The organism is Ruegeria sp. YTSA135 (assembly GCF_059610165.1).
Map to the genome: position 1 here is coordinate 57672 of NZ_JBXWNC010000015.1, position 56545 is coordinate 114216.

The window sequence follows — 56545 nt, forward strand, 5'->3', positions numbered from 1 at the left end:
GTCTAATCCAGACGGAGCGCAACGCCTTCCAGACCCTGCGTCAGGACCTGGAGGTTCGCATGGCATCCATGTCCGAACGGCGCTCCTTCTAAACTAGCATCCGTATGGGACGGCATTTGGCAGTACCGCTGTCTTGGACGCACAGGATGCAAGACAAATCTGTGGCTTTCGTGGGACTGGACGTTTCGAAGGATAGCAATTCGGTCTAAGTCGCGGAAGATGGCCATGCTGGCGATGCACTTCAATGATGAAGACATTTTGCAACCGCTCCCGATAGGTTCATTGAGCGGCGCTATGGCGAAGCGGGAATTAATTCATTGAGCATATTCTTCACCAGACGCTCTCGTTGTCCGGCTGCGGTTGCTGTGTCCCTTCTAGGGATGATTGCGAAATAGTCATAAGGCAGGGGCAACCCGCGCCGAGCGGGGAAGGTGAATTGGTCCTTGTCCGGCTTTGCGTCCGTCAAAAATTTGGGAACTAATGCGATGCCAGTCCCTTGCGCAGCGAGGGCGAAGGCAACGGCAGCACCGCCAGCGCGTAGACCCTTGCGCATGTCGGGAGTTTTGGCGAGGCCCTCTGCACGAAACCAACCCGCCCAAGTCGGGTGTGAGGCGTATTGTTCACCCCAGTCAGTATGGATCAGCAGGTTGTCTGGCACTGCGGCAATTCCCCCCTTTGCAATATACCGATTGTAAAAGTCCCGGGTGCAATACGGATAAGCCGTGTCCCGGAACATGGGCACCGCGGAATGCTGCGGATAAAGGTGGCTTTCATAGGTGACCCGGATGTCAGCCTGTGTGCGTAACAAGTCCACCGGGTCCGGCTCAATCCGCAGTTCGATACCGGTACCGGGGTATTGCTTGCGGAACCGTGAAACTGCGGGAACTACCCAGATTTCTGCCAAAGATTGGATAGTGCTGATAACAATCCGGGAGCGCGCCTCGGTTTCAAGGAGTTGATCTGTAACGGTCGATATCCCCATCAGCGCTTCTGCAATGGCAGGATAGTAGGACCGTCCCGCATCCGTCAGCAGCAGGCTATTGTGGGTTCGGCGGAAAAGAGTTTTTCCAAGGAATTCCTCGGCTTTCTTGACCTGCATGCTGACTGCCGCCGGGGAAACACCAAGTTCGTCCGCCGCAGAGGTGAAGCCGCCCAGGCGCACTGTGGCCTCAAAAGCTTTTAAGGAGTTGAGCGGAGGAAGCCGCATCAGGTTTGCTCGCTTTGAATCAGAATTTCTTAGGCAAGGCTTACATTTTTCGATCTGTAACGCCAGCGTCAGGATCCCATGATGTAGCAAACTCAGAGAGAGACACGCATGGCAAAGATCGAGATTGAGTATCTGGGGCAGCCGGAGATTGATCAGGTGGCGCTCACCAATGACGATATCCTGGATGCTGTTGAACAGGGGCTGATTGCCGCCGGGCAGGGTAAAACGGTGATCGAGCCGCGCATGCATCTGACCCCGGATCCGGCCTTCAACGGGCATTTCAACGTGCTGCGCGGCTATGTCGAGCCTTTGGGCTATGCCGGGGTCAAGGTAGTTGGCGATTTTGTCGACAACTACAAGCAAGGGCTACCGTCAGAGCTGGCGCTCTTGAACCTGTTTTGCCCGCGTACCGGCATGCCGCGTGCAGTGATTGATGCGGCCGGAATTACCGACATGCGAACCGGAGCGCTAACAGCACTTGGTGCCAAATGGTTGGGGCCGAAGAAACCCAGGGTGCTGGGTCATGTGGGCGCCCGCGGCACCTCATACTGGAACGTGCGCTTGCTGGACCATCTGTTCGATTTCGAAGAAATCCGAGTGCATTCACGCCGCCCGGAAAGCCGCGATGCCTTTGGAGAAAGGCTCAGCCGCGATCTGGGCAAGCAGATCATCGTCACAGAAGACTGGCAAAGCTGCCTGGACGGAGCCGACATTCTGATCGAAGCGACCCGGCTCAACCAGCCTACCCCGATGTTCCACCGCTCTTGGGTAAAAAAAGGGGCCTTGGTCGTGCCCTACGGCACGATGAGCGCGCTGCCTTTGGATTTCCCCAAAGGTTTCGACAAGTTCGTGATGGATGATTTGGGGCAGATGCGGGCCGGGCATCTTGGGGCGCTGCGGCCGCATATCGATGCGGGGCTGATCAGCGAGGAGAGCTTTTATGCCGAAATCGGTGAGATTGCCGCCGGGCTGAAGCCGGGCCGGGAAGCTGACGATGAAACAATCCTGTTCTGGCACCGAGGCATGTCTACCGGGGATATCGCCCTGGGCGCTCGGATTCTGGAGAAGGCCCGTGACCTGGGTATCGTTCAGAACCTTCTGTACCGGGACGCCTGAGATGGAGAGGCTCCGGCTGGATGGCACTTCGCTGACGGTTGAGGCGCTCAGCCAGGCTGCCAGGAATGCTGCACCCATTGAGCTTGCGCCTGCGGGGCTGGAAGCCATGGCACGCTCCCATGCTCTGGTCGGCCAGGCCATCCGGGACCGGGTTCCGGTCTATGGAGTGACCACGGGTCTGGGCGCCCGTGCAACCGAAGTGCTGAGCGCAGAGGCATTGGCGGAGTTCTCCGTCCAAACCCTGCGCGGTCGGGCCCATGCCATTGGTCCGGAAGAAGCCCCGGAGCTTGTCAGAGCGGGCTTGATCGTACGGCTGAACACCATGCTCAAAGGTCACAGCGCCGCCAGGCCCGAGGTCGCAGAGCATATTGCCGCCTGCCTGAATGCAGGCCTCACTCCGGTTGTCGGGCAAATTGGGTCGATCGGAGCGGCGGACTTGGTGCTGAACGCAACTGCTGGCCTGGCACTCATTGGCGGGGGACGAATGCGTGATTTCAAGGGTCGGGTCGGGCCAAGCGCAGACATGATGGAGGCCCATGGCATCAAGCCGCTGAATTTGGCACCGCGCGACGGGCTGGCGCTGGCCAATCATTCAAGCACCGTCAGCGGCATGGCGGCGTTGGCAGTCTCCGGTGCAGTCGGTGTCTTTGAGGCGGCACAGACCGCCGCCGCCCTGTCGATGGAGGGGTTTAGGGCCAATACCGGGCCATTGGCGCACCACGTGCTGATGGTCAAACCTCATCCAGGCCAATTGCAGGCGGCCGAGCGACTGCGGTGGAGGCTGGAAGGCGGTGCGTTGCTTGAACCCGGCCAAGCGCGTCGGCTGCAGGATCCGCTGTCGTTTCGCAACATTGCCCAGATCCATGGTGCTGCAGGCATGGCGCTGACACGGGCTGAGGAGTGCCTGGAACTGGAAATAAACAGCGCCAGCGACAATCCCGTTGCCTTTGCCGAAAAGGGCGAGATCACCTCTTGCGGTGCCTATTTCACCGCCGAGATCACCAGCGCGGTAGAAACCCTTAGCCGCTCGCTTGTGCCGCTCGCAATGGCACAGCTGGCGCGGAATGCAAAGCTCTTGAACCCAGAGTTCAGCGGCCTGCCGAATTTCCTGGCGATGCCGGACAGCGCCTCTAACGGGTTTGCGCCTGTGATGAAAGTGGCCGAGTCGCTGGTCTGCGAGCTGGCCCATACAGCACAGCCAGTGCCGGTCTGGCCAAGCCTGAATGCCAACGGGGTGGAGGATTGCCTGACCAATTCCCCAGCCGCGGTGAAAGCGTTGCTCCAGATCACTGGGCAACTGCAGCGGCTGACCGCGATTGAGTTGTTGGTTGCCTGTCAGGCGGTCGAGCTGCGCGGAACCGCCGGATCTTTGGGCAGCTTTCTCTCTGGCACCTGCCGGCAGATTCGGGAGATATCACCTGCGCTGAATGAAGACCGCCCTCTGGCAGAAGACATCGAACGGCTGGCGGAAAGCATTTCGCAAAACCGATTCACCGCAGAATCATAGCTGGCGGGCAACATTTCCTGAACTGCGGGGGCTGCCTTCAGTAGCAGGCATCAAAGGAGAGGGCCGTGACAATGACAATTCAACTGGGCAGTGGGCCATGCCCCCAATTGCACCAGTCCGATTTCTCCGGCGTCTTACCTGTTCACAAACCACGTAGAAAACCGCGCTGTTTCCCGAACAGGCCACGTGTGACCAGCGCGGCGAAGGTGTCGGGAGGGCCCGTTGCGGCTGTCCCTTGGACCGTTTCGGGGTGTTCAGCTTTTCAAAGTTCCCAGGTCAATATCACCCTGCGGGAAGAATGTCGGGGAATACCTAACTTCCGTCGAGGATTTCGGCGCGGGGCTGATAGAGGCGGATCGTGTAGTTCCAGCCCGGCGTGATTGGGATGCAGTTGATCCGACCGTCCTCGCAGCCGCCGAAATGGATGGTGAAGGAGCCGTCGTCGTTTGGCGTGGCGGAGGTCTGGTTGTAGCTGTTCCGGCCGAGATCGTTGGGCATCAGGTAGCCCTCGGCGTCGTAGACGGCGATCGACCAGAAGGCGTCCACCAGTACATTCCTGACGGTCACCACATGGGGTGTTTCGCCGTCATTTATCTCGACGGCATCGACGATTCCCTGAGCCGTGGTGCCCGGTCGCCCAGCCCAGCCTGCCATTCCGATCAGGTGGCCGAGCGGGTCAATTTCGCCTCGGCGACCGAAGGAGGTGGTGGACTCAAGCCCGACGACCGCTGCCAGGTCGCTGACGGCCTGGCGCGCTGCGGCGAGGGCCTTTAGATCCCAGTCCGGCGCATCAAAGGGACCGTTTCCGCCGCCTTCGATGACAATGCCGTCCTGCACCGCATGGGCGCGGGCGGCATCTTCGGGATCGCCCGCGTTGATGAAGGTGCGGAACAGGAGCATTGCGAAGCGGGTCCCGACCTCGTCTTCGGTAAGCTCGTAAGAACCGGGATCGGCATAGGCGAAGTAGTAGTGATCCTGGCTGATGACCAGCACGGACTGAAACCGTCCGTCGGCCTCCGGCAGCGTCACCGTCACTGGCTCTGACAGGTCGATGATGGCGACAGAGTACAAGGTGTCCTGATTAGCGCGGGTGCGCAGAGCGCGAGGGCAAGAAAAAGGCGTTGCATTTTCTCTGTCCCCTCTATCAGTCCACCGGCTGTACGGTAGGGAAGGTCCACGATCCGTCGAGGATCTCGAGTCCCGGCTGGTACATCCGCACGGTGTAGTTCCACCCGTCCATGAGCGGCAGGCAATTCTCACGCCCGTCGTCGCAACCACCGAAATGCACAGTCATGGAGCCGTCCTCGTTGCGCGCCCCCATAACCGAGTTGACGGTGTAGGCGTCAAGCGCGTTAGGTTCGAAGAAGCGCTGGGCGTTGTAGAGGCTGATCGACCAGAAGGCGCCGACAGGCACGTCAGCAGGCACCTCTATCCGGTATTCACCGACGGACAGCCGCGGGTCGATGCCGAGATAGAGCGCCTCGTCCTCCGGCAGACCGCCCCAGCCGACGGCCGTACCGACCATGTGGCGCACCGGATCGACGTCGCCCTGTGAGCCAAAGACACGGGTGCTGTCAGGAAAGAACGGCGCGAGGCCGATCAGAGCGGCCACGAGGCGTTCGTAAGCGTCCTCGTCGTAGTTCGGCAGGATGAAGGGCTGCGCGGAAGCGGCCTCAATCACCATCTGATCCTGGATGGCATTCACCTCCGCCACGTCCTGCGGGTTTGATGCATCCACCAGAACGCGCATGTAGACCGCGACGTAGGGTGTATCGAAGGTCTCCAGATCCAGCGTGTAGGTGCCACCACCGTGGAACACCTCGTTGATATAGTGATCCTGGTTGACGATCATCGCCGACATGTACCGATCCCCGACCTCGGGAAGGGTCAGCCTCGCGCCCTCGCTAATGTCGACGATCGCAGTACTGTAAAGCGTGTCGCGGTTCATGCTGATCGTCGGCTGATTGTCGACGGGCGTCGGTTCACGGAAATGGTAGAAGCGGTTCAGCCCGCCCGCGAGCGCGACATACTTGGCGAACTCAATGTCTGTCGCGGCGCGGTTGAAATTGTCGATCGCGACCGGAATCTCGCGGGCGTCCACGAGAGCGTCGAGGTTGTCGTCGGCGAACTGCGCCAATGCTGGCGCACAGAATAGACCGATCGTCAGAGCTATGATCGGACCGAGTTGGATTAGGCTCATCATACAGCACGTCCCCCTGCCCAACATACAATTAGCCTTATTAAAGACTTTCTGAAGTCAAGCATTGATCGGCCTCAATGACAGAAAAGTCCGCTTTTTTTGCATTCCCATACCTTGCAGCTAAGGTCCGGAGCAACCCCAGAGGCGCGGATGCTGCGCTACGTACCAATGGCCGCTCTAGCGTGATCAGCTGCTCGTCATACCGGCAATCATTGCACCAAGCGCGACTAGATGGACAAGCATCAGCGCCTTGTCATTCCATAATGCGCCCACGGCGAACCATCCCACCACACCGACGAGAAAAAGGTAAAAGTTCCAGGGCGTCCAGCCGAACCCTGTCGCAGTGTATCCCGCGATCTGAATAGCGGAGGCGCCCCATTTGACCGCAAAGACAAGGCGCTCGCGCGATGGTCCAATAGCAATGGTGTCAGACGGCACGGGTCAGGCCCCCATCAATGCGCAGGTTTTGGCCTGTCATGTAGCCACCATCGACGGAGGCGAGCCATGAAATCAGAGAGGAAACCTCAGCGGCGGAGCCGTATCGTCCTATGGGAATGCGCGCTTTACGGTCTTCGGTCTCGGGTAGGCTGTCTATGAAACCCGGAAGGACGTTGTTCATGCGGATGTTCTCGGGCGCATACTTATCCGAGTAGAGCTTTGTGAATGCGGCAAGTCCGGCCCGGAAGACGCCAGAGGTTGGGAAAAGGGGGTCGGGCTCAAATGCCGCAAAGGTCGAGATGTTGATGATCGCTCCGCCCCCCTGTGCTTGCATCACAGGTGTGATCAGCCTTGTCGGGCGGATCACGTTCATCAAGTAGACTTCCATCCCTTGATGCCAGTCATCGTCGCTGATTTCGAGAACTGGTCCTTTGGGCCCGTGACCAGCAGAGTTCACCAAGACGTCAATACGGCCCCAACGATCCTTCGCGCCCTCGACCAAAGCGCTCAGCGCTTCTCCATCAAAGTTGGAGCCAGTCACGCCAAAGCCGCCGAGTTCGCCGCCGAGCGCTTCCCCCCTGCCAGACGAGGACAGGATGCCAACCTTGAACCCGTCTTTCGCCAACTTGCGGGCTGCATCCGCACCCATGCCGCTGCCACCTGCTGTAATCAGAGCTACTTTTTCTACTGTCATCTCTAGCGTCCTTTCATGATTGAGGCCTATATCACGCATTGTTGGGGAACTTCGATTGAGAATTGATGTTTCTTGGCAATAGAAATACTATTGCAAAATGACCGACTTCCCCCGCTCAACAGTTTGCGTGCTTTTGATGCAGCAGGCCGCCGCCTTAGTTTCCGCGCAGCGGCTGATGAATTGGGTGTCACGCAAGGGGCCGTTGCGCAACAGGTGCGCCAACTCGAAGCGCATCTTGATGTGCCCTTGTTTGAGCGGGTGCCAAAGGGCCTGACATTCACATCAGTCGGACGCAGCTTTCACCACAGGATAGCCGAGGTGTTCGCAGACCTTCGATCCGCAACGGCCGAGCTGAAACCAGAACCGAACAAAGTCCTTATCAGTGTCACTCCCACCTTTGCTGCGAAATGGTTGATCCCCAATCTACCGGACTTCACGGCAGCACATCCGAATACCGATTTGCGGATTTTGGCCACCGAGAAAGTTTCCAGCTTCCATAGCGATGGGATCGACCTTGCAGTGCGCCAGGGATCGCCACCATTTGGTGCATCACTGGAAGCGACGTTGCTGTTCAAGCAGACGCTGATCGCTGTTGCAACACCATCGCTTGCGGATGACGAGCCTTATCCGCTTGAACCAAGAACGCTGTCCAAACTGCCGAAGATCCATGACTCCCACGACCTTTGGCCAAGTTATCTTGCGTATTTGGGCGTGCAAGACCAATCGCCTCGTGGCCTGCGCCTAAGCCAGACGTCACTTGCGGTAGATGAGCGCCTGACCCAGATTTGGGGCACAATAGGCAAAACCTGCCCACGGCCATAGTGCTGCGCCGTCGTTCTGGCACCAAGCTGCACTCCAAACTCGTCACACCCTACCGTCCGGTCAGCGGAATCCGGCGATCCGGCGCGCAAAGAACACTGAGTGGAAGATCATGGCGCCGCAATATCGTCCGCAACGCCTTTGCGCTGGCCATCTCCTCGAACATTCGCGGGAAGTTCCCCCATCCCCTGATTGTCGTCATCGGCACCAGATGGTTAAATTTCTCTCGTCATCCGATGGTTTTATGTCCCGCGTCTTGCGCGTCCCGGGGCGGTCGAGATGAAAGGGAGCGGCGATCGTGATTGGTTCTCCGGCTCCTTTAACGGATATCATAAATTCGTGCGAAAAGCAGCTGGCTACGCGCGCGTTTGCCCCTGTCTAAGCCGTGCCAAGCGTCGCGGCGTGCCGAGTGAGACCGATTTCGGGCTTTGATCTCGGAGCCGATTTGCGGTGACACAGAATTGTTCCCGATCCTGCCGCTTTTTGAATGTGGGTTACGAAATTGGCGACCAAACTGGTTCGCACCCGTGGAGAAAGCTCGCCTTCCGGCGGCCTGCACCATCTGTAAAGTTCGGTACAGATGCGCAAGTTTGTTCAAGAACGGCTGCTTTCGCTTCCCAAGGGCTGGACCTAAACACTTGCAGCGAAGGGGTGCTTCCCGCTGATCCTGTTGAAAAACATCGTGTTGCGAGCGCGGAAAGTGGTGTTCTAAACTGAAGACGAGCACCTTTTTAGTCACGCTTTGCACGTGTGCTGCTGTGCAGGACAGATCTTAGCCAGTTTGCGGAGGTTTTGGGCGGTGGTGGCGAGGAGGAATTCGTCACTTGCGCCGCATGGGCCACGTAATCGGAGGCGTCCGACGCCAAGGATGCGTTTGAGGTGGGCGAAGAGCATCTCGACTTTCTTTCGGAGTTTCATCGAGATGTCGTACTGCCTTGTCTTGGCAATGTCGCGGGCGACCTGTCACACTCATGTGCGGCCGTTAGCATGCAGCATCCTGATCGGGCGACTCACAATGCGACCGGAGTAGGGCGTAATCAAGTTCAGGATGATTCACGTGAACATTGCAGGAACACGTCTGCACGGATTTTGCACGCGTATCACGTGCAGTTCCTTAAATGTTCCCGGAAATTTGAAAAAACTCCCTATTTTTCTGGTGCGGTAAAAAACTGAAAAAAACGCCTTGTTTCTCTAGGTTCCGGCAAATATACGGGTCAGCGGAGACGTGGCCGAGTGGTCGAAGGCGCTCCCCTGCTAAGGGAGTAGGCGGGAAACCGTCTCGAGGGTTCGAATCCCTTCGTCTCCGCCACAACATTGCCTGTTGGTTTTGAAAGGTTTTGTGGCCCACGTATTTTAGCGGGATTTCCGTAGAATATGTGGCGTAATGGCAGTTAGAGACCTGAAATCACATGCGATATACCCGCCAAAAATGGCTAGAGTCTCCATTTTACATTTGGCGCGATACGATTTTCGGGGCCTTTCTGGCGCTGGACTTGACTTTCGGTTGAATGGAAGTTGTTCGCCGCCTAATTCTCCAAGTCGTTCTGCGACCGCCCGACGAGCTGCACGCATGTCTTTAGCCCACCCCAAGCATCATTCGCGCAAAGAGGTCTTTCTCGCTCCGACGCTTCCACCGGTTGGAGAGCGTCTTGTGCGGCCCGTAGGTGGCGCTCGCCCGCGTAAGCCGTTGCGGTTGATGAAGATAATCGCACTCAGCACTCGTTGGCCATCAACGCGAGGCTTGTCATGGGATTTGGGGAATTAGGACTTTAGACGCGCCAATTGCGTGTCGCTCAACCAGAAACGATCAGGCATGATACGGCTCCGTTTTCCGGGCCGTGACCGACCCAGTGCGTTGAAAATCAGTACACCCTGACCCCAGCGTTAAAGAGGCCCGTCTAGCAGCCCTGACAGGAAATCACTGAAGGGCTGTCTGTCTCTTGAGGTGACTTGGCGTTTTGCCGGTCCAGCGTTGTACTGCGCGCGTGAGCGTTTCTTGTTTGGTGTATCCCAATTCGTCAGTGAGAATGAGTAAAGGCGGCGGCCGGTCTAGGGAAAGCTGGCCGATCGCATATTGGGCGCGGGCCTTGTCCAGAAGCTCAGAGAAACTGGAACCCTCTTCGTTGAGGCGACGTTGCAGCGTGCGTGGACTCAGACGACTTGCTTTCGCGATGTGCTCAACAGTTGGCCTGCAAGACGGAAGCATTCCGCTCAAGAGCGTTGAAACAGCATCACACAGCATGGTCGCATCGCATAATGCCGGCAAGCTTTCCTCTTCGGCAACGTCAGTGAAGCTGGCGTCTGACAGGCTGATAGGTTTATTGGCCAGTGACAGTGAGATCTCGATGTCCAGGACCCTGCGTTCGTTTGAGTAGACCCTTTTGTCCAACCAAGGCTTGAGGTGTTTAAGTCCAGTTTCGGGATGCGGGACCAAACTGACGCTTTTTATTGCGTCTCTCACACCTGCGAGTTCGCAGATCGACATCACCATGGCCGCCGTAAACTGTTGAATGAGGTGCAACGACTCGTCTTCGCCCAACCTTGATGACCAGCCCTCGCTGATATGCAGGACTTCATCATGCTCAGCGACCATCAGGCTTTCATGGGTGCAATGCGTATGCATTGATTTCGCGATGTTGTGGAAGCTATCACCTAGCGTGGTAGCGCGTGAAACCGCGCCAGTGATAAGACCAATTGCAAGCACCGACCGTTGGTCAATCATGCGAAAAGGAGCGTCCGGACCGACGTCTCGGGCGATGTTCTGCAGCAATGTGACCGCGTCCAACAACGGTATTGCCACCGTTGGATCGTCGGGCGGCACCCATTCGAGATTCGCAGCGTACAATCGTTCAGATACGCTGTACCCGTTTTTTTCAAGCCAACGTCGGATTGGAAAAATTACCGAGGCGCGTATCAGGGGAAGATGACGTGACATGCCTCCAGCAGACTACTTTTTGGCGCGTAAAGTCAAATAGGAGGAACAAGTTTGATATAGGTCAATGGGTGGGGGCCAAACACGTTCTTAAGATGGCCTTCGTAGGGGACGTGCCGAGGTCAGATCATATCTTGTTTTCGTGCAATAGAGCGTAGCAAGTTGACCGTTCACACCCCCTGAACATTCAAGGGGTGTCAGATGATAATCAGGAAAACTGGATTAAGAAATTTCTTAAGTGCGGTTGGCGCTTTGGCAGCGACAGCAACCGTGGCAAACGCGCAAGATGGTCGGTGGACTTATGCGGCTTCGATCTATCTTTTTGCGGCCGAGACAACCACCCAAATCGGATCCGTAGAGTCGAAATTGAGTTTCAGCGATGCGCTGGAAAATCTGGATATGGCGTTCATGGGTGCATTCGAAGCCAGCAACGACCAATGGAGCTTTGGGTTGGATTACATGTACACCAACCTTGGGTTTACGGGCGACACCCCCGGTAACGTTTTCAGCGGTGCCGAGACGAGTTTGAAAACCCAGATTCTGACTGGTTTTGTCGCTTACCGAGTTCTTGAAAACCAAAATGCGTCTATCGATGTTGCAGGCGGAATTAGATACTTCGACACGGAAACCAAGCTGAAACTCGTTGGTGGCCCGCCGGTTTCGTCAGTCACTGCCAGTGAGGATTGGATCGATCCGATCATCGGGGTACGCGCAAACATGCGGTTTTCTGACCGCTGGTCCGGCACCGCATTTTTTGACTATGGCGGCTTTGACGGTGACAGCGAGACCTGGCAGGTTCTTCTGAGCGCGAATTACGCGATCAATGCAAACTGGGACCTCCGTTTCGGCTACCGGTATCTTGACGTCGAAAATACCATCAGCGGAACTGACTTCAGTTTTGAACAGTCGGGCCCGATTTTTGGCGCGACGTATCGCTTCTGACGGGCGGCACGCAAAGATGATCACGGAAAAACCGGCGAAACTAGACCTGGAGCCACCGAAATCGATATGCAAAGCGCTTACAGCCCTGACTCTTGCCGCGCTTTGTGCCACGCCCGCAGCATCTGATGAAGGTCACGCCCGCGAATGCGACCATCTTGCATTCAGGACGCCGGAGGTCGACTGGCAGGTCTGGATCGCGCAAGAAGCCGATCCGTTCTCCTGCAGGTTTACAATTACTTCCAAATCAATCGCGCTGGATCCGCAATACACGATCGATGTTCGAGAGTGGTCGCCGGACGTCCAGCTTTCAGGCAAAGTCTTTGACTTTGCCGCTACTGCCAACGCAATCGAAATCGATGCGAGCGACGCAGCAGATGCCTTCGGAGATTTGCCCGCGCACTTTTCAATAGGAGAAATTGAATGAGCAAGCTACGCAGACTGTCGCTTTCGCTCGACGTGTTGCACGCGGCTGCCACGTCCATCGAGTTGGCGGGTAACCTTGGGCAGTGGGATGGCTTGGGTTTCGTTGGAAAGGCTGAAGCTCGCGTAGGCTGGCCGTTGACCCGGGTAAGTGTTGCTGGCGTGGGTCGGCGCATCGTGCGCCGATGTGCCTCTGGTGCCAACAACTGCTGAGATTGGCGCAAAAGCATGGATTTCAGGGACTTAAAGGGATTTCACTAACCAAGAGGAACTAGGGAGACGATTTTCATGTTGACCAAGAGCAGACTTATTATGTCCGGGGCTAGCGTGCTTTTTGCGTTCGCGGCACATGCCGAGAATGATTTGGATCGTGAAGTATTGCCGATCGCGCTCCCTCACACCAAGGGTTATGTCGAACTCGATGTGCGCGACACGTCCCCGCCGCCTTTCTTTCAAGTGAAAGCCCCTGAGAATGCGCCTAATGTCTTGGTTGTTCTGGTAGATGATTTGGGCTTCGCAGGAACGAGCACCTTCGGTGGCCCCGTCGAAACAGATGTTTTCGATGAATTGGCGACGGAGGGCCTTCGATTTGTTGATTTTCACACCACAGCAGTCTGTTCGCCAACGCGAGCCGCGCTGAAGAGCGGCAGAAATCATCATGTGAACAACATGGGTGGAATTATCGAAATGGGCACGGCATATCCGGGTAACACCGGCCAGATCCCGAAATCCGTTGCGCCCATCGCTGAGGTTCTGCGGCTCAACGGGTATGCCACCGCCGCCTTCGGTAAATGGCACGAAACAGCCGCTTGGGAGGCGAGCATTGCAGGCCCGCAGGATCGTTGGCCGACACGTCAGGGGTTTGACAAGTTCTATGGGTTTCTCGGGGGCGAGACGAACCAGTGGGCACCCTTTATTTATGATGGTGTGCACCCGGTCGAATTGCCCGAAGATCCAAACTATCACTTCCTTACCGATATGACGGATCAGGCGGTTGCTTGGATCCGCTACCAGAAAGCCCTCACGCCGGATCGTCCTTTCTTTGTTTACTTTGCGCCGGGCGCTACGCATGCGCCCCACCACGTTCCGCAGGAATGGTCGGAGAAATGGAAGGGAAAGTTCGATGCGGGCTGGGATGTGCTTCGCGAAGAGATCCTGGCGCGCCAGATCGAGCGCGGAATCGTCCCGGAAGGAACGAAGCTTGCACCCAAGCCCGAAGCCATTCCTGACTGGGATACCCTGAGCGAGGACGAAAAGACCTTGTACAAACGACAGTTCGAGGTTTTCGCGGGTTATGTCGATATGACTGATTACGAGATCGGCCGTGTCGTTGAAGCCGTCGAAGCGACAGGTCAGCTTGATAACACGCTGATTTTCCTCGTTTACGGTGACAATGGTACAAGCGCTGAAGGCGGTCGTAACGGCATGTTCAGCGAAATGACGTATTTCAACGGTGTGCAGGAACAGGTGTCAGACATGCTCACCAAGCTCGACAAATGGGGCGGGCCCGAAACCTATCCTCATATGGCGGCCGGGTGGGCCGTCGCCATGGACACGCCCTATCAGTGGACAAAGCAGGTCGCGTCGGACCCGGGTGGCACAAAGGTCGGTATGGTCGTCCATTGGCCTGACGGTTTCAAGGCCAGAGACGAGCAGCGGGATCAGTTCACTCACGTCATAGACGTCGCACCAACCATCCTTGAGGCTGCCGGCATACCAGAGCCGCGCGAGGTCAATGGCGTCTCGCAGTATCCTATGGATGGGATCAGTATGCTGTACACCTTTGACGATCCGACCGCAGAAGAGCGCCATACCACGCAGTATTTCGAAATGTTCGGAAACCGGGCGATTTACCATGAGGGTTGGTGGGCACGCACGATTCACAAAGCACCTTGGGAGCCAAAACCGCGCAGAGCGCTGGCTGACGATATCTGGGAACTTTACGATACCACCACCGATTTCAGCCTCACTAATGATCTTTCCGAAGACATGCCGGAGAAACTGGCCCAAATGCAGACGATCTTCATGCAGGAAGCGGCGCGGAACAACGTTTTGCCTATCGATGACCGTGTCTTTGAACGCATCAATCCGGCGTCAGCTGGCCGACCGGACCTGATGGCCGGACGGGCGTCTATTACACTGGCTGGCGGCATGACTGGCATGACGGAGAACGTTTTCCTCGACATAAAAAACAAGTCCAAGACGATTACTGCAGAAATTGAGGTGCCGAAAAGTGGTGCCGATGGAACGATCATCGCACAAGGTGGGCGTTTCGGCGGCTGGTCCCTTTACGTTAACGGCGGTGTACCCGGATATGACTATAACTTCCTGGGGCTGGAGCGCTTTTCGATCACTGGGACCAAGAAACTCGCTCCCGGGCGCGCTACTCTCCGCTTTGAGTTTGACTATGACGGCGACGGCCTTGGAAAGGGCGGAGATGCACGTCTATTCGTTAACGATACGCAGGTTGGTGAGGGCCGCATCGAGCGGACGCAGCCACACATCTTTTCCGCTGATGAAACGGCCGATGTGGGTGTAGATCTTGCTACGCCAGTGGTCGAAACTGTCGGATCAGAAGCCGCCTCACGGTTTACTGGAACGATCGACAGTGTGACAGTTGTAGTGAAATGAAGCCTGTTTGCTATAAATCGCGATCAGAAAATTCAGGTCGCGTTTGTCAGACGATAGCTTGGGTCGCTGTGACCGCTTCGTCGTACAGGCCGTCTACCTGCTGTGCCCGCGTTCCCGGTTTACACGAACGCCCAGCTTGCACGTCTCGAACTGTCGGGCTCTGCTTGGTCAGCGGACGCGATCTGCCAGAAAGTCGATCAAGCTGCGCGTCCGGTATGGCAGGAATGCCGTTTCGGGGCGCAGAATAAAGATACCGCCGCCAGCATCCGGTTCTGTGTATTCTTCCAGCACTGGCACAAGACATCCTGTTTGCAGGTCGGTCGTGGTAAGGAACGATGGTAACCACGCAATGCCAAGCCCAGAACGGCACGCCGAATGGAGCGCCTCGAGGTTGTTGCAGGAAAAACCCGCGCCAAGTCGCGCCAAACCGCCCTGCGGTTGGGTAAAGCCCCAGTCTGAAAGCTGCCTTTCCTGCCCGAGTCGCAGACATCTGTGGTTTGTCAGATCATCGGGCTTTTCAGGAATACCATGCTGTTCAAGATAGTCAGGTGTCGCACAGGGCAGGCGAGGATTATTCATCAGTCTTCGAGAGACGAGGGACGAGTCGGGCAAGACGCCGCTTCGGATTGCAAGATCGAAGCCATCACCGATCAGGTCGACGATCTTGTCCGTCAACAGTAGCTCTATCTCGACTTCCGGGTGACGTTCCATGAATTCGATCACCAGGGGCACGACCTGCCGACGACCAAGCGCCGCTGAACTTGTCAGGCGTATCGTACCGCGCAAAGTTAAGGCATCATCGGCGATATCCGCCTCGAGCGCTGACAGGCGGGCAAATAATCCTCTGGCTTCCTCGACGTACCGCCGACCCGCTTCTGTCAGTGTCATGCGTCGAGTCGAGCGGACAAGCAGCGGAATATTCAATCGCTTTTCCAGTTGATGAACCCGTTTGCCAACCGCAGACGGGGTGTACCCCAACGCTCTGGCTGCTGCCGAGAAACTGCCATGATCAACAACGGCCAGCAGGATTTCCAGTTCTGTCTTCTGTGTCATCTATTCCAAAAAGTATCAAGATTTGATCCTGATTACTCAGTTATCCTTAAAGCTTTTCCAAAGTATATCAGATGTACGCTGATAGCCCGAGGAGTTCTTCTTTGCACGCCGTATCGACACAAACTCTTTTTACACCGCTGACCCTGCCAAATGGGTGTGTGCTAAAGAACAGAATTATCAAATCGGCCATGTCGGATTCACTGGGGGATGGTCAAGGCAACCCGACCGCCATTCAGATACGGCTGTATGAGCGGTGGGCAGAGGGTGGGCTGGCAGCCTCAATCATCGGAGAGGTCCAAGGCGATCCGCGATACCCTGAAAAACCGGGTAACCTTATTCTGGATGACAAAGCCAATACGGGGGCGTTTCGCGAACTTGCTCGACGCGGATCGGCAAACAGGGCGCACCTTTGGTTGCAGCTTGGGCATGCCGGGGCACTGGCGCATCTGCCGATAAGCAAACCCAGAGGGCCAAGCCAGATGGACTTTCCTCAATTCCGCAGTGAGGCCATGTCACGCGCTGAAATCGAAACCGTCCCCGAGCGTTTTGCGAAAACAGCGCGCCATGCGGCAGAGTTGGGTTTTGGCGGCGTTCAAATTCATGCCGCTCACGGGTTTCTTCTGAGTCAGTTTCTGTCTCCGCTTTTTAATTATCGAACCGATGCCTATGGGGGTTCGATAAACGCGCGAATGAGATTGCTTATCGAAACTGTCGAAGCTGTTCGCGCCGCAGTTCCATCTGACTTTGTTGTTTCGGTAAAGTTAAACGCGACCGATCAGCTTGTCGGAGGTTTGACCGAAGAAGCAGCCCTTAAGGTCGTGGCTGCTCTGGAAGGGAAGGGTGTTGATCTTCTGGACATCAGCGGCGGCACGTACTTTCCTGGTGCTCCGTCGAGTTCGGAGCGCAACACTAAAGGGCCCTATTTTGTCGAGTTTGCCCGCGCGGCGCGTCAACTGACGTCGATACCGCTCATGGCGACAGGCGGGTTCAAACGCCACGAGGAAGCCGAAGCTGCCGTTCGTTCCGGGGATGTGGATGCGGTAGGATTGGCACGTGGATTTGTGCTTGACCCTTGCTTACCAGCGACATGGAAAGCAGGAAAAAGTAGTCCTGCGTTTCCTCGCTTTGACACGTTGTCCCCCGGTAGTATGACCGCTTGGTTTACCATGCGCATGACGGATCTTGGGGCAGACCGTGAGGGAATTGTCGATCGCGATCTCGACGAAGCTGTCGCAGAATACGAAAAACGTGATGAGCAGCGTGTCGCAATTTGGAAGAAACGAGGTTCGGGTCACTAAGGCTTTTTGCACAGTCAACGGCTTGTGCTGCTCCGGCTAGAAATGAGTATACAAAGCCCTTCAAGCGCGGTTCATAAGCTACGCCTGCCTTGGTCTTTGTTTTACCGTGCACTATCCGAATTAGACAACGCCATGTTCGACAACTTGTTCGGGATGGGACTCTGCCCAGTCAGCCAGGAAAGCGGACATCTCGGGCACCGTCGCAAACCGTGCTGCTTTTCGGGGCAGCACCACACCCTTTGCCAACGCCATACGCGCGCATTCTATGTGGTCGCGGTGTGCTCTTTGCTGGCAGTTTTCCGATCCGTGGATAATGGTTGACAACAACGTGCCTCCGTAAGCGTTGGTGTGTTCGAGATCGGGGTTCTGGCCCAGAAAATAGGACATGACCTCGACCATGCCCTCCCAGCCAGCCAGGTGGAGCGGCGGCATTCCCATCTCGTCCGGATGATTGGGGTCAAAGCCCATCTCAACCAAACGCTGCATATGAGGCAGGGATCCTTCGCGCCAGACGAGGCGGCACAGAAGGCATTTCATCTCATCCGACAGCGCATTCATGTCTATCATGTCACCGGGTTCGGACGCGCCGTCCGCTGCCCGCGCAAGCTGCTCTTCTGTCTGCGAAAGCTGGGTCATCGCACCCGCGTGTTCCAATACCTCCACTACGTCACGGTTCCCGAAGATTCGGGCAAAGGCATAGGGCGTATGACCGCGACTGACGGCGTTTGGATCTGCACCGTGATCCAGCAACAGTTGGGCGATTTGGCCCGAAGCCAGGCGCCGCGCCGCTTGATGTAGGGCGGGGATTACCAGTGAGGGTTCACCCGACGGGTCCGGGGCAATGCCTTCATTGGGGTCCGCGCCGTGTTCAAGCAGCAGGCGAACGGTCTCGGCGCTGTTGAAATCAATGGCGCGGGGAAGTGCATTCGTGCCTTGGGGGTCTGCGCCATGCTCCAGCAACAAACGAAGACCAACGGTATGGCCAAGCTCGGTCGAATGGTAGAGCGACTCTTTATCGTTTGGATCTGCGCCTTTCGACAGCAGCCACTTTGCCAATGGCATATTGTCTGCATGCCCAATCGCACCGTAGAGCGCGGACAACTGGTGTTCTTCTGATGGGTCGAAAGCGAAACTGTCATTCACATCTGCGCCGTGCGCCACAAGCAGTTCCGCCATGACCAGCATGTCACTTTCTTTTTCAGGCGCTGACTTGATGTGTCTAGAAAACGCAAGATGACACATCGGGCGTCTTGGTGGATATTTGCGCGTGGCGGCCCCTGGGTCCTGAGTCAAAATTTTGCGCATGGCGTCGATTTCGTACATCGCGACAAGAAGGGGGACTTGCCCCGCCGCAAGATCTGGCTCATCTGCAAGCAGGTGCGCGACTGTCTCGGGCGAGCCGTTGTATAGCGCCCAACGCAGCCGTCCCTGTTTCTGCGCGCGATCCATGCCCTGCGTTTCTTCGGCCAATTTCAGTGCAGGCCACGACGCATATCCCGTTTCACGCGCGATGACGTGTAGGCAATCGGCGTGTTTATAGACGCCGTTCTTGGGTGTAGGAATAATGCCATGAATGCGCAGCAACGCGCCCTTGTCGCCCGCAGTCAGAGCTTTGCCCAGTGCCTTGGCATTACGGCGTAATTGGTCGATTGATTTTGTCATCGGTGTTCCCTCCGCTGCCCGAGGGTCCGCTAAACCGGGCTGAGAAACCGATGTGGTTTTCGTGTATTCTCTGCGAGGTGCCGATGACAGCTTTCCGCGGACTGGGTGGCCGCCTCAAACGGCCTGACATGAGTGTACCGCTCGCCAAGATAGCACGCAAGTCGAACGGGTCGCAGGCATCGGTTTCACTGGGGCCGGAAAAATTCGCAACGAAAGTCTGGTGTTTCCCGACCAAGACACTTTGAATACACGACAATTGGCGACTCGGACAGACCGGAACGCGTTCGCTTTTCCAGGCAATCAAGAACAGGGGCAAACAAGATGGAAGGGACATGGATCGACAAGTTCAAGGGGCTAAGCCGCCTGCCAGACGATATTCGCGCAGATCTTGAGGCCGGAAGCCAGATCATCTCGGTTCCCGCTGGTACGAAGGTCTTTGGGCCCGGGCAGTCGGCTGACAACCTGCTGCTCCTGCTGGACGGGACGGTTCGGGTTCAGCAAAAGTCGGAAACGGGGCGCGAAGTCTTTCTCTATCGTGTGCATGCCGGTGAAAGCTGTGTCCTGACGACGGCTTGCATGCTGGCTTTCGAAGAGTATTCAGCGGATGGGATTGCTGAGACAGATGTGCGCGCTGTCGCCATTCCGCTTTCGACTTTCGATCGACTGGTCGCGACGTCGCCCGTCTTTCGTGAGTTTGTATTTACCGCGTATTCAAAACGCATCACCGACCTTTTCACGCTTATAGATGACATCGTGTTCCAACGTATGGACGTGCGTCTGGGATCGCGGCTTTTGGAACTCGCGGACGAGAACGGCGTGGTGCACGCAACGCATGCTGTTCTGGCGACCGAGCTTGGCACGGCGCGCGAGGTGATCTCGCGGACGCTGTCAGAGTTCAACCGCCGTGGCTGGGTCGAACAATCGCGTGGCGAAGTACGGCTTACTGGCCGGGCAGGGATAGAACGGCTGGTCAGGTCTTCTGGCGCGGGTGTCTGAACCCGGCGTGTTTGCTGTTTAGTTTGCTTTTGGTGACTTGGTCACCAAAGGATCGGTCAGATGTATGCCATGGTACATCCATCGAATCTCGATGGAGTAGGAACATGACCACCAACATGGGAAAATTTGACCGTGGCGGCCGACTGGCTATTGCTGCGGTGTTATTTGTTTTGGCGTTCGGCACGAGTGCTTTGGGGACAGGTCTTCTGTTCTGGCTCGCGCTTGTCGTGGCGGGCATCTTCACGCTGACGGCCTTTGTCGGGAATTGCCCGATTTATAGCCTTATCGGCCTCAAAACCTGCCGAGACTGCTGATGATTGAGACGGCTTTCACTCCTTGGGCGTCGCTTGCAGGCGGTGTCCTGATCGGCGTATCCTCGACGCTTCTTATGCTAATGCTTGGGCGTGTTTTTGGCGCAACCGGTATCTTGGCAGGCTTGTTTCAACCGGCTTCTGGTCAGGATTTCTCGTGGCGTGCGGCCCTTGTTGCCGGGATGGTTTCGGGTCCGGCTGTCGTCTGGTTGATGACCGGCCAAATGCCCGCTGTTGAGGTTCCGATTTCGACCCTCGCCCTGGTTTTGGGCGGTCTCATCGTGGGTGTCGGCGTGACCTACGGCTCGGGCTGCACATCAGGGCACGGGGTTTGCGGAATGGCGCGCCTGAGCCCGCGGTCCATCGCCGCCACGATCACCTTCATGATCTTCACCGGCCTAACGGTCTATATCATCCGCCACGTGATCGGAGGTTAAACCATGAGACTGATCGCAACATATCTGATCGGCTTGATCTTTGGTGTCGGCATCTCGATATCAGGCATGGCAAACCCGGCCAAGGTTTTGAACTTCTTTGATATCGCAGGCACGTGGGATCCGTCGCTGATCTTCGTGATGGGCGGGGCGCTTGTGACCACGTTCATCGGCTATAAGCTCGTCTTCGGACGAAGCGCACCGATCTTCGAGCCTGATTTCAAAGTGCCCGCTAATCGCGCAATCGACGCTCGCCTGATCGGCGGCTCTGCCGTTTTTGGAATTGGCTGGGGCATCGCGGGTTTCTGTCCGGGTGGCGCGCTGCCGGCGCTAGGTACGGGTCGGTGGGAGGTCGTAGCCTTCACCGCAGCTTTGGTGGCAGGAATACTTCTTGCCAAGTTCATTCAATCATTCACGGCGCCGCGCCGTACCAACGCGGCGTGATCCGTTTCAGGAGGAGACAAACATGATCGACTATCCTGTCAACATGGATATCAAACCCGAGGTTCAGGCCTTTTTCGACGAGGCCACAAACACGATCAGTTACATTGTGAAGGACCCGGCATCGAACGCCTGCGCGATTGTCGACAGCGTCATGGACATCGACTACGCGGCAGGTCGCATCACCTATGATCACGCGGACGAAATTATACGGCAGATCAAGGCGCAAGGCTTGAAGCTGGAATGGATCATCGAGACCCATGTCCATGCCGATCACCTGAGCGCCGCGCCGTATATCCAGCAACAACTGGGCGGCAAGATCGGTATCGGTTCGAAGATCATGGTCGTGCAGGATACGTTCGGCAAAGTCTTCAATGATGGGACAGAGTTTCAGCGCGACGGGTCCCAGTTCGACCGGCTTTTCGAAGATGGCGATACCTATATGGTCGGCAATATGCAGGCCTTTGCCATGTACACACCGGGCCATACCCCGGCCTGCATGGTGCATGTCATGGGTGACGCGGCTTTTGTTGGCGATACGCTCTTTATGCCGGATGGCGGGTCAGCGCGTGCTGATTTTCCAGGCGGTGATGCGGGTGTTCTTTATGACAGCATTCAAAAGGTTTTGGCGCTGCCGGATGCAATGCGGCTGTTCATGTGTCACGACTACGGCCCCAATGGCCGCGATATTCAATGGGAGACGACAGTCGGCGACGAGAAAGCCCACAACATCCATGTTGGCGGTGGCAAGTCGAAAGAAGAGTTCGTCAAATTCCGTACCGAGCGCGACGCGCAGTTGGATATGCCCAAGCTGATCATCCCGTCGTTGCAAGTCAACATGCGCGCTGGCGAGGTGCCGACCGACAAAGACGGAAACCCGATGCTCAAGGTGCCGGTTAACGGTCTTTGAGCAAAATCTGCTCTGGTGGAGGGAAAAAATGGAACTCAGGAAAATCTCGCCGAAATTCACGGTAAGCCCGCAAATCTCGGTGGACGACATCCCTGCAATTGCCGCAGAAGGCTTCCAGGCGATCATCTGCAACCGGCCTGATGGTGAAGGGGCCGATCAGCCCTCTTTCGAGGAAATCGAGGCGGCTGCAAAGGCCGCTGGCCTTCAGGCGCGCTATGTGCCCGTTCAGGCCGGCATGGTAAGGGACGAAGATGTCGGGGCGTTTGGTGACGCTTTGGCAGACCTGCAACGCCCCCTGCTGGCTTATTGCCGAACAGGCACGCGGTCGGCGACGCTCTGGTCGTTCCACGAGGCAAAGAAACGCCCGATGTCCGAGATCCTCTCCGCGACCAAGACGGCAGGTTATGACATGAACGGCGTGGCCCGTCGTATCGCCAACGGGGGTAAGACCCCGACAGATACGGGTGATGCACATTTCGAAGTTGTCATCATCGGTGCGGGCGCGGGCGGCATTTCGGTTGCCGCCAGCCTCAAATCCCGCAAGCCCGGTTTGAACATTGCTGTCATTGATCCGGCCGACATACACTATTATCAGCCTGGCTGGACCATGGTTGGCGGCGGTATTTTCGACGCGCAGAGCACGGCAAAGACCATGGGCAGTCTGATCCCGAAGGGTGTGCACTGGATAAAGTCCGCCGTCGCGGCGTTTGAGCCGAAGAATAACGCTGTCATCCTCGATGGCTGCCGGGTCGTGAAGTATGATCGCCTGGTCGTGTGCCCTGGTCTGAAACTCGACTGGGGCAAGGTCGAGGGGCTTGAGGAAACGCTTGGGCGCAACGGCGTCACGTCGAACTACCGGTACGATCTGGCGCCCTATACATGGCAATTGGTAGAGCAGATGAGGGAAGGCCGGGCAATCTTTACCCAGCCGCCGATGCCGATCAAATGCGCGGGCGCACCGCAAAAGGCGATGTATCTATCTGGTGACGCGTGGTTCCGCCGTGGTGTCCTGAAAGACATCGACATCCAGTTCATGAATGCAGGCGGTGTGCTGTTCGGCGTCAAGGATTATGTCCCCGCCCTGATGCAATACGTCAAGAAATACGACGCGGGGTTAAACTTCTTCCACAATCTCATCTCGGTCGATGGCCCGGCCAAGAAAGCGACCTTCAAGGTTACAAAGCCCGATACTGATCCCACTGAGGTCACGGTTGAGTTCGACATGATGCATGTCTGCCCACCGCAAACGGCACCGGATTTCATCCGTGTCTCTCCCTTAGCCGATGCCGCTGGCTGGGTTGACGTGGATCAGGCCACTTTACGCCACAAGGAATTTGAAAACATCTGGTCGTTGGGTGACGTGATGAATGCGCCCAATGCCAAGACCGCAGCCGCAGCACGCAAACAAGCCCCCACCGTAGCCGACAACATCGTTGCCGACATTGCAGGGCGCTCTGCGGTGGCTCAATACGATGGTTACGGCTCCTGTCCGCTTACGGTAGAACGTGGCAAAATCGTTCTGGCCGAATTCGGATATGGCGGAACTTTGCAGCCCTCGTTCCCGAAATTCATTCTGGATGGAACAAAGCCAACACGCACGGCATGGTTCCTCAAGGAAACGGTACTGCCGCCGATCTACTGGAAAGCCATGCTTCGGGGCAAGGAATGGATGGCCAAACCAGAAAAGCTGAAGGTCGTGGTTGAGTAAGTTGCTGACGCGTTTGCGCATTTTCTTCCTTCATGCGCGATGAATAACGGGCGGATCAGATCCGCCCCTTTTTACGGATGAACACGATGATTGACCATCTGCGCCGCTACTTGCCGGTTCTGGACTGGGGTCGCACCTATGACCGAAAGGCATTTTCGAATGACATGATTGCTGCGGTGATCGTGACGATCATGCTGATACCGCAATCCTTGGCGTACGCCCTTTTGGCGGGCTTGCCGCCAGAGGCGGGCATATATGCCTCAATCGCGCCGATTATCTTATATGCGATCTTCGGCACCAGCCGCGCGCTTGCGGTGGGGCCGGTCGCCGTTGTGTCACTGCTGACCGCCTCAGCCGTGGGGCAAGTCGCCGAGCAGGGGACGGCAGGCTATGCCGTTGCAGCGTTGACGCTGGCATTCCTGTCGGGCGGATTTCTTGTTCTGATGGGGGTATTTCGTCTGGGCTTTCTCGCCAATTTCCTCAGCCACCCCGTCATCGCCGGGTTCATCACGGCCTCGGGTATCCTGATCGCGACCAGCCAGCTCAAACATATCCTTGGTATCAGCGCCCATGGGCACACGCTGCCCGAAATGCTGGGTTCTATCTTCGCGCATCTGAACGAGGTCAACTGGATCACGCTTGTGATTGGCGTTTCTGCCACTGGCTTCCTCTTCTGGGTGCGTGGCAACCTCAAACCCGCGTTGCGCAAACTGGGCACGCCACCGCTGATTTCCGACATTCTGACCAAGGCCGGACCCGTGGCCGCTGTTGTCGCAACAACCCTGTCCGTTTGGTTGTTAGGGTTGAATGACCGCGGCGTAAAGATTGTGGGTGAGGTTCCGCAGAGCCTGCCGCCTTTGACGCTTCCGGGTTTTGCACCCGACCTTTTGAGCGCACTTCTTGTTCCTGCAATCCTGATTTCGATCATTGGCTTTGTCGAAAGCGTTTCCGTGGCGCAGACCCTGGCGGCGAAAAAGCGTCAGCGGATCGACCCGGATCAGGAACTGATTGGCTTGGGGGCCGCCAACCTTGGCGCTGCGTTCACAGGCGGCTACCCGGTGACAGGTGGTTTTGCGCGCTCGGTCGTGAATTTCGACGCCGGGGCTGAAACACCAGCCGCTGGTGCCTTTACGGCCGTCGGGTTGGCGATTGCTGCTGTCGCGCTGACGCCGCTGGTCTACTTTTTGCCGAACGCAACGCTGGCTGCAACGATCATCGTCGCCGTGCTGAGCCTTGTTGACCTTTCAATCCTGCAAAAGACATGGCGTTATTCTAGGGCCGATTTCACAGCTGTGGCGGCGACAATCGTTTTGACCCTTGGCCTGGGTGTTGAGGTCGGAGTTGCCTCGGGCGTCACGATCTCTGTCCTGCTGCATCTCTACAAGACATCGCGCCCGCATGTGGCCGAGGTCGGCCTTGTTCCCGGGACCCAGCATTTCCGAAATATCCTGCGTCACAAGGTAGAAACAGACCCGGCACTGGTGACCTTGCGAGTGGACGAGAGCCTCTATTTCGTGAACGCCCGGTTCCTTGAGGACCTTGTGCAGAAACGTGTCACCAATGGCTGCGGAATCCAGAATGTCGTCCTGATGTTTTCTGCCGTAAACGAGGTGGACTATTCTGCCCTCGAAAGTCTTGAGGCCATCAACCATCGCCTGAAGGATATGGGGGTCGGTCTTCACCTTTCAGAAGTGAAAGGGCCGGTGATGGACCGCTTGAAGCGGTCGCATTTTATCGACGACTTGAACGGGCGGGTATTCTTGGCGCAACACGACGCATGGGCCGCACTTTCCAAACAGAATGGACAAGCGAAAGCAGCGGAGTAAACAGGTAGTAGCGGCAACAAAATTCCTCTGCCGGGTGTTGGCCTTGTCGGGTGGCAGGCAGGCTGGTTTCATGGGAGTCCACGTAAATCATGCACGCGACGATACATGTTTGGACACTAAAACCTATGGCCGTACTTCTGCATGTGTGTGTTCTCACGTGCCTCATTTTGCCAGGTTTCGCGGTCGCACGGGATGTGCGCGAGCAGCATGTTCAAACTGTTCTTGATGCTGTTGACGCCGTCTGCAGCCTGCCAAAGCTTACTGGTCTTGCTGCTCAGACCGCCATTCCCGGCAGTTGGCTGATCAGCGAAAAATATCGTCCCAACATCGCAAGACCTCGTGTGATATCCATTCGGCTTGTCATGACTGACCGCAGTGAGCTGGAGATTGAACGCCGCCAGCATAACGGGCAGCTGAGACAGTTTCGAGCGTCGCTGTGGCTTGACCATGGCAACGGCCCGAAACCTTACCTTCTGGCGATCGCGGATGGGGGTTGCAATGTTCGATCGGGCCGCGAAATTCGGTCAGCAGGTGACGCCTGGCAATATCTTGATCAGCTTGATGAAGACCTCACAACAGTAAGGTGGACCGAAACGCTGCAAGCCCCATGGCCTGATGGCGTAGACAATGGCGGTGTGCGGGTCGGGCTTATCGACTCTGGGCTTGCTTACGACTTGCCGGTTTTTCGCGATCAATTGGCGCGCGGGCCGGACAAACAACCGCTTGGGTTCGACTATTGGGATATGGATCCGTGGCCCTATGATGGCGACGTGTCACGCGGACGGTTTTTGCCTATCCGGCACGGGACGGCCGTCGCGTCCATCTTTGTTCGTGAAGCACCCGATGCCGCGATTGTTCCCTACAGGTATCCGCGACCGGATATGACGCGCCTGGGCGACATTGTCGCGCGGGCCGCAGGCGATGGGGTGCGGATTTTAGCTATGCCGCTGGGCAGCAACAAAAAGTCGGAATGGGCCGCGTTTGAGGCCGCCTTGGACGCGTTCGATGTGCTTGCGATTGTCTCTGCCGGAAACAACGGACGGGATATCGACAAGGACCCGGTTTACCCGGCGGCGATGTCCTCTGATCGGATCCTTACGGTGACATCGGCGGATGAGTTTGGACGTCTGGCTGAAGGCTCGAACTGGGGCCAAACCCATGTGGATGTGATGGTTCCGGCTGAAAACGTGCAGATCGTCGATTTTCGAGGTGCGTCGGGTGTCGCGTCAGGTTCAAGCTATGCTGTTCCGCGCGTTGCGGCGTTGGCTGCGCGTCTTCTGGCGGAAACACCAGAGCTTACCGCCATAGAGCTTAAAAACAGTATTTTGAGACTAGCTAAGCCTTCTCCGTTCGAGCGTGACGGTGTGCTTTCAACAGGATGGATTCCCAATCCGTTAGATCCGTAGCTACTGTCGTGTCGGGGCGGGTGGCGCGCTGTCGATAAATCGACGCGCAGCTTGCGCTTGCGTGGGATCAGCTTGAAGTAAGGCCTTGTATGCATCCTCAGCAAGTTCAGGCGCGTCGCCCCACACGCCTGATTGAATGGCGAACCGCAGGACCTGAGGGTCATCCTGGGCCAGTTCCATCGCGCGGCGTGCGTGGTGTGTCATCTCGTTGAACCTGCCCGCCAGTTGCAATGATACCAGCAGCGAAATGCGCGCATTGAGAGAATTCGGGACTTGATCGACTGCCTGCCCATGAAGGGCAATCGCCGCGTCAAAGTCGCCCGCACGCGCCAAAATGCGGCCTGCTTCCAAAAGTTGTCCTTGATTTTGGGTCGCGGAACAGGTGTCGGCCAGCGCTGCCAAATCCTTGTCCTGCCCGGCGGTGACGTCCAAGGCATCCATCGCGTCAACGCAATCCTCCAACGAGGATCCAAGGCTGGCTGTGATCTCGGCCGCGCGCGGATCATCTCTGAGTGAAAGAAGGGCGCGAATATCAGCGACTGGAATGGCTTCATAGCGGCCTTCGCCGCCACCGGCGTTGATGCCCACAAGCGCTCCGTCCTTGTTGACAAGCGCACCACCGCTGACGCCGGGTTGCATATAAGATGTCACATGAACGCGCCCAAGATCCGCGCCGGGTGCAGGTGCCGCGATAAAATCGCCGGGTTCAAACACGCGCACCTCCTGCCTGCCAACATCCGCACCGATTGCGTAGGTTTCGTCAATGGCCGCTTGCTCGTGGTCCAATTCGGCGATGATGCCTGTAGTTGGCAACCCATCCACTTCGATAAGTGCAAGATCACCGGCATAGGCAGATGGCACCACACGTCCGTCGCGCGGACCGTCCGGTGTAAATACGACGGCGTCCGGCTGATTGGCGACCACATGGCGGTTTGTCACAAGCAGGTTCGGCCCAATTCGCGTGGCGCTGGCAACCGGATCGAAACTGGATATCGGGAAGACCGCCTGTCGCAACCGGCAAACCGGCGCGGGGTGCGGGCAGTCGCCGAGAGCCTCGGCGCTTGGGTCATCCGTTGAAGGCCCATTCAGCAGTAGCACTGTCGTAGTCTGTCGCCCTGCGCGCTCGACCCTCACGTCGGCCTGTGCGGCATTTTCCGGCAAGAGAGACAGGGCCGCGACAGCGTCGCGCGGCTTGAGTACACGTCGGCCGTCAATATGCGTGACAAGGTCGTCTGGCAAAAGCCCGGCAACCTCAGCCGCGCCACCCGGTTGTACCGCGGAAATAACGGGCGCGGCTTTTTCGGCAAGTTGCTTTCGGCCCGGCCTTGCAAGGCTCCATCCCGGATCGGGATAAGTGACAATGCCGTCTTCGGCCAGCGCATCCGCAACACGAAGCAGCAGGTCTGTCGAGACCGCGAAATTAACCCCAATGTTTGTATCACCGCTTGATGCAAATATGGCCGACATCATGCCAAGAAGGCGCCCGTTTGCATCGACAAGCGCGCCGCCCGACACTCCGGGGTTTGCGGCAGCATCGGTTTGAACAAAGTGTTCAACCGGATTGAACCCAGCGTCCGAAATGTCGAGTGCGGATACCACTCCACAGGTGACGGAGATACCCAGCCCCCAAGCATTGCCCATCGCGCAGGCTGGTGTCGCCAGCGCAGGCGGCGGGGCAATCTCAAAACCCGGGAGATCAACATCCACGCGCAGCAGAGCGATATCGCTGGCGGCATCTGACGCGATCAGCGTTGTGGGCAATACACGCCCATCCCATATGCGCACATCTATGCGGTCGGCTGGTTCTATCACATGCCATGCCGTTGCGACAAAACCTGAGGGCAGCACAACACCGCTACCTTCCGGCGCAATTCCTGTTCGTGTACCGGCACCACCCTGCGCGTGGCCGGGCCACACGGGAAGCACGGACACAACCGATTTGATCGTGTCAGCGGGAAAACCGTGCGATGTCTCGCCAGATGATCCCGACGGTAGCATTGTCGCCACCGCGAGTGCTGTAAGGGTTCTCATTGTGGCTGTGATACTGATCACGATTGATGTCTCCATTCTAAAAGCATTAACCCTGCTGTCTTGCCCTGGACACACTTGTTGGAGGGGCAGGGACAATATGGTCGCCATCAGACCTGACGCCTTCGGATTGGATTTGCCCGGCTGGATACGCCCGGATCGCTCCGCACCGATATTTGAGTCGGCCTTTCAAAAAGTCCGTTTCGGCAAGGCTGGGTTCCGCCATACTTCGGCCTTCATTTCTCAAAGGAACGCGTGTCTTGCACCCTGACCTGCATCGTGGCTGATGGATGCTAACATATCGAGGCAGTTCAAAGCGAATAGGGCAACGATCCCGAACCGGCTATTGGCCAAGGCGTGGCTTTCATTCTTTGAAAGCAACTCGGGCAAAGATCGCGAAATGGGCAACGCTGGCGTTCCTGACTGCTGTACGGGTTCGGAAAACAGGCCAGACGGATTTCTGAAATCTGTTGGTATAGCAGTGGCAAAGAGCTTAAAAGAGGCGAAAGAGTAAGCCGTTCGCCTAACTTTAAAAAAGAATTTGAAATATTGCGCTTTTGGACAGTTTTCGGGTTCAACGTGCAGGGCATTTAGGGGCCACTTGGCAAGCAGGTTGCAAGAATAATCCTGTGGCATAGCTTTAGCCAGATCAGAGACGTGTAATGGATATTGTTCTTGTAACAACAGTGGTTGCATCGCTTTTTGTCGTGATCGGCTTGGCCGAGCCAGCCGCAACGCGGCTTCGTATTCCGTATAGCGTTGTACTTGCTGTTCTTGGCACGATTATTGGCGTGACTGCGGTCTTTTTTCTTCGAACCGACCTGACCGAAGTGATGAACCCAGTGGCCGAAGCCATCCTCGGGCTACCGATCAGCGCGAATGTTTTCCTGTACTTGTTCCTGCCAACGCTGCTTTTTCAAGCGACGCTTGGAATGAACTTGCGGCGTATGATGGATGACTGGGTTCCCATACTCGTCCTGGCAATCGTCGCGGTTTTTGTCGCCACCTTCACGGTTGGCTTTGCCCTTGCGGCCGTAAGTTCGCTATCGGTCGTCGCGTGTCTTTTGCTGGGTGCGATCATTTCTACAACCGACCCATCGGCCGTTGTGAGTATTTTTCGGTCAATTGCGGCACCGCAAAGACTGTCCCGGATAATCGAAGGCGAGAGCCTGCTGAATGATGCAGCCGCGATTGCATTGTTCGGGCTGTTCATCGGCTTTGTGATGGTTGGCGCACCGGACCCAAAGCCAAGTGACGCCCTTATCCAGTTTCCCTTGCTTTTGGTTGGGGGTGCCGTGACTGGTTGGATTCTGGCCCGCGCCAGCCTGTGGTTGATGTCGTTGATCGAGGGCTTTGAACTGGCGCAGATCTCAATCTCGATCGCCTTGCCATACCTTGCTTATGTCGTCGCAGAGCAGAGTATCGGTGCGTCAGGCGTTATTGCAGTTGTTGTTTCCGGTATCACTCTGAACCTGTCTGCGCCTGGGCGTTTGACCCCGCAGGCATGGGCGCGCCTTTCCGATGTCTGGGGTGTGCTTGCGCATTGGGCCGGGGCGCTGATCTTTATTCTGGCTGCACTGTTGATCCCAAGGTTGCTGAGCGGCTTTCAGTGGTCAGATTTTGGGCTGATCCTTGTGGTAATTGTTGCAGCCGTTGCTGCCCGCGTTTTCATTCTGTTTGGCTTTCTGCCCTTTTTGACCCTGCTACGTGTTTCACCGCCAGTGGATCGCCCGTTCCGCTTTGCGATTCTCTGGGGTGGTATGCGCGGTGCAGTAACTCTTGCGCTGGCATTGGCCGTGACAGAGAACGCCCAAGTTGCGGCCGAGACAAAAAGGGCCATTGGTATCCTTGCGACGGGTTTCACCCTGTTCACCCTTATCGTTCAGGGGCCAACCCTTCGGCCATTCATACGCCGCCTTGGGCTTGATAAGCTTTCAGCCGTGGACGAAGCCCTGTCCCGACAGGTCATCGCCGTTTCATTGCAAACAGTCCGCGAAGACGTGGAAAAGACCACATCAAGCTATGAACTGACACCCGATATCATCCGGTCAGAGGCTGTTCAGTTCGGTCAAAGGCTTGAGGCCGCGGTGCGTTCCGCAGAGGAACGCAAAGATATTCTGGACCGAGATCGCGTAACCCTGGGCCTTATCGCACTGGCCGGTGCCGAGAGGAATTTTGTTCTGGGCCACATGCGCGACCGATCGCTTTCGACACGTTTGGCCGAACGGGCGCTTTTGGACATTGATCGACTGATTGAGGCAACGCGCCTGCAAGGGCGCACGGGGTATCTACGGGCGGCGCGCCGAACCATCGATTATGGCAGATTTTTTCGCGTCGCCGCTTTTCTGAATGACAGACTGCGTTTGCGGGCTCCGCTGGCCCGTGTAACCGCGCATCGTTTTGAAGTTTTGCTTGCCCAACGTCTGGTGCTTCGCGATATCTACCGCTTTGTGGATCAACGCATTCGCCGGATACACGGGCGTCGCGTTGCGGGCATCCTCAGGGAGCTTATTGACCGCAGGGCCGAGTATGTAGACACCGCCCTTGATGGCCTTCAGCTTCAGTATCCAGGCTTTGCCGAAGAAGTTCAGCGCCGCTTCATCCGCCGTATCGCCTTGCGGCTGGAAGAACGGGAATACACCGAGATGTTCGACGAGGGTTTGATTGGGGCCGAACTGTATTCAGTGCTTTTGCATGACGTTTCCGAAAAACGCACGGAAGCCGAAGAGCGCCCAATGATTGATATCGCACCGAGGGCGGCGGAGCTTGTAAAACGAATACCGGTTTTGTCGGACGTAAGCCCGTCCGGGCTTCGCCGTCTTGTGCGCGCATTAAAGACTCGCCACGTAGAAGCAGGCGAGATCATCATCCAGAAAAACGCCCCGGCGCGCAGGGTCTACTTTATCGTCTCAGGCGCGGTTGAGCTCGAAATGGCTGGACAAAGCTGGCGCTTGGGCCGAGGCGAAATTTTTGGTCAGACTGAATTGTTACTGCGCCAAAAACGCCGGGCAACCGTCCGTGCGATTGTGCCCACGACACTTTTGATATTGGACGAGGAAAAATTCCGCAGACTTGTCCAGCGCAGCAAGTCCCTGCGTGAGGCAATAGTCGCGAGCGCTGCAAGCCAGGGTGTTGAACTGCGTAAGCTCTTAGAAACAGAGTAAATTTCTTTGTCACTCTATCGAACTGAGTGGTGTCCCGTACTGCGATCCTGAGCTATCGAATTGGCTTTAGCTCGCTGGCCCATTGGACCAGAAACGCGACATTTTAACGAATCTGGAATTTGTGGCACTCTTCCCGCCAGGCGAGATCAGATCCGTCTTGCAAGTGATCTACCGCTTATGGCCTGGGAGGAGCCCGCTATGAACCTGAGACCTGACCCTACATTTCACGCAACCCCAAAACTTGCCATGGAAGCGCCTGCGGAAACGCTTGCCTTCACATTGATGCTCAGCCCGGATGGCTCGGAACCCGATGGGCTTGCCGTTATAGATGTTGATCCGAAATCCAAGACTTACAGCCAGATCGTCCACAAGCTTATGATGCCCAACAAGGGGGATGAGTTTCATCATTTTGGCTGGAATGCCTGCTCTTCGGCCCTGTCTCCATTGACCGGACATGCCTTTTTAGAGCGGCGATATCTGATTATACCGGGTATCCGGTCCTCTCGCATTTATGTAATCGACGTGAAAGAGCCGCTGAAGGCAAAAATTCACAAGATTATCGAGCCAGGAGAGGTCTTCGCCAAAACCGGTTATTCGCGCCCGCATACGATCCATTGCGGCCCCGAAGGTATCTACGTTTCAACACTCGGCGGCGGCGGGCCGGATGGAACTGATGGACCTCCGGGCATTTTTATCATGGATTGCGAGACATTCGATATCCTCGGGCGCTACGAAATGGACCGGGGCGAGCAAGACAAGCACTATGATTTTTGGTGGAACCTTCCGCGTGATTACATGGTGAGTTCCGAATGGGGACTGCCGCCGCAATTCGAAAACGGGATCGTGGCCGAGGATTTGCTGTCCAACAAATATGGTCACAAAATTCACTTCTGGAACCTGCGTGAACGCCGGAATGTCCAGACCATTGATCTGGGCGAAAACCATCAAATGGCTTTGGAAATCCGGCCCGCTCATGACCCTGCAAAGGATTATGGATTCTGTGGTGTCGTGGTCGACACGACAAACCTGCAGGGTTGCATCTTCACGTGGTGGCAAAAAGACGACGGCACGTTCGAGGCGAAAAAGACCATCACAATTGATCCACGGCCAGAGAAGGCCGAGAACCTCCCACCCCTGTTGCAGGGGTTCGAGGCCGTGCCGCCCTTGGTGACCGACATCGACCTTAGCCTTGACGATAAGTACCTCTATGTCGCGTGCTGGGGTCAGGGTGAAATGCACCAATATGATGTTTCCGACCCGATGAACCCCAAGCTGACCGGGAAGGTAGAGCTAGGCGGGATTGCCAGAGGCGCGAAGCATCCAAATGGCAAAGGCTTTGCCTACGGTCCGCAAATGGTCGAGATCAGCCGGGATGGCAAGCGGGTCTATTGGACCAATTCGTTGTATTCAACGTGGGATGATCAATTCTACCCCGACGATGAGGGCGGGCAAATGGTCATGGCGAATGTCGGTGAAAACGGTGGCTTGGAACTGGACAAGGATTTCTATGTTGAGTTCCCGAAAGGTTATCGCAGCCACCAGATCCGCTTGGAAGGTGGTGACTGTTCAACCGATAGTTTCTGCTACCCGTCCGTCTGACGCGTGGGCGGATTGGAAACGACAACAGCTCTTTGGTGGGCTGTTGTCGCCTCGGGCATATACCATGGGATTAATCCCGGGATGGGGTGGCCGCTGGCGGTTTCCGCCGCATTGATGGACAAGAGCCGCAACAGTTTCTTCAACGCATTGATCGCTTTGGCCGCCGGGCATCTAGTTGCGATGGCTGCCATTCTTTTTCCTTTCACAGCGCTGCTGTTTCTGGCCGAGAGGCAACGGGAAATTCAGATTGGCGCGGCATGTCTTGTGATCGGTCTGGGCGTCTATCTTTTGTTCAACCGCCGCCACCCGCGCTTTCTTGCGCGCGTGCCGCCGTCGCGGCTTGCACTGTGGTCATTTCTAGCGGCAATGGCGCATGGCGCGGGATTGATGTTGGTGCCCATCTATCTTGGCATCTGCCGCACGATCGCAACCGACCCGGGTCACGCAGCCGCCTCTGACCTGATGACTGGCAACGCGAAAGTCGCCGTGTTGGTTGCCGTGGCTCACACCGTGGCGATGACATCCTCTGGCGGTCTGCTCGCGTTCGGAGTCTACCGTTGGCTGGGGCTGCGGTTTCTGTCCAAGAGCTGGTTCAACCTGGACCTGGTGTGGGCGCTGAGCCTGATCCTTGTAGGAGTTCTGTCGCTGATGTTTGTGCACTAAGTTGATCGATCCCTGGGTTAAGTTTTTAGAAGAGTTGCCAACAAATGCTACACGTTACGCGGTGCATCTTGGGTTTAGAAGCTGCAAGGACAAACTAGAGTTTAGTGTTCCGCAGGCGTCAAAAAACTTGTCAGACAAATAGCGTTTATCCGGTATTGCAGGAATCAGTCAACGAAATCACTTTTTTGAAGACTTCGATTATTGTTTATTTTCAGGATGTTTATGGTGCGCCTAGAGAGAGAAAGTTTGAACTCTCTTTTCGACACTTTACAAGAATGGGAAGCCCTTCTCGCACAGACTGATCTAGCCGATCAGAGGTGCGAAGATGACGAATTCGCGCCATAAATACAATAATTTAGCTAAAGGTGCGACGCCCGCGCCGTTCTCGCTACGTCTGACTTTCGAGGAACGTGTCAAACTCGAAGAGGCCGCAAATGGTCTGCCTTTGGGGGCTTACATCAAGGCAAAGTTGTTCGGTGAGGACCTGGAAAAGGTTCGCAGGCGCAATACGCGCCCTGTGGAGGATCATATCGCCCTGGCGCGTGTTCTGGCTGCGTTGGGGAAGACCCGCCTGTCTTCCAACCTCAATCAGCTCGCACGGGCAGTGAATACGGGCACGCTGCCCGTCCATCCCGATATCGAAGCGGAGATTAGTGCGGCTTGCCGCGAGATTGTTGAGATGCGCACTGAGTTGATGCGCGCCCTCGGCAAGTCGGGCGGTGCGCCATGATCCTCAAAGCCAAAGAGCGCGGAGATGCTGTGCAACTCGGTCGCTACCTGATGGCGATGCGAGACAACGATCATGTCGAGCTTCATGAGGTACGGGGCTTTGTCAGCGATGACGTCATTGAAGCCTTCCAAGAGGCGGATGCCATTGCCAAAGGCACGCGAGCCAGAAACCACCTCTTTTCACTCAGCCTGAACCCTCCACCGGATGAGCATGTCTCGGTTGAAAGCTTCGAATCTGCCATAGGCCGGGTCGAAGGGGAGCTTGGTCTGGACGGTCAGCCTCGCGCTATTGTTTTCCATGAGAAAGACGGACGCAGGCATGCGCATGCCGTATGGAGCCGTATCGATGGCGAAGAGATGAAGGCCATCAACCTTCCATTCTACAAGAACACACTGACGGGCATATCGCGCGATCTGTATCGCGAGCATGGTTGGGAGATGCCAAAGGGCTTCCAAGATCGCGAGCTTCGCGATCCGCTCAGCTACAGCCGTGCAGAATGGCAGCAAGCTAAGCGCACGCGCCAAGACCCGAAGGCGATGAAAGAAGCCATGCGTGAAGCCTGGGCAGGCTCGGACTTCCGCCGGAGCTTTGAAGCGGCGATGCGCGAGCGCGGCTACATGCTGGCGCAAGGTGATCGGCGCGGCTTTGTCGCCGTGGATTGGCGCGGTGAGGTTTACTCACTTTCACGCGGTACAGGCGTGAAGACCAAAGAACTCGAAGCCCGCCTGGGCAATCCGCAGAAGCTGCAATCGGCTGATGATGCCAAGAGCTTTATTGCAGAACGCATGACGCCCAAGCTCCGCGCCTGGGCGAAGGAAGCCGAAGAACAAGCCCTCAAGGAAAACCTCGCTGTGCAATATCAGCGAGAGCAGATGGTGCAGCGTCAGCGCTACACGCGCGATCAGCTCAAGATTCAGCATGAGCGACGCTGGCTTGAAGAGGAACAGAAGCGCGCCGAACGCACCCCGACAGGCATTCGCGGTCTATGGGGCTGGATCACGGGGAAGAACCGCAAGATCAGAGAGGAGAACGAAGCCGAGATGGTCCGTGCACAAGAACGCGACCGCGCCGAAAGGCAAGCGATGATCGAGCGACAACTTGATGAGCGCCGCAGGCTAAAGGAACACGCCGATCTCGCACGCGCAAAGCAGCAAGAGCAAATGCAGGCGCTTAATCGCGACGTGGCGCATTACATGATGCTGGGCGGCAAGGCCCCGATGGATGTGACGCAGCGCTTCGAAGATCAGAACAAAGAACAAATGCGCGCTGAGCGTCGGCGGAACGAAGAACGGCAGCGCCGTGAAGAACAAGCACGGCAGGAACAGAGAAACCGGGATCGCGGGCGCGATCATGAACCAGGCTAGAGGATATCAAAATGTATGAGGAATTCTGCGTTGCCAGCCATGAACGACTGCGTATTCGCGGTGGTGAGGTTGATATCGGCCTCAGTGCCTATCTCCAGAACGGCATGGGCGAGACGCTCATGCTCGAATGGTACGCTTCAGCATCAAAGTTCGAAGCGGGCGATCCCATCGGCGTTGTTCATGGCACCATGCGGTCTGTTGAAATCTATGCGCCGTGCGACGGGACAATGCTTCTTGCTGCCGACGATGCGGCCCCGCTTAGCGATTGGCTTGCGACAATCCGTATGGAGGATGAACAGACCCTCAAGCCCTTGATGAGCCTTGAGGCTCATGCGGACTATGCCGCGCGTCTTCAGCGGGCAGCGCGATAAACTCGAAAAGCATGCGCTCACGAAAACGAATGCCGTTTGGGGCGCTTTCCCTGTCATAGCAGGGAAAGCTGTTCGGTTTCGTTTGAGCGGAAGCGAATTGGCGGTCCAACAAGCACGAAATCCTTCTTGGCATGCTTAACCAGCATGCCCTGATAGAAGCCCATGCCGCTTTCGCGCCTGGCTGCGCTGTTCATCGTCGCTTCGCGGTAGGTCTCGGGAGTGCCATCGAAGTAGCGGATTGCTACGAGCCTGTAGGCCTCGAAGGTATATTCACCGCTGATCCCACGGACTGATGTACAAACGCATTGGCCGTTCTGCCAAGGAAACGGTCGGCGAACGCGGCCTTCGAGACCGATCTTATCCGCACTGTAGGAGGCATGGATGTCACCTTCGCCGATCATCCGGTCGGTCTGGTGACACCATCTTCCCGAAGCAAGGCGTGATGGGTCGACGAAGACGACGTCGTTTGATGTGATGGGGGCGCTCATGAGCGCCCCGCTTCGTTTGCGGTTTCTGGGGCATCTTCTAGCGGCAAGCGCAGGGCGATGCGGCCATTGATCGGGCAGGTTTCCAATTGAAGCGTGAAGCCACGTCCGTCGCGGTGCTGCCAGGCGGCTCCAACTTTGGTCCAGTAGGACTTCTCGCCTCGCTGGGTGACGTGCCACGCCAGATAGTCGGGCGCGTTTTGATGTTGGGTTTGGGTTTCGGATTCGCGTGCCATGATTTCCTCCTTTGTTTGTCGGTTGGCTTGCTAACGCCCTCCCGACGCGCCGGAGGCAGAGGCGCAGGGTTCATGTTCAACACGGCTGGCGTCAGCCAGGTGGTGCGGGCAGGACATTGAAGACGGGGCCGCGTCCGGTCAGGGAACTAAGGGCAAGACCAAGCAAGCCAGCAGACAGACATAGAGGGGAACAGATCAGCACGAAGACGGCCTAGCCCAAGGAGGCGCGCCGACACGCCGCTGGAAAACCGTCATCCACGAAAATCCGCAGAGCAGTTGATCGCTAGCTCGCTGCTACCCGAACGCGTGCAAGCAAAGACATGGAGCCTGCACTCAGTGTTCGTCCGATCCTGCCTGACAAAGATGCTGCCCAAACCGGAAGACAAGCGCGCTTGCGCGTCGTCACCTCCATTCCAAGAGCGTCTCCCGACCCATCAGAGCCTTCATTGGCCAATGATGATGTGTGCGTGGGCCGAAAGGCCCTGAGCGGTTCGGGGCCTCCTTGAAACAAAGGAGGATACGATGAAACTCGTAACCCGATTTGAAGCGGCATCCCGCAGCACGGCAGAATTGCACGGCCTCTATCGTGAGGCTTTCAATGCCTTCGCCGCAGCGCCTCGTGGCTCGCAAGAGTACCGCGATGCGCTCACAAGCTTGCGCAATATCGAGGATGAATTGGCATGCCGTGCACCACGCTTCTAAATCAGTCGCGGCTGGCCGTTAGGCTGGTTGCGACTCTCACTCTGGCTGCAATCCATAAGGAATGAAATGAAGCTCTTTCTCAATGCCTTCGGGCAATTTATCAGCAATTAATTCGCGCATCATGGCAAGCTTTTCTTCAGTATGTGGAAACCCACGCTGGAGTTGTTTCCACATTTGCCTGCCAAATATCCGAATTTCTGGAACGTTCAAGGCCCTTACACTGTGAAGCCAAATCATGACACCTGCTGCATCTGAGGGCTGACCGATCTTCTGAAAATCCTTAATAATACGTGTTAGCACCACTGGACACGTGTCACACTGTTTTGATATTTCTTCATCACGAGGTATTCTTAGATCAAGCGCAGCGTCTGGAATTCTCCCAGATTCCAAAAGTTTTATCCGCATGCTATTAGCTAAAATTAAGAGGGTAGATATTTCTTCTGCATCGGCACCAGCTAAACTCGTGGTAAACCTCTCTATATCGTTTCTCATAGCATCAGCCGAGGCTTCAAGTACTCGCTTTTTTATCCATCCAAACATTTTCTCCCTTAACTATCTAATATCCCCAAATCACTTATAAAATCATGCAGCTACATAATGCTCATCTAAAACAAATCCAAATGGAATGGTTGCGCTTCTTAATCCGACTATTGAACTGCAAATTATTCACAGTAAACAAGGTATCATGAATGAGAAATAGATTTGACTCTTCTATCCACAGGTCACTTTCACACCGTACAAGGCGCGGCTGGCCGTGAGGCCAGCCGAAATTTTCTGTATGTTTGGAGCCGCCTATGCGGCGGCGCCAGCTTCCTGCTCCTCCTCGATCACGGGCTGCAAGCCATGGAGGAAATCTGCTGCGCGCTGCGCATGGGCTGCGGCTGAGAAGATCGCGCGCTTGTCCTCCTTCAGAACCTTAAGCCAACTCTGAATATACGCGGCGTGATCTGTGCCGGGCTCCGGCGTCAATTCCAGATCGGCGCAAAGAAAGGCTGCGCCAAGCTCGGCAACAAGCTCCTCACGGGCATAGCCTTCATCGCCCCAACGCTTGCGGCCAAAGTCACGATCAAGACGGCTCTTGTGCTTCGTCCAATGCGTTAGCTCATGCGCCAACGTGGCATAGTAGGCCTCGGGGCTTCGGAAGGTCTCGAAAAGCGGCATCTGCACGTGATCGCTCCCGCCTGCATAATGTGCGCTGTTGCCACCATGATGGATGTCGGCGCGCGTGTTCGCAAAGAAGCCTTCCGCATGCGCGATCCGTGAGGCCGGATCGATGATTGGCTCCGGCTTGGCGTAGTAGTGCTCGGGCAAGCCTTCGATCTGCTCCACATTGAAAACGCTATAGCCTTTCATGAACGGGATTTTGTGCTCTTCCTCGGATCCATCGACCTGCTCTTCGGTCTTCGTGATGGTGTTGGCATAGACTACGAGGTTTCCGCGCTCGCCCTTCTTGACGTGTGCGCCCAGTTCCTTGGCTTGGCGATAGGTCATCCAGTACTGGGAGAGATAGCCCGCCTCGACGCTCGCACCCCAAAGCATCAACACGTTGATACCGTTGTAAGGCATGCCGTTGTGCCGTAGCGGCTTGGTGATCTTTCCTTCTAGATTGCCAGCGCTCCACGGCTTCAGCCATGTCAACTCGCCTTGCTCCAGATCGGCAACAATTTTGTCGGATACTTTCTGATAAACGTCTTTTTTCATTGGCTTTTTCCTTCCTTGGATAGTCGGTTGCGCATGCAACCGGACTAGGCCCGCGCCAATGAGCGGGGGGACGGCCGTCCAGACCGAAAGCCAGGAGGATGGTGCGGGCGCAGGCAAAGCCGAGCCACGGCCCTGGCTTTCGCCCGAAGCCGATGTGAAGGGCTTGGTCTTGACGGAGGACGGGCCTGCAAGGCCCAAAACAAACAGAAGAAGTATCAGCCGATTAAGGCTGACTAGACCCGCGCAAGGGATGGAAGCCGCAGGGCCGAGACTTCAGGCTCGGTTCACGACAGCCCGATCCGCGAGGATGCGCCACGAACATGGGCATAACTCTCAGTTATCATTGAAAAATCACACCCCGCCTGTATCATGATGTGATAGAGCAGAAAGGTATTAAAGTGAAAGCAGGTCCCGTCACTGTCAGGCAACTCCTTGAAAACCGTCAGCGCTTTTGCGTGCCGATTTATCAGCGCCACTATGTTTGGACGAAGGACAAGCAATGGGAACCATTCTGGAATGATGTGCGCACGAAGGCCATCGAACGCCTCAATGGGCGAGACCGCCGTTTTTCCCACTTCATGGGCGCGGTCGTGCTGGAAGCACGCGGGGCAGCCTCTTCACGCCAAGTGACGTCATTTCAGGTCGTTGATGGTCAACAGCGCCTAACCACCTTCCAGCTCTACTTGGCAGCGGCCAGAGACTATGCAAAGCAAGCCGGGTTTGAAGATACGGTCGGATTGATCGAGGGATATCTCTTCAATGAGAAAGAACATCTCATGGAAGACCCTGAAATTGAGAAATTCAAAGTCTGGCCAACAAAATATGACCGAGAGCTTTTTCAAGATATCCTAATGGAAGAGCGCTCTGCGCTGCGGAAGAAGTATCGCGAATACTTCTACGCACGCCGCGACAAGATTTATGAATACAGCACCGTTCCGAACCTGCTTGGGTCATACGGGTATTTCTTTGATCGCATAAAGCATGCTGTCGAGAACGATGATCTGGAAGACGACTTCGCGGAAACGATTGAAGTCGACGACGAAGAAGCTGAAGACACCGTTTCCACGTCGGAAGAAGGCCATGATGAAGATCGCGCTGCGATGGAGCTGCGTTTGGACGCGCTGTGGGAAGCGCTGATCGAAGAGTTCAAGGTCGTGGAGATCACGCTTGAAGAAGGCGATGACGCTCAGGTTATTTTCGAGACCTTGAACGAGAGAGGCAAGCCGCTCCTTGCCGCAGACCTTGTTCGTAACAACATCTTTCATCGTGCGGATGCGCGGCGCGAACATGCTGACAAGCTCTTCGATAAGTATTGGAAAGACTTTGAAGACCCGTTCTGGAGCGTGATGGAAAAACAAGGCCGCTACAAAAGGGAGCGGATCGAGTTCTTCCTTGCGAATTTCATCGCCGGAAAGGTCGCAGGTGAGGTGACGCTCTCCAAGCTATTCAGCGAGTACAAGGCCTTCATCAAGATACAGGCCAACAAAGCGACTGGCGGATACCCAAGTGTCGAGTCCGAGCTGCAAGACCTCAGAGCCTTTGGCGCACTGTATCGACGCTTGCTCGAACGAAATGCCGATGATCCGCTTGGGCACTTCGCCAAGCTACTCCATCCTTGGGACGTGACCACGGTTTACCCGCTGGTACTGCGCTTGTGGTCCGAGGAGATGGATGAGGATGAAAAGGCGGAATGCCTGTCTATCCTCCTGACTTTCATCGTTCGCCGCGCGATCTGTGGCCTGACGACCAAGAACTACAACAAGTTTTTCTTGTCCGTGTTACGCCATCTCGAAGCCAACGGTTTCTCAAAGAACAATCTTGCCAAATTCTTATCGGCCCAGACTTCAGAAAGTGCCCGCCTTCCAAGTGACACGGAATTCGAGAGCGCCTGGATGTCTGCGCCTGTCTACGGGCGCAGGCTGACACCTTTGCGTGTAAGAGCGGTGTTGGAAGCCATCGAGCGCGAGAAGCGCCAGAAGTTCCACGAGACAGATCAACTCGCATCCGATCTATCCGTCGAACATATCCTGCCATCTAAATGGGAGGAACACTGGCCGCTACCAAGCGGCGAGACGCCGACGAGTGATGAGCGCCTTCAAGCGATGTTCGCCAGCGAAGAGAACGAAACAAACATTGGGCAGATTGTCAGGCGCAATCGCCTCTTAAACACCTTCGGCAATCTGACAGTATTGACCAAGCCTTTGAATGCGAGCGTGAGCAATGGTCCCTTCAAAGGCAAGCGCGAGGCGCTTAGCGACCATTCACTGCTGGTTCTGAACCGAGAGATCATTAAGAACGAGGATTGGGACGAGGAGCAGATTGAGGAGCGCGGCAAGGCGCTTTTCGAAGCTGCACGGGGCCTATGGCCTTATCCAAGCACCATCTAGAGTGCAGTAGATCGATCTACTGCAAAAAATTCACTTGACAGCTCGTGGGTTGGGTTGTATGTCTGTGGTATGAGCTACAGACAAAAAATTACAAAACTAGCAGATGTGTGTGACATCCAGGGCGGATTCACGGCGCGCTCAGCGCTCGTCGAAGATGAGATCGCTGGTCTGCCAGCCCTCCAACTCCGCGACTTGCAGGCGCAGAGCGACGTCCCTCTCGCGCAAGCTTCACGCTTCAAGCTTGAGGGAAAGGTAGATCGCTACCTGGTATCTTCAGGCGATATCCTTTTCCGCTCGCGCGGAGACAGGAACACAGCACATATGGCTGTGGGTTCCGCAGGCGATGAAGCTATCGCCCTCTTGCCGCTCATTATCCTCCGTGCGCATCGCGACGAAGTTCTCCCGGAGTATCTGACCTGGCTGATCAACCAACCAGAAGCGCAGCGCTACTTCGACTCCTGTGCGCGCGGAACAAAACTGCGGATGATCTCGCGCGAATGCCTGGACGAGCTGTCCGTCAGCATTCCCGATTTGGAAACCCAGCGGCTTATCGTCGAAGTAAGTCGGCTAGCCTCGCAAGAGGCTAGCCTCCTTCGCGAGCTCGCCGACAAGAAAGAAGAATTCATGAGCTTCGCCCTGCTGCGTCAGGTGCGAAACGCCCAGCTTCACGGCAATGAAGCTGGGCATCCTGTTGCCCGTCAGCCGACTAAGCATACGGGCAAAGTGCAACGGACAAACTCAAGAGGTGAATAATGTCCATCAACATTGGAAACTACCATGCCGAAGGCCCCTTCGGCAACGATAACTGCCTTCAGCCCCGTTCGGGCGTCTATGTGATTCTTGGTCGCCGCAACATGACGGCGCGTTGGAGCGTTGTGGATGTCGGCGAGTCTGAGAACATCCGCGAACGCGTCACAAATCATGACCGTGCCCTTTGCTGGCGCGGACAAGGCCACGCTCAGCTTAATGTCGCTGCGATCTATGTCGACGCGCCGAGCCGCAAGCAAATCGAACGCGAACTTCGTAAGCAGTACAGTCCGCCCTGTGGATTGATTTGAGAAAACAGTTGGGGCGGGGATGTCTCCCGCCCCACAATAAGACGCGAAAGGAATTGAAAATGAACGATAATCTAACACAGGCGGAAGTGAACAACGCGGCATGGGCGGCTTGCGATACGTTCCGTGGCGCAGTCGATCCTGCCCAGTACAAAGACTACATCCTGGTGATGTTGTTCCTGAAGTATATTTCAGACCTCTGGAACGACCACTTTGAAACCTACCGCGAGCAATTCGGCGATGATGATGTGCGCATTCGCCGCCGCATGGAGCGCGAGCGCTTCTACTTGCCTGAGGGTGCGAGTTTCTACGACCTCTATGAGCAGCGCAATGAGCCGAATATTGGTGAACTCATCAACATGGCGCTGGAGAAGATCGAAGACTCGAACCGCGCCAAGCTCGAAGGCGTGTTCCGAAACATTGATTTCAACTCCGAGAGCAACCTCGGACGTACTAAGGATCGCAACCGCCGCCTTAAGAATCTGCTTGAAGATTTCAACAAGCCTGCCCTCGACCTCCGGCCCTCACGCGTCAAAGAGGACATCATCGGTGAGTGCTATATCTACCTGATCTCGCGCTTCGCTTCTGATGCGGGCAAGAAGGCAGGCGAGTTCTTTACCCCGGCAGCGGTGTCTGGACTTTTGGCAAAGCTCGCCGCACCGAAGGCAGGCAATACCATTTGCGACCCTGCCTGTGGCTCGGGTTCGCTTTTGATCCGAACTGCCGAGGAAGTCGGCTCGGATAACTTCGCTCTCTACGGGCAGGAAGTAAACGGCGCGACCTGGGCGCTAGCGCGCATGAATATGTTCCTACACGCCAAAGACGCCGCCAAGATTGAGTGGTGCGATACTTTAAACAGCCCCGCGCTGGTTGAAGGCGATCATCTTCAAAAGTTCGATGTTGTGCTCGCCAATCCGCCATTCTCACTGGATAAGTGGGGTGCAGAGGATGCGGACACGGATCAGTACAATCGCTTCTGGCGTGGCATTCCGCCCAAGTCCAAAGGTGACTACGCCTTCATCACGCATATGATTGAGATCGCCAAACGGCAGTCGGGCCGCGTAGCCGTTATTGTCCCGCATGGCGTTCTGTTCCGTGGTGGCGCTGAGGGTAAAATCCGGCAGCAGCTAATCGAAGAAAACCTTCTTGATGCCGTGATCGGCCTGCCCGCCAACCTGTTCACGACTACGGGAATCCCAGTCGCAATCCTCGTCTTCGACCGTTCGCGTGAAGAAGGTGGCGCAAATGAAGATCGCAAGGACGTGCTATTCATCGATGCTAGCAAGGACTTCACGCCTGGCAAAACTGTCAATGTCATGGATGATAGCCACATTGCCAAAGTCATCGACACGTTCGGCGGCAGGAAAGAGCTAGAAAAATACTCGCACCTCGCCGATAGCGAGGAAATCGCAGAGAACGACTTCAACTTAAATATTCCACGGTATGTAGACACGTTTGAGCCCGAAGAGGAAATTGATGTGGCCTCAGTTCAGGTCGACATCGCCCGGATCGAGTCTGAGCTCGCGGACGTACGCAAGAGAATGGCCGTACACCTGAAGGAGCTTGGGATCGATGCTTGAGGCCACCGAAGAAACACCAGAAAGACAGAGCAAGCATTCACGAGCTCATAGACAACTCCAACGCCTTGGCGTTGAGGAGGTGCCAAAGGGATGGGAGCTAGGCGATGTTGGGCAAGCTTGTTCAATCAGGAATGAACTTCGCCTTCCGCTCTCCGTTGATGTTCGTGCGTCTATGCAAGGCGACTATCCCTACTACGGCCCTACCGGGGTGCTAGATACGATTAATGAGTACAGAGCAGAGGGCGACTTCGCGCTTATTGGCGAAGATGGTGACCACTTCTTAGACTCCACCTCGAAGCCGCAGACACTTCGCGTTAGCGGGAAGTTTAACGTCAACAATCACGCGCACATTATTGGCGGCACCTCTTTTTGTACCGTCGGTTGGTTCTTGTATTTCTTTCAGCACCGCGACATTTCGCACTCGCTCACTCGACAGGGGGCTGGTCGCTACAAACTCACCAAAGCTGCGCTAGAAAAACTGCCGATATTGCTTCCACCGTTATCAGAGCAGCGAAAGATTACAGCAATCCTGGAGACATGGGATGAAGCTATCGAGAAGCTTGAGGAGCTGATCGCTGCCAAGGAGCGATTTCATCGTTGGATCGAATGGCAAGTGATAGGCGAAAAAGAGACGCGTCGAAACTGGGTAGCGACGAAGCTTGGTGACATCCTAGTAGAAGTGAAGATTCGAAGCACGAAACACAATCAGTTCCCTGTGCTGACCTCATCCCGCCGCGGCGTATTTCTTCAGTCGGAGTACTTCTCCAAACAAGTGACAAGTAGCGACAATACTGGCTACAAAGTTGTTGAGAGAGGTGACTTCACTTATCGCTCAATGAGCGACGATGGCCTTTTCGTATTCAACAGACTGCTAAAGCATGAGCAGGGTATCATCAGCCCTGCTTATGGGGTCTTTACCGCGCATGGCGTCAATCCTTCATTTCTCGCGCATTTTCTAAATTCGAGCTACTTCGCTCAGCTGTTGGCTCGCGAAACACAGGGCGGAACCCGGAAAGCCCTACGCTTTTCGGCACTATCAGAAATGGTGGTGGATCTTCCCACTTTGCCGGAACAGGAGCGCATTTCTGCAACCCTTGACCAATCAAATCGCGAGATAGAGCTAATCAAAAAGCAACTCGAAGCTCTATCCGAACAAAAACGCGGTTTAATGCAAAAATTGTTGACGGGTGAATGGCGCGTCGAAGTCTCGAAAGAAGATGAGGTAGCGGCATGAAGATAGTGGGAAAAGAGATGCCGATAGTTAGGAGCTCGCTATGCTGAACGGTGTGGCGAAGACTGCTCTAACGAGCACGGCCATCGCCCCTGTGCTGCTCACGTACGGCTGGGTTGCTTACCAGGATGGTGAGACAACTATGGCTGTGGCGCTAGTCATCGCCTGTATTGCACTGGCGGTAGTGTGCCTCTGGCTATTGCGTTACGCGAAGGACAACCTCGAACGAATGAAGTTCGAGGCGGTATGCGTTGAAGCGGCTGATCGCGAGAACATCGCATTTCTGCTTCTGTACCTTTTGCCACTTTTTACGGCTCAGTTTGATGCTCTGAATTGGCAGGTGTGGCTGCCCGCTATCCTGATTTTCGCGGCAGTCGTCGCTACTGGCTACAACTACCACTTCAGCCCGTTGCTAGGGCTCATGGGATGGCACTTTTACAAAGTCGGCACCAAGGAAGGTGTCACTTATGTGCTGATCACGAAGAGACAGCTGAAGAGCGCTAGTGAAGTCATCAGCGTTGGGCAACTCACAGAGTATATCGTTATTGAATTAGGAGATCGTTGATTATGCCCCAGAACCTTTTTGCAGCCTGCCGTATCGGGGATGAACTTATCGCAAAGCGCGTTCGTCTTGACCTGAATGTTCAAAACGCCGTTCAGGCGGTTTTCGCCGATCAGGAAGGTCGTTTTCGTGATGGTGTGGCAAATGAGGTCGATTTCGACGGAAGCTGGAAGCCAGACGAGGATGAGTTTTTGGTGATGGACGTTCCGCCTGATGCGCAGATGTTCGTCGACACAATCAACGCCAACGCCGTTGCGATACCCGACCTATATACAGCCGCCTTCGATCAGGAGAATATTCGCGCACTTTTCACAGGAGAAGTGAATAACGGCGCATCCAAGGTGCTCATCCAGCAGTTTTCGGCACGCCAGATGCTGTCGCGGCGGTTTTCATTGCTTCAAGATGGGAACGCATTCCGCCGCATGACGGATCAAGCATTCTCGCTCGATAACTCGCTCGCATGCATCGTTGAGGGAGGCAAGCTGAAGTTCAAGAGTTTCCACAAAGTTCGTGCGATTGTAGACTTGGTCGATGCCTACAAAGTGGCAACTGATCAGGAAGTTCAGGACTTCGCAGATCACGCGTCTTTTGAAGTGGCGGACACGGCTGCGTTCCTAGATTCCGCAGACCAGGTTTCACGCAAACTCATGCACGCTATCAATCGTAGCGGTACGCTCGACAATTACACGGTGCCGCAGATTGAGACGGCAGCGAACGCTGTCGGCATGGGGATTACCGTGAACGCAGGAAAGATCGTTATGCCTGGAGACCGTGCGGAAGTGAAGAAGCTTCTCAGGTTCTTGGATGACGGCCTCTATGAAGCGCCGCTATCGGGTCAGCGCTACATAACCAATTCAAAGAGGCTGGCATGAACGAGCACAACCCACAGCATGGGTTCAACCCCGCCGAAAAGCACCAGTCGCAGATTCCTGCGATCCAGACATTGATAGCGCTCGGCTTCAAGCCGCTGTCTCAGGCTCAGGTCGACACGCTAAGAGGAAAGACCCGCAACGTCATCCTCGACGACATTGTCGTTGAGCAGATGTTGAAGCTGAACAGCTACAGCTATCGCGGAAAGAACTATGCTTTCGACCTGGAAGACGCACACGAAGCGCTTCGTCGCTTGAAGCCGACGCCGGACAAGCTGAAGGGTCTGCGCGGTACAAACCAAGATTTGTATGACTTGATGGTGTTGGGGACAACGATCTCCAAGGCCATCGAAGGAGACAGCAAGAGTTACTCCTTTAAGTACATTGACTGGGAAAATCCTGAAAACAACGTCTTTCATGTCACCGCCGAGATGACGGTCGAGAGGACGGCCAGCACGGCGACGCGTCGCTGCGATATCGTCTGTTTCGTGAACGGCATTCCCTTCATCGTGATCGAGAACAAGCGCCCCACGGAGTCGCTAAAGAAGGCGGACAGCCAGCTCATCAAATATCAGAACGAAGACAATATCCCGCAGCTCTTCCACTATGCGCAGCTCTTGATGAGCATGAAGCGGCAGGAAGCCCGCTATGCAACTGTCGGGACGCCTCGTAAGTTTTGGCAGATTTGGCGGGATGAAGAAGACAAAGACGCGGTCATCGAGGCTGCGATCAACCGCCCTCTGACGGAGGAAGAGAAGAACGCCGTCTTTTCTGGCGATCTGGCTGACGCACGGCGTTTCTTCGAGGAGCTTGCGGCGGCTGGGCATCGGTCGATCAGCGAGCAGGATCGCGCCGTCTACGCGCTTTGCCGCCCAGAGCGACTGCTCGATCTTGTTCGCCGCTTCACCGTGTTCGATGCGGGCGTGCGAAAGATCGCCCGTCACCAACAATTTTTCAGCATCAGAACTGCAATTGAGCGCCTGAAGACGCGCGATATCGATGGTCGTCGCAAGGGCGGCGTCATCTGGCACACCCAAGGATCGGGCAAGAGCCTGACAATGGTCATGCTCGGTCGGGCACTCGCGCTCGACAAGGCGGTCAAGAACCCCCGTATTCTGATCGTCACTGACCGTGATGACCTGGACAAGCAGATCAAAGGAACTTTCAAGTCTTGCGAACTTGAGCCTGTACGCGCGGCGACGGGCTCGAATTTGATCGACTTGATTGCGAACAAGACACCGCTCGTCACAACCATCATCAACAAGTTCGACACGGCGATGAAGTCGAGCGATTTTAAGGATGAGAGTGCCGACATCTTCGTCCTCGTGGACGAGAGCCACCGTAGCCAAACGGGGCGCTATGGCGGCCACGGCAAGTTTGCCTTGAAGATGCGGCGGATATTGCCCAACGCCTGCTACTTAGGGTTCACGGGTACGCCGCTTCTAAAGAAAGAGAAAAACACGCTCGATACGTTCGGCGGTCTGATTCACAAATACACGATTGATGAAGCGGTCGAGGATGAGGCGGTTGTACCCCTTCTCTACGAGGGGCGCATGGTCGAACAACAAGTCAGCGGCGATGTCGTTGACACCTGGTTCGAGAAGATCAGCGAAGGTCTGACCGACAAGCAGAAGGCTGACCTGAAGCGCAAGTTTTCAAGGATGGATGCTCTCTCGAAGACGGGTCAGGCCATTCGCGCAAAGGCCTTCGACATCTCAGAACATTATCGCAAATACTGGCAAGGCACGGGCTTCAAGGCGCAGCTAGTTGCACCTTCAAAAGCTGCCGCCGTTCGTTTCAAAGAGATGCTAGATGAGATTGGTCACGTCACGAGCGAGATCGTGATTTCAGCTCCCGACGACAAAGAAGGTAACGAAGAGGTCGATCAGGAATCCAAGGACTTGGTGCGTAAGTTCTGGGACAAGATGATGGCCAAGTACAAAACCGAGGATGAATATAACCGACAAATCATCACTTCATTCAAAGGTTCTGGCGATCCAGAAATCCTGATCGTCGTATCGAAGCTGTTAACGGGCTTCGACGCGCCACGTAACACCGTTCTCTATGTCTGTAAGCCTCTGCGTGAGCATAACCTGCTTCAAGCCATCGCGCGCGTGAACCGTCTGTACGAGGATGATGAGCAGGAGAAGCAATTTGGCTTCATCATCGACTATGAAGGTCTGCTCGGAGAGCTTGATAAAGCGCTGACGACCTATAGCGCATTTGAAGGTTTCGATAGCGATGACGTTGCCGGAACACTGCACGACATCCGAGAGGAAATCCGCAGATTACCGCAGCTCCATGATCAGCTCTGGGATGTCTTCAAGGAAGTTCGCAACAAGAAGGACATGGAGGAGTTTGAGCAATATCTTTCTGATGAGGCCAAGCGCCATGAATTTTATAGACGGCTGAAGGAATATGGCCGTTGTCTCCACATCTCGCTTTCATCTGAAAAGCTTTACGATGTTTTTGATGAGAAGAAGATCACTACCTTCACAAAAGACTGGAAAGCGTTTTCCGAGCTGAAGCGGTCGGTTCAGCTTCGCTACCAAGAAACTGTCGATTTGAAGGAGTTCGAGCCGAAAATTCAGAAGCTTCTGGACGATCACGTTACAGCCAAGCCAGCCGAGGTCATCATTGATCTCGTGAACATCAACGATCCAAACGCACTTAATGCGGTTATCGAAGAGGAAGGCACAACGGCGGCATCGAAGGCAGACAGAATTGCCAGCGCGACGAAGCGCACGATCACAGAGAAAATGGATGAAGACCCATCCTTCTACATGCAGTTTTCGCAGATGCTTGCTGAAACCATCCGCGATTATCGCGAGAAGCGGATTTCAGAGAAGGATTACTTGAAGTCTGTTGTTGATCTGGCTGGACGCGTGGCTCGCCGTGATCATGGTCGCGACGTACCAGAGAGCATTAAGGCCGATACAGACGCTCAAGCGGTCTTCGGTGTTCTTGAGCCGATACTGAAATCGATCAATGGCGGTGTTGATGATGCGGTGACTGCCGATGTGGCACAGTCGATCATAAGCATCGTCAAAGAGCATCACATTGTGGATGTGTGGTCGAACGAGGTTGCACAAAACAACATGAGGAATGCTATTGATGACTACTTCTTTGACGTTGTCCGTGACGAAAAAGGAATAGAGCTGCCTCTTGATCAGCTCGACGATATCGAACTGCGGATCATGGATATCGCGCGGGCGAGGTTTCCAGGATGAACCTCGAAGTGCTTGAGACCGATTTTGGAAGCGAGACAATCCGTTTTTCTGTCGAGCGGCGAGATCGAAAGACCCTTTCGATTAACGTACTACCCGACCAAACCGTAGCTGTGCTTGCACCTGAAGAAGCCAGTGAAGAGAGGATTGTTGAAAAGGTCAAAAAGCGTGCTCCGTGGATATTTAAGCAACTTCGTTACTTTGACCAGTTCCAGCCGCGAACACCTGAGAGGCGCTACCTCGCTGGCGAAACACATCTTTATCTGGGACGCCAATATAAGCTCAAGGTTCTACCTAGTATTCAGAACATCGTTAAGATGCAGCGCGGGCATATATTCATTTGGAGCACCAAGCCTCGACGCGAGGAGCAAACGCGTGAGCTCTTGCGGGAATGGCTTCTTCAGCGTGCCAAGATCAAATTCTCTGAACGCCTAGCGATTTCACAGCAGCGTTTTGCTGATCCTGAAAAGATGACACCGAAGGGGATGATAATTCGGGATCTAAGCCATCGTTGGGGATCGATGACTCAGCGAGGCAACTTGGTTCTGAATCGTTCACTTATCGGCGCATCGACCGAAGCGATTGACTACGTGATTACACATGAGCTTTGCCACATTGAGTACCCCCATCATGGGCCGGATTTCTTTGATCTTCTAAGGCGCGTCATGCCGGATTGGGAGAAAAGGAAGATCAAACTTGAGCGTCAGATGGCGTAGCGTTCCCATGCAGATATCGAAGTCAGAGTATATGCTGTTCTTGAGGCATCCAGCCTGGCTCTGGATTAAGAAGCATGCGAGACATCTCCTTCCACCTGTCGATGCAGCACTTCAAGCACGCTTTGACGAGGGACACGCATTCGAGCCTTACGCTGAATCTCTGTTCCCAGGTCTAACTCGACTCGGCTTCTCAGACTTTGAGAGCTACCAATCGCTGCCAGCGCGAACTCTGGAGACCTGGCAGAACGGTGCGAGCACTGTCGCGCAGGGGCGCTACGAAAGAGGATCGACCACGTGTATCTCTGACATCGTTAGCCAAGATGGCGATGGATATGCCCTGACAGAAATCAAGAGTGGGACGTCTGCGAAGCCAGAGCACACGTTCGACCTTGCCTTCCAACGTGTTGTGCTTGAGGCCGCTGGTTTCCCCATAAAGCGCTGCGAGGTTGCGCATGTGAACCGCGACTATGTCCGAGATGGTGAGATCGAACCAAGGGAGCTTGTCGCCATCACAGACATCACAGAAGCAGTTGAAGATCGGCTTGAAAGCACGCGAGTTTGGATAGATCAGGCGCTCAATGTTGCTGCGAGCGATGCTATGCCTGATCCGGCACCAGAACGCGCAAGACTGAAATCCTATGATGAGTGGCTCGAAATCCGCGAGAAACTCGACCCGCCGCTTGCACAAGACAGCATCTACCATCTGCCGTTCATCAATGCTGAGAAAGCGTCTGAGCTGCTTGAGAACGGGATTGCGAAGATCGATCAGATTGTTGACGCATCGGCGCTCGGCAAGTCAACGCAGCGCTACCTACGCGCATTGGGTAGCGGAGAACGCACCATCGATCACGAGGCGCTGAGTAGGTTTTTGGGAGAGATTTCCTACCCGGTTTACTACCTCGACTACGAGACATCACAGAGCTTGCTTCCACCTTGGGACGGAACACGCCCATATCAGCAAGTACCGTTTCAGTATTCGCTGCATATCCAGCGTGAGCCTGGCGGCGATATCGAGCACAGGGAATACCTGCACCGCGACGCTGGCAATCCGATGCCTGCCTTGCTCGAAAGGCTTTGCGACGATGTAGGGGATACTGGCTCTGTTCTGGTGTGGTACGAGCCGTTCGAGAAATCACGCAACAAGGAGATGGCGGCGGCTTTCCCCGAATATGCGGATTTTCTAGAAGGACTGAATGATCGAGTGATCGATCTGATGAAGCCTTTTGCGGATGAGGTCATCAACGATCCTGCGTTCAAAGGCAGTGCATCCATCAAGGCCGTTCTACCTGCTTTACTGCCAGAGCTTTCTTATGACGATCTGGACATCAAAGAAGGAGCGAGCGCTTCTCGCCTCTGGAAGGACGTGACGCTGACCAATCCAAACGATCCAATGCGTGAGAAGGTCTATGATGACCTTGTCGCGTATTGCACGCGCGACACCTGGGCTATGGTTGCGATCCACATAGAATTGCTTGCGATGTAGAATTCACCCCGCATCCAAGGGCGTTCCTTGGCGTTGATCAATCGGGCGTCCGGTTGTGCATGGTTCGGTGTCGGTGGAAGGGCAATCTTCCAAGTCTGACGAGCTGGGTTCAGGGGGCGGCGATAGGCCCCTTGATCATGATGCATCTTTGACAAGATGGCGGCATCCAAACTGCGGAAGGTTGGTCTCCATGAAGTGGCCTCAATGGCATTGTCAGGGGTCTAGGGGGCAGGAACGCCCTCAAGTCGATGGGTTTGGGAAAGCGAAGTTTCCCATGTGGCTCTGAAGTGGGTTCGCATGCCCCACAAGAGCCAACAGCCGGAGGGATGCAACGGGAGCGCGCAGCGGGCTCCCTTGCCAAGATGTGTTGTAGTACAACACACATCTTGCGTCGGCTCTTATCCCCCTGTGTGCGCCATCAAAGTGAAACAGGACCCGCTGAGGCTCTAAAGTACCTCTGCCATAGGTTCTCGTCACCCATCGATCACATAATCTCAACTTGAACTCTTATTGAACAATCGAGGAAAACTCGTAGCTCAAGGAGTGGCAGCGGGGTCCGCCTTTAGGGGCAATCCTGAGACCTCCTGCGTGTAAGAGCGAGAAAGCCGTTCTGCTGGCTTTCCGGGGCTAAAAGTGGAGTAGGTTTAACGCCCCGTAGATTATGCAGATTACTAGGTGTTTCGGTTGAATTAGACCCGTTCAAAAGAAAAAAGCCTTGAAGGCTCGCCGATCTCACCGAACTTTAAATGCATAGGCACTCGTTGGAGTGCTCCCGGACAAAACTGACAATCTAATTCGGATGAATTCTTGATCATCCGAAAACACTCTCGCTCGGCCTGAATTCCGAGCGGACAAAGGAGATGTGCCCAAGTGCGTGGTCAATACGGACAAAAGAAAAGCCCGCTCGTTAATGGCTTGATGTGGCTGGCTCTGGTGATGGCTTTCATGGCGGCGCTCTTGGGCGCGCCTAGTGTCAATGAGTTGACGCGAGAACTCGTCGTCGAGGTGGCAAGCAGATCGTATTCACAGGGCGTCGTGAACTTCATCTCGTTCTTGTGGATGCTCGCCTGCTTTCCGCTGAGCTTCCTGCTCGCCTACGTTGCGCTCTACGTGACCATGACGCTGTTCATCATGATGCTGAGCGTGCGTCGATGAACGCGTTCGAGCATCCCTACGGATCGGCCCGGCTCGCGGAGAGCGATGAGGTTTTACATGCCTTTCGTGATCCTGGCGGCATGCCGTTCGGTTTTTTGGGTCGCCGGATGCTAACGCATTCTACGTCCGCTGGCGCTCTGCTTATCTCCGGCGCGGGTGCGGGAAAGTTCACGACTGTCTTGAGCCATATCCTCGCTGCGGTTGGTCGCGGTACTCGGCGGCGATTTTTCTCAGTTTTGGGGCGCGCAGCGCGGAAAGCTGTCCGCATGGCGATTGTCGATCCCAAGGGGGAGCTGGCTGCCGTCATCGGCCCTGGCCTCATTCATCGCGGGGCCAAGGTCTACACTATCAACCCGTTCGCTCTGCATGGCCTGCCCAATCATCGGATCAACCTCTGGGCGCATCTGGTGCTAGACTCGCCGAGTTTGGTTGCCGATTGCCGACATGCGACTGAACTGCTGATTGCCGTCACCGCGGGCGAGAATTCAAAATTCTTCCAGGAAATGGCCCAAGACTGGCTTCAAGCTCTGATCCGTGGACTTGTCGCCCTGGATGGTGAGGTCTCTTATCTTCGCCTGTTTGAGTTGATCGGCTTAATCCGGTCCAGCTTGGATGCTTGGGAAAATCTCGCCGCGACAATGGCTGCTCGCGGCGCACCCGATCTGCGCGCGACCTATGCCGAAATGCTATTCATGGCGCGCAACAGCGAGCGCACGTTTTCAGGGGTGATGGGTGAGATCACCAATGCCCTAGCGCCGCTGTGCGATCCGCGTTTGCAGGAAAGCTTTGTCGGAAGCAGAGCAGCGGATTTTTCGCTCGATGTACTGACTGACAACAGCGATCAGGACGTATTTGCCTTCTTTGTTATGCCTGCCGAGTTGATGGCGCAGTATGCCTTTCTCGCCCGGCAATTTTTCTCGACCATTCGGGTCCTGAAGCAGCGCAAGCCAAGTGCGCCCGTTATTGACCTCATATGTGATGAGGCCTCGTTGTTGGGCAGCTACCAGGATGCAGCCACGCTCTACACGGCAGGGCGCGGCTTTGGGCTGTCCCCGTTCTTTGTCTATCAGAGCCTCTCGCAGATTGAGCGCAATCTCGGCCATACTGGCGTGAGCACGCTGCTTGCCAGTTCTGATCTGCAAATCTTCCTGGGCGGCGGCATCTCCGATCTGAAGACGGCTGAGCATCTCAGCCGACAGATGGGCCAGCAAACGCTTCATCTGCCGGACCCGCTCGTGCAGGAACGCGCCGCGCGGGCACGCGATGAACTTACCCACGATGTGCTATTCGAAGGCGCTGATCCCGTGCGTGCTGGCCTCGCCATGCACGCGCTGGAACGTGAAGAAAGCCACGAGCGCAAGATGGCACGTGCGCTGTTCACGCCGAATGAGATCATCGGGCTTGACCGGAACAAAGCGCTGATCTTCGCGCCGGGCTACCTCTCTGATCCGTTCCTTGCGGACAAGGTGCCATACTACGCTCTGCGCCAATACGCCGGGCAGTTCTTCCCCAATCCGTATTTCGACAAGGACCTGGAGCATGTCCGCGTGCCAACTCGTTTCGGCATGCGCAAGCGCCGCGTCATCCGCGAGGCCGTGCCAGCGGCTTTCTCAGAATTCCCGCAATACCAGAGCGGTGAATGGGCCTTTCTCGAAGGCTACCAACCCAAACCTCAGAGATAAGGAGAGTACCATGAGGTGGAACATCATTTTTTTGACCCCGGCCAAACAGGCCGAAAAACCAAAGCCTGCAAGGCCACGTTTTGATTTCAGGAGGGTACGGCGCGCTGGCGCTGTAGCGCTCGTCATCGCCGGGCTGCTGGCGGGCCTTGGGATGTATTTGTTCGGAGATCATCCAGAGCTCGCACCCCGATTAGTGGGGATGAGCGTCCTGTTCGGCGCCGCTCTTTGGCCCGTCTGACGCGTTCTCCCTGAAGACCACAAGCTTCAATCCTTGAAAGGAAACTTCAAATGCCAAGAAAGATCATTGATATCGAAACCAAGGTGCGTGTCCGGGAAAAGCAAAGCCCGCTGCTCAGGATGGTATACGTTTTGGTGGCCATTCCGTGCGGCCTTTACGCCTATGAGTTCCTGCTAGCGGAAGACTACTTTGTCGGCGGGTTCCTAGGCACCCTTACCATTGGCTTTCTCGTGGAAGCCAGCAAGCGCTACCTCCCGTCCAAATAATGATCCCACAGTTTAGGTAGAAGGAATGAACTCATGAGTGATGAGCAGAAGAGAATGCCCGTAGAGACGCTGCGGGAAAGCAACCTGAGCGCCAAAGTCT

53 protein-coding genes, 1 tRNA gene and 2 pseudogenes (1 of these 56 running past the window's edge) are annotated in these 56545 nt (G+C 55.7%); 40 read left to right on the forward strand and 16 right to left on the reverse strand.

Translation table 11 applies throughout. From position 1 onward, the window contains the following. Positions 1-292 precede the first annotated feature (292 nt). On the reverse strand, positions 293-1207 hold the full coding sequence (locus AC2FIT_RS17555; protein ID WP_496831328.1) for a LysR substrate-binding domain-containing protein: 915 nt from the start codon (positions 1205-1207) through the stop codon (positions 293-295). Between the two features lie 108 nt (positions 1208-1315). Here AC2FIT_RS17555 and AC2FIT_RS17560 point away from each other — a divergent pair, with 108 nt between their 5' ends. Together AC2FIT_RS17560 and AC2FIT_RS17565 are read left to right on the forward strand one after the other, a co-directional pair. Beyond that, a complete protein-coding gene (locus AC2FIT_RS17560; protein ID WP_496831329.1) occupies positions 1316-2323 on the forward strand; it encodes an ornithine cyclodeaminase family protein in 1008 nt (335 codons plus the stop codon). Then, positions 2280-3830 (forward strand): HAL/PAL/TAL family ammonia-lyase, encoded by a 1551-nt coding sequence (locus AC2FIT_RS17565; RefSeq protein WP_496831330.1) that lies wholly within the window; start codon positions 2280-2282, stop codon positions 3828-3830. Before AC2FIT_RS17560 ends, AC2FIT_RS17565 begins: the two co-directional genes overlap by 44 nt. A gap of 312 nt (positions 3831-4142) precedes the next feature. On the opposite strand, the gene AC2FIT_RS17570 is transcribed toward AC2FIT_RS17565, so the two are convergent. The 4 genes from AC2FIT_RS17570 to AC2FIT_RS17585 form a co-directional block, all read right to left on the reverse strand. Continuing rightward, complete coding sequence (locus tag AC2FIT_RS17570) at positions 4143-5090, reverse strand: DUF1214 domain-containing protein (protein ID WP_496831331.1); 948 nt, start codon at positions 5088-5090, stop codon at positions 4143-4145. Next, a complete protein-coding gene (locus tag AC2FIT_RS17575; protein WP_496831332.1) occupies positions 4975-6033 on the reverse strand; it encodes a DUF1214 domain-containing protein in 1059 nt (352 codons plus the stop codon). The genes AC2FIT_RS17570 and AC2FIT_RS17575 overlap by 116 nt, the downstream gene beginning before the upstream one ends. Before the next feature lie 183 nt (positions 6034-6216). After that, the gene (locus AC2FIT_RS17580) at positions 6217-6468 is read right to left on the reverse strand and encodes a DUF6552 family protein (protein ID WP_496831333.1); all 252 of its coding nucleotides are present in this window, start codon (positions 6466-6468) and stop codon (positions 6217-6219) included. Beyond that, complete coding sequence (locus tag AC2FIT_RS17585; protein ID WP_496831334.1) at positions 6458-7162, reverse strand: SDR family oxidoreductase; 705 nt, start codon at positions 7160-7162, stop codon at positions 6458-6460. Before AC2FIT_RS17585 ends, AC2FIT_RS17580 begins: the two co-directional genes overlap by 11 nt. 123 nt (positions 7163-7285) lie before the next feature. On the opposite strand from AC2FIT_RS17585, the gene AC2FIT_RS17590 reads away from it, so the two are divergent. Continuing rightward, entirely contained in the window at positions 7286-7984 is a 699-nt protein-coding gene (locus AC2FIT_RS17590; RefSeq protein WP_496831335.1) for a LysR family transcriptional regulator, read from the forward strand. Positions 7985-8716: 732 nt separating this feature from the next. Here the strand turns inward: AC2FIT_RS17590 and AC2FIT_RS17595 are convergent. Next, a pseudogene (locus tag AC2FIT_RS17595) lies at positions 8717-8941 on the reverse strand (transposase); the annotation flags it as partial. A gap of 259 nt (positions 8942-9200) precedes the next feature. On the opposite strand from AC2FIT_RS17595, the gene AC2FIT_RS17600 reads away from it, so the two are divergent. After that, a tRNA-Ser gene (locus tag AC2FIT_RS17600) sits at positions 9201-9290 on the forward strand. Between the two features lie 273 nt (positions 9291-9563). Here the strand turns inward: AC2FIT_RS17600 and AC2FIT_RS17605 are convergent. Both AC2FIT_RS17605 and AC2FIT_RS17610 read right to left on the reverse strand, forming a co-directional pair. Then, positions 9564-9796: pseudogene (locus tag AC2FIT_RS17605) on the reverse strand (IS5/IS1182 family transposase); the annotation flags it as partial. A 103-nt stretch (positions 9797-9899) separates the two neighbouring features. Continuing rightward, positions 9900-10766 carry a helix-turn-helix domain-containing protein gene (locus tag AC2FIT_RS17610; RefSeq protein WP_496831336.1) on the reverse strand — a complete coding sequence of 289 codons (867 nt, stop codon included), beginning with the start codon at positions 10764-10766 and terminating at the stop codon, positions 9900-9902. Between the two features lie 348 nt (positions 10767-11114). On the opposite strand from AC2FIT_RS17610, the gene AC2FIT_RS17615 reads away from it, so the two are divergent. From AC2FIT_RS17615 to AC2FIT_RS17630, 4 genes are all read left to right on the forward strand, one after another. Next, entirely contained in the window at positions 11115-11855 is a 741-nt protein-coding gene (locus AC2FIT_RS17615; RefSeq protein ID WP_496831337.1) for a porin family protein, read from the forward strand. Positions 11856-11871: 16 nt separating this feature from the next. Beyond that, the gene (locus AC2FIT_RS17620) at positions 11872-12279 is read left to right on the forward strand and encodes a DUF2092 domain-containing protein (RefSeq protein ID WP_496831338.1); all 408 of its coding nucleotides are present in this window, start codon (positions 11872-11874) and stop codon (positions 12277-12279) included. After that, complete coding sequence (locus AC2FIT_RS17625; protein WP_496831339.1) at positions 12276-12488, forward strand: hypothetical protein; 213 nt, start codon at positions 12276-12278, stop codon at positions 12486-12488. Before AC2FIT_RS17620 ends, AC2FIT_RS17625 begins: the two co-directional genes overlap by 4 nt. 99 nt (positions 12489-12587) lie before the next feature. Beyond that, positions 12588-14906: an arylsulfatase gene (locus AC2FIT_RS17630; protein WP_496831340.1), complete on the forward strand. Its 2319-nt coding sequence runs from the start codon at positions 12588-12590 to the stop codon at positions 14904-14906. A 168-nt stretch (positions 14907-15074) separates the two neighbouring features. Here the strand turns inward: AC2FIT_RS17630 and AC2FIT_RS17635 are convergent, their stop codons facing one another. Further along, positions 15075-15959 (reverse strand): LysR family transcriptional regulator, encoded by an 885-nt coding sequence (locus AC2FIT_RS17635; RefSeq protein WP_496831341.1) that lies wholly within the window; start codon positions 15957-15959, stop codon positions 15075-15077. A gap of 71 nt (positions 15960-16030) precedes the next feature. Between AC2FIT_RS17635 and AC2FIT_RS17640 the strand changes: the two genes are divergently transcribed. Then, entirely contained in the window at positions 16031-17257 is a 1227-nt protein-coding gene (locus AC2FIT_RS17640) for an oxidoreductase (protein ID WP_496831342.1), read from the forward strand. Between the two features lie 120 nt (positions 17258-17377). Here the strand turns inward: AC2FIT_RS17640 and AC2FIT_RS17645 are convergent, their stop codons facing one another. Then, positions 17378-18919, reverse strand: coding sequence for an ankyrin repeat domain-containing protein (locus AC2FIT_RS17645; protein ID WP_496831343.1), 1542 nt, complete (start codon positions 18917-18919; stop codon positions 17378-17380). Between the two features lie 83 nt (positions 18920-19002). Here AC2FIT_RS17645 and AC2FIT_RS17650 point away from each other — a divergent pair, with 83 nt between their 5' ends. The 9 genes from AC2FIT_RS17650 to AC2FIT_RS17690 all read left to right on the forward strand — a co-directional run bounded on the left by AC2FIT_RS17650 (position 19003) and on the right by AC2FIT_RS17690 (position 26951). Beyond that, positions 19003-19164 carry a hypothetical protein gene (locus AC2FIT_RS17650; protein ID WP_496831344.1) on the forward strand — a complete coding sequence of 54 codons (162 nt, stop codon included), beginning with the start codon at positions 19003-19005 and terminating at the stop codon, positions 19162-19164. A gap of 76 nt (positions 19165-19240) precedes the next feature. Continuing rightward, positions 19241-19915 carry a Crp/Fnr family transcriptional regulator gene (locus AC2FIT_RS17655; protein WP_496831345.1) on the forward strand — a complete coding sequence of 225 codons (675 nt, stop codon included), beginning with the start codon at positions 19241-19243 and terminating at the stop codon, positions 19913-19915. Between the two features lie 104 nt (positions 19916-20019). Beyond that, on the forward strand, positions 20020-20229 hold the full coding sequence (locus AC2FIT_RS17660; protein ID WP_068341026.1) for a YgaP family membrane protein: 210 nt from the start codon (positions 20020-20022) through the stop codon (positions 20227-20229). Beyond that, positions 20229-20663 (forward strand): YeeE/YedE family protein, encoded by a 435-nt coding sequence (locus tag AC2FIT_RS17665; protein WP_068341029.1) that lies wholly within the window; start codon positions 20229-20231, stop codon positions 20661-20663. Before AC2FIT_RS17660 ends, AC2FIT_RS17665 begins: the two co-directional genes overlap by 1 nt. 3 nt (positions 20664-20666) lie before the next feature. Beyond that, positions 20667-21104 (forward strand): DUF6691 family protein, encoded by a 438-nt coding sequence (locus tag AC2FIT_RS17670; RefSeq protein WP_496831346.1) that lies wholly within the window; start codon positions 20667-20669, stop codon positions 21102-21104. 22 nt (positions 21105-21126) lie between these two features. Next, the gene (locus AC2FIT_RS17675; RefSeq protein WP_496831347.1) at positions 21127-22011 is read left to right on the forward strand and encodes an MBL fold metallo-hydrolase; all 885 of its coding nucleotides are present in this window, start codon (positions 21127-21129) and stop codon (positions 22009-22011) included. A gap of 28 nt (positions 22012-22039) precedes the next feature. Continuing rightward, on the forward strand, positions 22040-23719 hold the full coding sequence (locus tag AC2FIT_RS17680; protein WP_496831348.1) for a bifunctional protein tyrosine phosphatase family protein/NAD(P)/FAD-dependent oxidoreductase: 1680 nt from the start codon (positions 22040-22042) through the stop codon (positions 23717-23719). 86 nt (positions 23720-23805) lie between these two features. Then, entirely contained in the window at positions 23806-25545 is a 1740-nt protein-coding gene (locus AC2FIT_RS17685) for a SulP family inorganic anion transporter (RefSeq protein WP_496831349.1), read from the forward strand. 362 nt (positions 25546-25907) lie between these two features. After that, on the forward strand, positions 25908-26951 hold the full coding sequence (locus AC2FIT_RS17690; protein ID WP_496831350.1) for a S8/S53 family peptidase: 1044 nt from the start codon (positions 25908-25910) through the stop codon (positions 26949-26951). On the opposite strand, the gene AC2FIT_RS17695 is transcribed toward AC2FIT_RS17690, so the two are convergent. Both AC2FIT_RS17695 and AC2FIT_RS17700 read right to left on the reverse strand, forming a co-directional pair. Continuing rightward, a complete protein-coding gene (locus AC2FIT_RS17695) occupies positions 26952-28982 on the reverse strand; it encodes a trypsin-like peptidase domain-containing protein (protein WP_496831351.1) in 2031 nt (676 codons plus the stop codon). It abuts the gene before it with no gap. A gap of 240 nt (positions 28983-29222) precedes the next feature. Continuing rightward, a complete protein-coding gene (locus tag AC2FIT_RS17700) occupies positions 29223-29675 on the reverse strand; it encodes a hypothetical protein (protein ID WP_496831352.1) in 453 nt (150 codons plus the stop codon). Between AC2FIT_RS17700 and AC2FIT_RS17705 the strand changes: the two genes are divergently transcribed. The 6 genes from AC2FIT_RS17705 (at position 29642) to AC2FIT_RS17730 (ending at position 36870) form a co-directional block, all read left to right on the forward strand. Next, a complete protein-coding gene (locus AC2FIT_RS17705) occupies positions 29642-32143 on the forward strand; it encodes a cation:proton antiporter (protein ID WP_496831353.1) in 2502 nt (833 codons plus the stop codon). The genes AC2FIT_RS17700 and AC2FIT_RS17705 overlap by 34 nt on opposite strands. Positions 32144-32341: 198 nt before the next feature. Next, positions 32342-33742, forward strand: coding sequence for a selenium-binding protein SBP56-related protein (locus AC2FIT_RS17710; RefSeq protein ID WP_496831354.1), 1401 nt, complete (start codon positions 32342-32344; stop codon positions 33740-33742). An 81-nt stretch (positions 33743-33823) separates the two neighbouring features. Next, entirely contained in the window at positions 33824-34405 is a 582-nt protein-coding gene (locus AC2FIT_RS17715) for a hypothetical protein (protein ID WP_496831355.1), read from the forward strand. Between the two features lie 325 nt (positions 34406-34730). After that, positions 34731-35135: a hypothetical protein gene (locus AC2FIT_RS17720; protein ID WP_496831356.1), complete on the forward strand. Its 405-nt coding sequence runs from the start codon at positions 34731-34733 to the stop codon at positions 35133-35135. After that, positions 35132-36499 carry a relaxase/mobilization nuclease domain-containing protein gene (locus tag AC2FIT_RS17725; protein WP_496831357.1) on the forward strand — a complete coding sequence of 456 codons (1368 nt, stop codon included), beginning with the start codon at positions 35132-35134 and terminating at the stop codon, positions 36497-36499. The genes AC2FIT_RS17720 and AC2FIT_RS17725 overlap by 4 nt, the downstream gene beginning before the upstream one ends. An 11-nt stretch (positions 36500-36510) precedes the next feature. Further along, positions 36511-36870 carry a glycine cleavage system protein H gene (locus tag AC2FIT_RS17730; protein WP_496831358.1) on the forward strand — a complete coding sequence of 120 codons (360 nt, stop codon included), beginning with the start codon at positions 36511-36513 and terminating at the stop codon, positions 36868-36870. A gap of 53 nt (positions 36871-36923) precedes the next feature. Here AC2FIT_RS17730 and AC2FIT_RS17735 read toward each other — a convergent pair whose 3' ends face one another. Then, positions 36924-37358 carry a hypothetical protein gene (locus AC2FIT_RS17735; RefSeq protein ID WP_496831359.1) on the reverse strand — a complete coding sequence of 145 codons (435 nt, stop codon included), beginning with the start codon at positions 37356-37358 and terminating at the stop codon, positions 36924-36926. Further along, positions 37355-37591: a hypothetical protein gene (locus AC2FIT_RS17740; protein WP_496831360.1), complete on the reverse strand. Its 237-nt coding sequence runs from the start codon at positions 37589-37591 to the stop codon at positions 37355-37357. The genes AC2FIT_RS17735 and AC2FIT_RS17740 overlap by 4 nt, the downstream gene beginning before the upstream one ends. 522 nt (positions 37592-38113) lie before the next feature. On the opposite strand from AC2FIT_RS17740, the gene AC2FIT_RS17745 reads away from it, so the two are divergent. Then, complete coding sequence (locus tag AC2FIT_RS17745) at positions 38114-38293, forward strand: hypothetical protein (protein WP_496831361.1); 180 nt, start codon at positions 38114-38116, stop codon at positions 38291-38293. A gap of 36 nt (positions 38294-38329) precedes the next feature. Here the strand turns inward: AC2FIT_RS17745 and AC2FIT_RS17750 are convergent, their stop codons facing one another. Continuing rightward, entirely contained in the window at positions 38330-38833 is a 504-nt protein-coding gene (locus tag AC2FIT_RS17750; protein WP_496831362.1) for a hypothetical protein, read from the reverse strand. A 252-nt stretch (positions 38834-39085) separates the two neighbouring features. Further along, positions 39086-39994 carry an ArdC family protein gene (locus AC2FIT_RS17755; RefSeq protein WP_496831363.1) on the reverse strand — a complete coding sequence of 303 codons (909 nt, stop codon included), beginning with the start codon at positions 39992-39994 and terminating at the stop codon, positions 39086-39088. Between the two features lie 374 nt (positions 39995-40368). Between AC2FIT_RS17755 and AC2FIT_RS17760 the strand changes: the two genes are divergently transcribed. The 15 genes from AC2FIT_RS17760 to AC2FIT_RS17830 all read left to right on the forward strand — a co-directional run. Further along, positions 40369-42381 carry a DUF262 domain-containing protein gene (locus AC2FIT_RS17760; RefSeq protein WP_496831364.1) on the forward strand — a complete coding sequence of 671 codons (2013 nt, stop codon included), beginning with the start codon at positions 40369-40371 and terminating at the stop codon, positions 42379-42381. Positions 42382-42450: 69 nt separating this feature from the next. Further along, complete coding sequence (locus AC2FIT_RS17765) at positions 42451-43134, forward strand: restriction endonuclease subunit S domain-containing protein (RefSeq protein ID WP_496831365.1); 684 nt, start codon at positions 42451-42453, stop codon at positions 43132-43134. Continuing rightward, positions 43134-43439: a GIY-YIG nuclease family protein gene (locus tag AC2FIT_RS17770; protein ID WP_496831366.1), complete on the forward strand. Its 306-nt coding sequence runs from the start codon at positions 43134-43136 to the stop codon at positions 43437-43439. Before AC2FIT_RS17765 ends, AC2FIT_RS17770 begins: the two co-directional genes overlap by 1 nt. 59 nt (positions 43440-43498) lie before the next feature. Continuing rightward, complete coding sequence (locus AC2FIT_RS17775; protein ID WP_496831394.1) at positions 43499-45016, forward strand: type I restriction-modification system subunit M; 1518 nt, start codon at positions 43499-43501, stop codon at positions 45014-45016. Further along, positions 45009-46250, forward strand: a complete 1242-nt coding sequence (locus AC2FIT_RS17780) for a restriction endonuclease subunit S (RefSeq protein ID WP_496831367.1) — start codon at positions 45009-45011, stop codon at positions 46248-46250. The genes AC2FIT_RS17775 and AC2FIT_RS17780 overlap by 8 nt, the downstream gene beginning before the upstream one ends. Positions 46251-46290: 40 nt before the next feature. After that, entirely contained in the window at positions 46291-46812 is a 522-nt protein-coding gene (locus AC2FIT_RS17785) for a KwaA family protein (RefSeq protein WP_496831368.1), read from the forward strand. A 2-nt stretch (positions 46813-46814) separates the two neighbouring features. After that, positions 46815-47681, forward strand: a complete 867-nt coding sequence (locus AC2FIT_RS17790) for a Kiwa anti-phage protein KwaB-like domain-containing protein (protein ID WP_496831369.1) — start codon at positions 46815-46817, stop codon at positions 47679-47681. Continuing rightward, on the forward strand, positions 47678-50908 hold the full coding sequence (locus AC2FIT_RS17795; protein WP_496831370.1) for a type I restriction endonuclease subunit R: 3231 nt from the start codon (positions 47678-47680) through the stop codon (positions 50906-50908). The genes AC2FIT_RS17790 and AC2FIT_RS17795 overlap by 4 nt, the downstream gene beginning before the upstream one ends. Beyond that, on the forward strand, positions 50905-51621 hold the full coding sequence (locus tag AC2FIT_RS17800; protein ID WP_496831371.1) for a M48 family metallopeptidase: 717 nt from the start codon (positions 50905-50907) through the stop codon (positions 51619-51621). The genes AC2FIT_RS17795 and AC2FIT_RS17800 overlap by 4 nt, the downstream gene beginning before the upstream one ends. Before the next feature lie 7 nt (positions 51622-51628). Next, complete coding sequence (locus tag AC2FIT_RS17805; protein WP_496831372.1) at positions 51629-53104, forward strand: DUF2779 domain-containing protein; 1476 nt, start codon at positions 51629-51631, stop codon at positions 53102-53104. 918 nt (positions 53105-54022) lie between these two features. Next, positions 54023-54259 carry a hypothetical protein gene (locus tag AC2FIT_RS17810; RefSeq protein ID WP_496831373.1) on the forward strand — a complete coding sequence of 79 codons (237 nt, stop codon included), beginning with the start codon at positions 54023-54025 and terminating at the stop codon, positions 54257-54259. After that, entirely contained in the window at positions 54256-55941 is a 1686-nt protein-coding gene (locus AC2FIT_RS17815) for a type IV secretory system conjugative DNA transfer family protein (protein WP_496831374.1), read from the forward strand. Before AC2FIT_RS17810 ends, AC2FIT_RS17815 begins: the two co-directional genes overlap by 4 nt. A 10-nt stretch (positions 55942-55951) precedes the next feature. Beyond that, positions 55952-56179, forward strand: coding sequence for a hypothetical protein (locus tag AC2FIT_RS17820; protein WP_496831375.1), 228 nt, complete (start codon positions 55952-55954; stop codon positions 56177-56179). A gap of 50 nt (positions 56180-56229) precedes the next feature. After that, the gene (locus AC2FIT_RS17825) at positions 56230-56445 is read left to right on the forward strand and encodes a hypothetical protein (RefSeq protein WP_496831376.1); all 216 of its coding nucleotides are present in this window, start codon (positions 56230-56232) and stop codon (positions 56443-56445) included. 33 nt (positions 56446-56478) lie between these two features. Next, positions 56479-56545, forward strand: partial view of a hypothetical protein gene (locus AC2FIT_RS17830; protein WP_496831377.1) — the 5' portion only. Its footprint extends 254 nt past the window's final position; the window shows 67 of its 321 coding nt (coding positions 1-67); it begins with the start codon at positions 56479-56481; its stop codon lies off the right edge, out of view.

What these genes read in the sequence shown, in the direction of transcription:
- AC2FIT_RS17555 (WP_496831328.1), bottom strand. Translation starts at nt 1,207, where the DNA reads ATGCGGCTTCCTCCGCTCAACTCCTTAAAAGCTTTTGAGGCCACAGTG.
- AC2FIT_RS17560 (WP_496831329.1), top strand. Translation starts at nt 1,316, where the DNA reads ATGGCAAAGATCGAGATTGAGTATCTGGGGCAGCCGGAGATTGATCAG.
- AC2FIT_RS17575 (WP_496831332.1), bottom strand. Translation starts at nt 6,033, where the DNA reads ATGATGAGCCTAATCCAACTCGGTCCGATCATAGCTCTGACGATCGGT.
- AC2FIT_RS17585 (WP_496831334.1), bottom strand. Translation starts at nt 7,162, where the DNA reads ATGACAGTAGAAAAAGTAGCTCTGATTACAGCAGGTGGCAGCGGCATG.
- AC2FIT_RS17615 (WP_496831337.1), top strand. Translation starts at nt 11,115, where the DNA reads ATGATAATCAGGAAAACTGGATTAAGAAATTTCTTAAGTGCGGTTGGC.
- AC2FIT_RS17620 (WP_496831338.1), top strand. Translation starts at nt 11,872, where the DNA reads ATGATCACGGAAAAACCGGCGAAACTAGACCTGGAGCCACCGAAATCG.
- AC2FIT_RS17625 (WP_496831339.1), top strand. Translation starts at nt 12,276, where the DNA reads ATGAGCAAGCTACGCAGACTGTCGCTTTCGCTCGACGTGTTGCACGCG.
- AC2FIT_RS17630 (WP_496831340.1), top strand. Translation starts at nt 12,588, where the DNA reads ATGTCCGGGGCTAGCGTGCTTTTTGCGTTCGCGGCACATGCCGAGAAT.
- AC2FIT_RS17635 (WP_496831341.1), bottom strand. Translation starts at nt 15,959, where the DNA reads ATGACACAGAAGACAGAACTGGAAATCCTGCTGGCCGTTGTTGATCAT.
- AC2FIT_RS17640 (WP_496831342.1), top strand. Translation starts at nt 16,031, where the DNA reads ATGTACGCTGATAGCCCGAGGAGTTCTTCTTTGCACGCCGTATCGACA.
- AC2FIT_RS17645 (WP_496831343.1), bottom strand. Translation starts at nt 18,919, where the DNA reads ATGACAAAATCAATCGACCAATTACGCCGTAATGCCAAGGCACTGGGC.
- AC2FIT_RS17650 (WP_496831344.1), top strand. Translation starts at nt 19,003, where the DNA reads ATGACAGCTTTCCGCGGACTGGGTGGCCGCCTCAAACGGCCTGACATG.
- AC2FIT_RS17655 (WP_496831345.1), top strand. Translation starts at nt 19,241, where the DNA reads ATGGAAGGGACATGGATCGACAAGTTCAAGGGGCTAAGCCGCCTGCCA.
- AC2FIT_RS17660 (WP_068341026.1), top strand. Translation starts at nt 20,020, where the DNA reads ATGACCACCAACATGGGAAAATTTGACCGTGGCGGCCGACTGGCTATT.
- AC2FIT_RS17665 (WP_068341029.1), top strand. Translation starts at nt 20,229, where the DNA reads ATGATTGAGACGGCTTTCACTCCTTGGGCGTCGCTTGCAGGCGGTGTC.
- AC2FIT_RS17670 (WP_496831346.1), top strand. Translation starts at nt 20,667, where the DNA reads ATGAGACTGATCGCAACATATCTGATCGGCTTGATCTTTGGTGTCGGC.
- AC2FIT_RS17675 (WP_496831347.1), top strand. Translation starts at nt 21,127, where the DNA reads ATGATCGACTATCCTGTCAACATGGATATCAAACCCGAGGTTCAGGCC.
- AC2FIT_RS17680 (WP_496831348.1), top strand. Translation starts at nt 22,040, where the DNA reads ATGGAACTCAGGAAAATCTCGCCGAAATTCACGGTAAGCCCGCAAATC.
- AC2FIT_RS17685 (WP_496831349.1), top strand. Translation starts at nt 23,806, where the DNA reads ATGATTGACCATCTGCGCCGCTACTTGCCGGTTCTGGACTGGGGTCGC.
- AC2FIT_RS17690 (WP_496831350.1), top strand. Translation starts at nt 25,908, where the DNA reads ATGACTGACCGCAGTGAGCTGGAGATTGAACGCCGCCAGCATAACGGG.
- AC2FIT_RS17695 (WP_496831351.1), bottom strand. Translation starts at nt 28,982, where the DNA reads ATGAGAACCCTTACAGCACTCGCGGTGGCGACAATGCTACCGTCGGGA.
- AC2FIT_RS17705 (WP_496831353.1), top strand. Translation starts at nt 29,642, where the DNA reads ATGGATATTGTTCTTGTAACAACAGTGGTTGCATCGCTTTTTGTCGTG.
- AC2FIT_RS17700 (WP_496831352.1), bottom strand. Translation starts at nt 29,675, where the DNA reads ATGCAACCACTGTTGTTACAAGAACAATATCCATTACACGTCTCTGAT.
- AC2FIT_RS17710 (WP_496831354.1), top strand. Translation starts at nt 32,342, where the DNA reads ATGAACCTGAGACCTGACCCTACATTTCACGCAACCCCAAAACTTGCC.
- AC2FIT_RS17715 (WP_496831355.1), top strand. Translation starts at nt 33,824, where the DNA reads ATGGGGTGGCCGCTGGCGGTTTCCGCCGCATTGATGGACAAGAGCCGC.
- AC2FIT_RS17720 (WP_496831356.1), top strand. Translation starts at nt 34,731, where the DNA reads ATGACGAATTCGCGCCATAAATACAATAATTTAGCTAAAGGTGCGACG.
- AC2FIT_RS17725 (WP_496831357.1), top strand. Translation starts at nt 35,132, where the DNA reads ATGATCCTCAAAGCCAAAGAGCGCGGAGATGCTGTGCAACTCGGTCGC.
- AC2FIT_RS17730 (WP_496831358.1), top strand. Translation starts at nt 36,511, where the DNA reads ATGTATGAGGAATTCTGCGTTGCCAGCCATGAACGACTGCGTATTCGC.
- AC2FIT_RS17735 (WP_496831359.1), bottom strand. Translation starts at nt 37,358, where the DNA reads ATGAGCGCCCCCATCACATCAAACGACGTCGTCTTCGTCGACCCATCA.
- AC2FIT_RS17740 (WP_496831360.1), bottom strand. Translation starts at nt 37,591, where the DNA reads ATGGCACGCGAATCCGAAACCCAAACCCAACATCAAAACGCGCCCGAC.
- AC2FIT_RS17745 (WP_496831361.1), top strand. Translation starts at nt 38,114, where the DNA reads ATGAAACTCGTAACCCGATTTGAAGCGGCATCCCGCAGCACGGCAGAA.
- AC2FIT_RS17750 (WP_496831362.1), bottom strand. Translation starts at nt 38,833, where the DNA reads ATGTTTGGATGGATAAAAAAGCGAGTACTTGAAGCCTCGGCTGATGCT.
- AC2FIT_RS17755 (WP_496831363.1), bottom strand. Translation starts at nt 39,994, where the DNA reads ATGAAAAAAGACGTTTATCAGAAAGTATCCGACAAAATTGTTGCCGAT.
- AC2FIT_RS17765 (WP_496831365.1), top strand. Translation starts at nt 42,451, where the DNA reads ATGAGCTACAGACAAAAAATTACAAAACTAGCAGATGTGTGTGACATC.
- AC2FIT_RS17770 (WP_496831366.1), top strand. Translation starts at nt 43,134, where the DNA reads ATGTCCATCAACATTGGAAACTACCATGCCGAAGGCCCCTTCGGCAAC.
- AC2FIT_RS17775 (WP_496831394.1), top strand. Translation starts at nt 43,499, where the DNA reads ATGAACGATAATCTAACACAGGCGGAAGTGAACAACGCGGCATGGGCG.
- AC2FIT_RS17780 (WP_496831367.1), top strand. Translation starts at nt 45,009, where the DNA reads ATGCTTGAGGCCACCGAAGAAACACCAGAAAGACAGAGCAAGCATTCA.
- AC2FIT_RS17785 (WP_496831368.1), top strand. Translation starts at nt 46,291, where the DNA reads ATGCTGAACGGTGTGGCGAAGACTGCTCTAACGAGCACGGCCATCGCC.
- AC2FIT_RS17790 (WP_496831369.1), top strand. Translation starts at nt 46,815, where the DNA reads ATGCCCCAGAACCTTTTTGCAGCCTGCCGTATCGGGGATGAACTTATC.
- AC2FIT_RS17795 (WP_496831370.1), top strand. Translation starts at nt 47,678, where the DNA reads ATGAACGAGCACAACCCACAGCATGGGTTCAACCCCGCCGAAAAGCAC.
- AC2FIT_RS17800 (WP_496831371.1), top strand. Translation starts at nt 50,905, where the DNA reads ATGAACCTCGAAGTGCTTGAGACCGATTTTGGAAGCGAGACAATCCGT.
- AC2FIT_RS17805 (WP_496831372.1), top strand. Translation starts at nt 51,629, where the DNA reads ATGCAGATATCGAAGTCAGAGTATATGCTGTTCTTGAGGCATCCAGCC.
- AC2FIT_RS17810 (WP_496831373.1), top strand. Translation starts at nt 54,023, where the DNA reads ATGTGGCTGGCTCTGGTGATGGCTTTCATGGCGGCGCTCTTGGGCGCG.
- AC2FIT_RS17815 (WP_496831374.1), top strand. Translation starts at nt 54,256, where the DNA reads ATGAACGCGTTCGAGCATCCCTACGGATCGGCCCGGCTCGCGGAGAGC.
- AC2FIT_RS17820 (WP_496831375.1), top strand. Translation starts at nt 55,952, where the DNA reads ATGAGGTGGAACATCATTTTTTTGACCCCGGCCAAACAGGCCGAAAAA.
- AC2FIT_RS17825 (WP_496831376.1), top strand. Translation starts at nt 56,230, where the DNA reads ATGCCAAGAAAGATCATTGATATCGAAACCAAGGTGCGTGTCCGGGAA.